General features: G+C 68.8%; 50 protein-coding genes (1 of these 50 cut by a window edge). 36 read left to right on the plus strand and 14 right to left on the minus strand.

The genetic code is table 11. The annotated features are described in order from the left end of the window. The first annotated feature begins 267 nt into the window (after positions 1 to 267). The 7 genes from IC535_RS00005 to IC535_RS00035 all read left to right on the plus strand — a co-directional run bounded on the left by IC535_RS00005 (position 268) and on the right by IC535_RS00035 (position 9,037). A complete protein-coding gene (locus IC535_RS00005; protein ID WP_228887741.1) occupies positions 268 to 663 on the plus strand; it encodes a YybH family protein in 396 nt (131 codons plus the stop codon). A 436-nt stretch (positions 664 to 1,099) separates the two neighbouring features. Continuing rightward, the gene (locus IC535_RS00010) at positions 1,100 to 1,192 is read left to right on the plus strand and encodes a potassium-transporting ATPase subunit F (protein WP_017355708.1); all 93 of its coding nucleotides are present in this window, start codon (positions 1,100 to 1,102) and stop codon (positions 1,190 to 1,192) included. 12 nt (positions 1,193 to 1,204) lie between these two features. Next, positions 1,205 to 2,920, plus strand: coding sequence for a potassium-transporting ATPase subunit KdpA (gene kdpA, locus IC535_RS00015; protein WP_228884518.1), 1,716 nt, complete (start codon positions 1,205 to 1,207; stop codon positions 2,918 to 2,920). A 26-nt stretch (positions 2,921 to 2,946) separates the two neighbouring features. Beyond that, positions 2,947 to 4,998 carry a potassium-transporting ATPase subunit KdpB gene (kdpB, locus tag IC535_RS00020; protein WP_429000313.1) on the plus strand — a complete coding sequence of 684 codons (2,052 nt, stop codon included), beginning with the start codon at positions 2,947 to 2,949 and terminating at the stop codon, positions 4,996 to 4,998. Next, the gene (gene kdpC / locus IC535_RS00025) at positions 4,995 to 5,639 is read left to right on the plus strand and encodes a potassium-transporting ATPase subunit KdpC (protein WP_228884520.1); all 645 of its coding nucleotides are present in this window, start codon (positions 4,995 to 4,997) and stop codon (positions 5,637 to 5,639) included. Before kdpB ends, kdpC begins: the two co-directional genes overlap by 4 nt. Positions 5,640 to 5,676: 37 nt before the next feature. Continuing rightward, the gene (locus IC535_RS00030; RefSeq protein ID WP_228884521.1) at positions 5,677 to 8,337 is read left to right on the plus strand and encodes a sensor histidine kinase; all 2,661 of its coding nucleotides are present in this window, start codon (positions 5,677 to 5,679) and stop codon (positions 8,335 to 8,337) included. Then, on the plus strand, positions 8,318 to 9,037 hold the full coding sequence (locus IC535_RS00035; protein ID WP_228884522.1) for a response regulator transcription factor: 720 nt from the start codon (positions 8,318 to 8,320) through the stop codon (positions 9,035 to 9,037). Before IC535_RS00030 ends, IC535_RS00035 begins: the two co-directional genes overlap by 20 nt. Positions 9,038 to 9,279: 242 nt before the next feature. Here the strand turns inward: IC535_RS00035 and IC535_RS00040 are convergent, their stop codons facing one another. Genes IC535_RS00040 through coaBC form a run of 3 tightly spaced genes read right to left on the minus strand, consistent with a single transcriptional unit; the run spans position 9,280 to position 13,366 of the window. Further along, on the minus strand, positions 9,280 to 11,622 hold the full coding sequence (locus tag IC535_RS00040) for a phosphomannomutase/phosphoglucomutase (RefSeq protein ID WP_228884523.1): 2,343 nt from the start codon (positions 11,620 to 11,622) through the stop codon (positions 9,280 to 9,282). Positions 11,623 to 11,636: 14 nt separating this feature from the next. Next, entirely contained in the window at positions 11,637 to 12,110 is a 474-nt protein-coding gene (dut, locus tag IC535_RS00045) for a dUTP diphosphatase (protein WP_228884524.1), read from the minus strand. After that, the gene (gene coaBC, locus IC535_RS00050) at positions 12,107 to 13,366 is read right to left on the minus strand and encodes a bifunctional phosphopantothenoylcysteine decarboxylase/phosphopantothenate--cysteine ligase CoaBC (protein ID WP_228884525.1); all 1,260 of its coding nucleotides are present in this window, start codon (positions 13,364 to 13,366) and stop codon (positions 12,107 to 12,109) included. The genes dut and coaBC overlap by 4 nt, the downstream gene beginning before the upstream one ends. Before the next feature lie 275 nt (positions 13,367 to 13,641). Between coaBC and radC the strand changes: the two genes are divergently transcribed. The 5 genes from radC (at position 13,642) to IC535_RS00075 (ending at position 18,484) form a co-directional block, all read left to right on the plus strand. Continuing rightward, the gene (radC, locus tag IC535_RS00055) at positions 13,642 to 14,340 is read left to right on the plus strand and encodes a RadC family protein (RefSeq protein ID WP_228884526.1); all 699 of its coding nucleotides are present in this window, start codon (positions 13,642 to 13,644) and stop codon (positions 14,338 to 14,340) included. A 145-nt stretch (positions 14,341 to 14,485) separates the two neighbouring features. Further along, positions 14,486 to 16,174, plus strand: a complete 1,689-nt coding sequence (argS, locus tag IC535_RS00060) for an arginine--tRNA ligase (RefSeq protein ID WP_228884527.1) — start codon at positions 14,486 to 14,488, stop codon at positions 16,172 to 16,174. Positions 16,175 to 16,192: 18 nt separating this feature from the next. Continuing rightward, positions 16,193 to 17,059 (plus strand): SPOR domain-containing protein, encoded by an 867-nt coding sequence (locus IC535_RS00065; RefSeq protein WP_228884528.1) that lies wholly within the window; start codon positions 16,193 to 16,195, stop codon positions 17,057 to 17,059. Positions 17,060 to 17,270: 211 nt separating this feature from the next. Then, positions 17,271 to 18,056, plus strand: a complete 786-nt coding sequence (locus IC535_RS18725) for a helix-turn-helix domain-containing protein (protein ID WP_267472882.1) — start codon at positions 17,271 to 17,273, stop codon at positions 18,054 to 18,056. 71 nt (positions 18,057 to 18,127) lie between these two features. Further along, positions 18,128 to 18,484, plus strand: coding sequence for a VOC family protein (locus tag IC535_RS00075; RefSeq protein WP_228884529.1), 357 nt, complete (start codon positions 18,128 to 18,130; stop codon positions 18,482 to 18,484). Between the two features lie 42 nt (positions 18,485 to 18,526). Here IC535_RS00075 and IC535_RS00080 read toward each other — a convergent pair whose 3' ends face one another. Together IC535_RS00080 and IC535_RS00085 are read right to left on the minus strand one after the other, a co-directional pair. Beyond that, complete coding sequence (locus IC535_RS00080; protein WP_228884530.1) at positions 18,527 to 19,276, minus strand: SDR family NAD(P)-dependent oxidoreductase; 750 nt, start codon at positions 19,274 to 19,276, stop codon at positions 18,527 to 18,529. A gap of 43 nt (positions 19,277 to 19,319) precedes the next feature. Next, complete coding sequence (locus tag IC535_RS00085; RefSeq protein ID WP_228884531.1) at positions 19,320 to 19,805, minus strand: hypothetical protein; 486 nt, start codon at positions 19,803 to 19,805, stop codon at positions 19,320 to 19,322. 156 nt (positions 19,806 to 19,961) lie between these two features. Between IC535_RS00085 and IC535_RS00090 the strand changes: the two genes are divergently transcribed. Then, positions 19,962 to 20,432, plus strand: coding sequence for a DUF1456 family protein (locus IC535_RS00090; protein WP_228884532.1), 471 nt, complete (start codon positions 19,962 to 19,964; stop codon positions 20,430 to 20,432). Positions 20,433 to 20,571: 139 nt separating this feature from the next. Here the strand turns inward: IC535_RS00090 and IC535_RS00095 are convergent, their stop codons facing one another. Then, entirely contained in the window at positions 20,572 to 21,273 is a 702-nt protein-coding gene (locus IC535_RS00095) for a TorF family putative porin (RefSeq protein WP_429000314.1), read from the minus strand. 178 nt (positions 21,274 to 21,451) lie between these two features. Here IC535_RS00095 and IC535_RS00100 point away from each other — a divergent pair, with 178 nt between their 5' ends. Beyond that, on the plus strand, positions 21,452 to 21,841 hold the full coding sequence (locus tag IC535_RS00100) for a DUF6165 family protein (RefSeq protein ID WP_228884533.1): 390 nt from the start codon (positions 21,452 to 21,454) through the stop codon (positions 21,839 to 21,841). Positions 21,842 to 21,862: 21 nt separating this feature from the next. Here IC535_RS00100 and IC535_RS00105 read toward each other — a convergent pair whose 3' ends face one another. Together IC535_RS00105 and IC535_RS00110 are read right to left on the minus strand one after the other, a co-directional pair. Then, entirely contained in the window at positions 21,863 to 22,606 is a 744-nt protein-coding gene (locus IC535_RS00105; protein ID WP_228884534.1) for a FadR/GntR family transcriptional regulator, read from the minus strand. A gap of 90 nt (positions 22,607 to 22,696) precedes the next feature. Next, the gene (locus IC535_RS00110; RefSeq protein WP_228884535.1) at positions 22,697 to 25,582 is read right to left on the minus strand and encodes a TonB-dependent receptor; all 2,886 of its coding nucleotides are present in this window, start codon (positions 25,580 to 25,582) and stop codon (positions 22,697 to 22,699) included. A 314-nt stretch (positions 25,583 to 25,896) separates the two neighbouring features. Between IC535_RS00110 and IC535_RS00115 the strand changes: the two genes are divergently transcribed. The 6 genes from IC535_RS00115 to IC535_RS00140 are packed head-to-tail and all read left to right on the plus strand — an operon-like array spanning position 25,897 to position 34,719. Beyond that, positions 25,897 to 28,089, plus strand: a complete 2,193-nt coding sequence (locus IC535_RS00115) for a polysaccharide lyase 6 family protein (RefSeq protein ID WP_228958641.1) — start codon at positions 25,897 to 25,899, stop codon at positions 28,087 to 28,089. Beyond that, positions 28,086 to 30,317, plus strand: a complete 2,232-nt coding sequence (locus tag IC535_RS00120; protein WP_228884537.1) for an oligoalginate lyase — start codon at positions 28,086 to 28,088, stop codon at positions 30,315 to 30,317. Before IC535_RS00115 ends, IC535_RS00120 begins: the two co-directional genes overlap by 4 nt. Further along, positions 30,314 to 31,606, plus strand: a complete 1,293-nt coding sequence (locus IC535_RS00125) for an MFS transporter (protein WP_228884538.1) — start codon at positions 30,314 to 30,316, stop codon at positions 31,604 to 31,606. Before IC535_RS00120 ends, IC535_RS00125 begins: the two co-directional genes overlap by 4 nt. A gap of 46 nt (positions 31,607 to 31,652) precedes the next feature. Beyond that, positions 31,653 to 32,408 (plus strand): SDR family NAD(P)-dependent oxidoreductase, encoded by a 756-nt coding sequence (locus IC535_RS00130; RefSeq protein WP_228884539.1) that lies wholly within the window; start codon positions 31,653 to 31,655, stop codon positions 32,406 to 32,408. A 29-nt stretch (positions 32,409 to 32,437) separates the two neighbouring features. Beyond that, entirely contained in the window at positions 32,438 to 33,619 is a 1,182-nt protein-coding gene (locus tag IC535_RS00135; protein ID WP_228884540.1) for a GDSL-type esterase/lipase family protein, read from the plus strand. After that, a complete protein-coding gene (locus IC535_RS00140) occupies positions 33,616 to 34,719 on the plus strand; it encodes a sugar kinase (RefSeq protein ID WP_228884541.1) in 1,104 nt (367 codons plus the stop codon). Before IC535_RS00135 ends, IC535_RS00140 begins: the two co-directional genes overlap by 4 nt. Before the next feature lie 9 nt (positions 34,720 to 34,728). Here the strand turns inward: IC535_RS00140 and IC535_RS00145 are convergent, their stop codons facing one another. The 3 genes from IC535_RS00145 to IC535_RS00155 form a co-directional block, all read right to left on the minus strand. Then, on the minus strand, positions 34,729 to 35,157 hold the full coding sequence (locus IC535_RS00145) for an NUDIX domain-containing protein (protein WP_228884542.1): 429 nt from the start codon (positions 35,155 to 35,157) through the stop codon (positions 34,729 to 34,731). A gap of 126 nt (positions 35,158 to 35,283) precedes the next feature. Beyond that, positions 35,284 to 35,856, minus strand: coding sequence for an Ax21 family protein (locus IC535_RS00150; protein ID WP_228884543.1), 573 nt, complete (start codon positions 35,854 to 35,856; stop codon positions 35,284 to 35,286). A 65-nt stretch (positions 35,857 to 35,921) separates the two neighbouring features. After that, positions 35,922 to 36,176 (minus strand): hypothetical protein, encoded by a 255-nt coding sequence (locus IC535_RS00155; RefSeq protein WP_228884544.1) that lies wholly within the window; start codon positions 36,174 to 36,176, stop codon positions 35,922 to 35,924. A 382-nt stretch (positions 36,177 to 36,558) separates the two neighbouring features. On the opposite strand from IC535_RS00155, the gene IC535_RS00160 reads away from it, so the two are divergent. Continuing rightward, positions 36,559 to 36,921 carry a DUF1428 domain-containing protein gene (locus IC535_RS00160; RefSeq protein ID WP_228884545.1) on the plus strand — a complete coding sequence of 121 codons (363 nt, stop codon included), beginning with the start codon at positions 36,559 to 36,561 and terminating at the stop codon, positions 36,919 to 36,921. Between the two features lie 159 nt (positions 36,922 to 37,080). Further along, a complete protein-coding gene (locus IC535_RS00165) occupies positions 37,081 to 39,516 on the plus strand; it encodes a DPP IV N-terminal domain-containing protein (RefSeq protein ID WP_429000315.1) in 2,436 nt (811 codons plus the stop codon). A gap of 313 nt (positions 39,517 to 39,829) precedes the next feature. On the opposite strand, the gene IC535_RS00170 is transcribed toward IC535_RS00165, so the two are convergent. Next, a complete protein-coding gene (locus tag IC535_RS00170) occupies positions 39,830 to 40,786 on the minus strand; it encodes a histone (protein ID WP_228884546.1) in 957 nt (318 codons plus the stop codon). Positions 40,787 to 41,790: 1,004 nt separating this feature from the next. On the opposite strand from IC535_RS00170, the gene IC535_RS00175 reads away from it, so the two are divergent. From IC535_RS00175 to IC535_RS00220, 10 genes are all read left to right on the plus strand, one after another. Further along, positions 41,791 to 43,218 (plus strand): Do family serine endopeptidase, encoded by a 1,428-nt coding sequence (locus IC535_RS00175; RefSeq protein WP_228884547.1) that lies wholly within the window; start codon positions 41,791 to 41,793, stop codon positions 43,216 to 43,218. Positions 43,219 to 43,333: 115 nt separating this feature from the next. Then, positions 43,334 to 43,699 carry a hypothetical protein gene (locus IC535_RS00180; RefSeq protein WP_228884548.1) on the plus strand — a complete coding sequence of 122 codons (366 nt, stop codon included), beginning with the start codon at positions 43,334 to 43,336 and terminating at the stop codon, positions 43,697 to 43,699. 6 nt (positions 43,700 to 43,705) lie between these two features. Further along, positions 43,706 to 44,206 (plus strand): phage holin family protein, encoded by a 501-nt coding sequence (locus IC535_RS00185; protein WP_228884549.1) that lies wholly within the window; start codon positions 43,706 to 43,708, stop codon positions 44,204 to 44,206. Continuing rightward, positions 44,203 to 44,664, plus strand: a complete 462-nt coding sequence (locus tag IC535_RS00190; protein ID WP_228884550.1) for a protein sip-5 — start codon at positions 44,203 to 44,205, stop codon at positions 44,662 to 44,664. Before IC535_RS00185 ends, IC535_RS00190 begins: the two co-directional genes overlap by 4 nt. A gap of 128 nt (positions 44,665 to 44,792) precedes the next feature. Next, on the plus strand, positions 44,793 to 45,881 hold the full coding sequence (locus IC535_RS00195) for an AI-2E family transporter (RefSeq protein ID WP_228884551.1): 1,089 nt from the start codon (positions 44,793 to 44,795) through the stop codon (positions 45,879 to 45,881). 46 nt (positions 45,882 to 45,927) lie between these two features. Further along, on the plus strand, positions 45,928 to 46,638 hold the full coding sequence (locus IC535_RS00200) for an HAD family hydrolase (RefSeq protein WP_228884552.1): 711 nt from the start codon (positions 45,928 to 45,930) through the stop codon (positions 46,636 to 46,638). A 23-nt stretch (positions 46,639 to 46,661) separates the two neighbouring features. Beyond that, complete coding sequence (locus IC535_RS00205) at positions 46,662 to 48,032, plus strand: leucyl aminopeptidase family protein (protein ID WP_228884553.1); 1,371 nt, start codon at positions 46,662 to 46,664, stop codon at positions 48,030 to 48,032. Positions 48,033 to 48,216: 184 nt separating this feature from the next. Next, positions 48,217 to 49,329, plus strand: coding sequence for a catalase family peroxidase (locus tag IC535_RS00210; RefSeq protein ID WP_228884554.1), 1,113 nt, complete (start codon positions 48,217 to 48,219; stop codon positions 49,327 to 49,329). After that, the gene (locus IC535_RS00215; RefSeq protein ID WP_228884555.1) at positions 49,326 to 49,901 is read left to right on the plus strand and encodes a cytochrome b; all 576 of its coding nucleotides are present in this window, start codon (positions 49,326 to 49,328) and stop codon (positions 49,899 to 49,901) included. Before IC535_RS00210 ends, IC535_RS00215 begins: the two co-directional genes overlap by 4 nt. A 96-nt stretch (positions 49,902 to 49,997) precedes the next feature. Next, complete coding sequence (locus IC535_RS00220; protein ID WP_228884556.1) at positions 49,998 to 50,645, plus strand: hypothetical protein; 648 nt, start codon at positions 49,998 to 50,000, stop codon at positions 50,643 to 50,645. 91 nt (positions 50,646 to 50,736) lie between these two features. Here IC535_RS00220 and IC535_RS00225 read toward each other — a convergent pair whose 3' ends face one another. Beyond that, positions 50,737 to 51,339: a response regulator transcription factor gene (locus tag IC535_RS00225; protein ID WP_228884557.1), complete on the minus strand. Its 603-nt coding sequence runs from the start codon at positions 51,337 to 51,339 to the stop codon at positions 50,737 to 50,739. Further along, positions 51,336 to 52,571 carry a sensor histidine kinase gene (locus IC535_RS00230; RefSeq protein WP_228884558.1) on the minus strand — a complete coding sequence of 412 codons (1,236 nt, stop codon included), beginning with the start codon at positions 52,569 to 52,571 and terminating at the stop codon, positions 51,336 to 51,338. The genes IC535_RS00225 and IC535_RS00230 overlap by 4 nt, the downstream gene beginning before the upstream one ends. A 345-nt stretch (positions 52,572 to 52,916) precedes the next feature. On the opposite strand from IC535_RS00230, the gene IC535_RS00235 reads away from it, so the two are divergent. The 4 genes from IC535_RS00235 to IC535_RS00250 form a co-directional block, all read left to right on the plus strand. Next, positions 52,917 to 54,155, plus strand: coding sequence for an efflux RND transporter periplasmic adaptor subunit (locus tag IC535_RS00235; protein ID WP_228884559.1), 1,239 nt, complete (start codon positions 52,917 to 52,919; stop codon positions 54,153 to 54,155). 124 nt (positions 54,156 to 54,279) lie between these two features. Further along, entirely contained in the window at positions 54,280 to 54,969 is a 690-nt protein-coding gene (locus tag IC535_RS00240; protein WP_228884560.1) for an ABC transporter ATP-binding protein, read from the plus strand. Between the two features lie 13 nt (positions 54,970 to 54,982). Next, on the plus strand, positions 54,983 to 56,140 hold the full coding sequence (locus IC535_RS00245) for an ABC transporter permease (protein ID WP_228884561.1): 1,158 nt from the start codon (positions 54,983 to 54,985) through the stop codon (positions 56,138 to 56,140). A 13-nt stretch (positions 56,141 to 56,153) separates the two neighbouring features. Then, positions 56,154 to 57,115, plus strand: the 5' portion of a protein-coding gene (locus IC535_RS00250) for an ABC transporter permease (RefSeq protein WP_228884562.1). The gene runs 349 nt beyond the window's last position; the window shows 962 of its 1,311 coding nt (coding positions 1-962); its start codon is at positions 56,154 to 56,156; its stop codon lies off the right edge, out of view.

The raw sequence follows: 57,115 nt of genomic DNA on the forward strand, positions 1-57,115 counted from the left end.
GCGCAGTTGGCGGCGAAGAAAGATAACATCAGCACCGGACTCTAAACCCGCCCACTACTCAAGCCGGGGGGACGTCGCAAGCGCAGTGGTGATTTGCCAGTTGCCGGCGCCAGTGATAGGGTCATTCCATGGAATTTGTACGCGCCTTCACTTTGATTATTACCGCCCTCCATTGAAGGGTGGGTAGAGCACGTCTTATTTCAGACAACGCAACCCGCCGCGAGGCGGGTTTTGTTTTTCCGCTCGCGGCCATTTTTGGAGTCAAGAATGTCCGACCACCCCCTAAAGACCCTTATCGAAGCCGCAGACCGATCCATATCGGTTAAAGACTTCGACGGCCTGATGCGGTTTTACACAGATGACGCCACCCTAGTGGTGAAGCCTGGCATGTACGCCAGAGGCAAAGACCAAATTAGAAGAGCATTCGAGGCAATCTCTGCTCATTTCGACGGCCAATTGAAGGTTCGCCAAGGGAAGATGGAAGTGATTGAGGGCGGGGAAACGGCGCTGGTTGTCATGGAGACATGGCTGGATACCGCTGATGAAGACGGCTCTGTGACTTCGACGGTTCGCCGGGCTACCTACGTGTTTCGTAGGGAATCGCCTGGCAACTGGCTGTGCGCTGTGGACAACTCATACGGCACTGCTCTGCTCGATAGCTGAACACGGCTCCCCGGTCTGAGATACAGACCAGGGACAGCGTTTAACGTTCCCAATGGCGCCACTGGGTAAGTGCGCCATCAGGACGTGTGGATCCCGAACGGTACGCGCATCGGTAGTGCCGGCCGCTGGCCGGCTCCCCGCACATCCGTCCAGCGTCATGAGGAGCCGGCCAGCGGCCGGCACTACCGGGTACGGGGTGGTCGGCAGCTTTTTTATGCACTTTTTACGCTTGGGCGTGGCCCTTGGCGTGGCCCCTTTATGCCGGTGAAGCAGACCATGGCTGCCTGACGTGGAGTGGTTCCACCTGGACGTCCCATGAGCCTGCACCTGCCTGCCCTTCCTGCCGCGAGCGCCCCCGGGCGCCGATCGCGTGCCCACCCTGCCGTCGCTGCCACGTGCACGACGGCCTCCCTTTCCCGCATCTGAGGCCACGACCATGCCTGCCTGGCTTTCCCTGGTGTGCGGCGTGCTGGTGCTCGTCGCCGCCGCCTATCTGCTGTACGTCGTGCTTCGGCCCGAAGCGTTCTGACCGGAGCCGACCATGACCGAGATCCTGTTGATCCTGCTGGCCAGCATCGTGCTGGCCTTTCCGCTTGGGCTGTACCTGGCCCGGGTGATGCGCGGTGGCCCGATGCGCGGCGATGCGCTGTTCGGGTGGATTGAAAAACCGCTGTACTGGCTGCTCGGGGTGAACCCGGCGCGCGGCATGTCCTGGCGTGGCTACGTGATGGCCTTCCTGCTCAGCAACGTGGTGATCGCGGTGCTGGTGCAGGCGGTGTTCATGACCCAGGCCTGGCTGCCGTTCAATCCCGACCAGATTCCCAACATGCGCTGGGATACCGCGCTGCACACCATGGTGTCGTTCCTGACCAACACCAACCAGCAGCACTATTCCGGCCAGGCGCAGCTGTCCTATTTCGCGCAGATGACCGCGATCACCGGCCTGCAGGTGGTGACCCCGATGATGGGGCTGGCGCTGGCGGTGGCCACCCTGCGTGCGCTGTTTGGCGCGCGCCCGGACGAGGATGCGCAACCGGCCGAGCCGCTCAGTGGCGACCGCCGCGTCGACGTGGGCAACTACTACGCCGACGTGGTGCGTGCCTGCGTGCGCTTCATGCTGCCGCTGTGCCTGCTGTGGGCGGTGCTGCTGACCAGCCAGGGCGTGCCCTCCACGCTCGCCGCCGGCCCGCAGGCCACCCCGATCGATGCGGCATCGGGCATGGACACCCAGAAACTGCCGCTGGGCCCGGTCGCGGCGATGGTCGCGGCCAAGCAGCTGGGCGCCAATGGCGGGGGCTGGTATGGCCCCAACAGCAGCATGCCGTATGAAAACCCGACCCCGCTGTCCAACGCGCTGGAGCTGATCGGCATCCTGCTGATCCCGATCGCGGTGATCTTCATGCTGGGCGCGTTCACCGGGCGCAAGCGCCTGGCCGGGCTGGTATTTGGCTGCATGCTGACCATGTCCAGCCTGTCGGTGGCCGCCACCGTGTGGCTGGAAGGGCATTCGGCCACGGCCGCCAGCCCATTGCTGATGGAAGGCAAGGAAGTGCGCCTGGGCGCCGACGGCACCGCGCTGTGGGCGGCGATCACCACCCAGGTGTCGAACGGCTCGGTCAACGGCATGCACGACTCGCTCAGCCCGCTGGCCGGGGCCGTGCCGATGGTCAACATGCTGGTCAGCGCGATCTGGGGCGGCATCGGCTGCGGCCTGCAGCAGTTCCTGGTGTATCTGCTGCTGGGCGTGTTCCTGGCCGGGCTGATGACCGGGCGTACCCCGGAACTGCTTGGCCGCAAGCTGGAAACCCCGCAGGTGCGGCTGCTGGCGCTGCTGGTGCTGCTGCAGCCGATCACCATCCTGGGCTTCACTGCGCTGACCCTGGCGATTCCGTCCATCACCGGCACCTCCAACCCGGGCTTCCACGGCATCAGCCAGGTGTTCTACGAGTACACCTCGGCGTTCGCCAACAACGGCTCGGGCTTTGAAGGGCTGGGCGATGCCACGGTGTGGTGGAACCTCAGCTGCACCCTGGTGCTGCTGCTGGGCCGCTATCCGGTGCTGATCATTCCGCTGGTCGTGGCCGCGCAATTGGCCGCCAAGCGCCGCGCCCCGGAGTCGGCCGGCACGCTGCAGATCGAAACCCCCACTTTCGCGCTCACCCTGATCGCGCTGATCGCCATCCTGACCGTGCTGCAGTTCATGCCGGCACTGGTGCTGGGCCCGGTGGCCGACCACCTGTCGCTGACCTCGCACTGAGACCTGATGTCATGAGTACCGCTCCCATGAGTAGTTCGTCCCTGAACGCGTCCACCCACCGCCGCCAACGCCTGCTCGACGGCGCCGGCTGGCGGCGCGCGCTGCGCGATGCGGTGATCAAGCTGTCGCCGCGGCACCTGCTGCACAGCCCGGTGATGGCCGTGGTGATGGCCGGCACGGTGATCAGCCTGCTGATCACCGTCACCGGCAACGCGCCGCTGGGCTTCGGCCTGGCGGTGACCGGCATCCTGCTGCTGACCGTGCTGTTCGGCAATTTCGCCGAAGCAGTGGCCGAAGCGCGCGGCCGCGGCCAGGCCGCGTCGCTGCGCCGTGCCCGCCAGGACCTGAGCGCACGCCGGCTGGCCGCCGCCCATCCCGCCGCCAGCCAGACCCAGGTGCCGGCCGCCGAGCTGCGCCCGGGCGACCATGTGATCGTCAGTGCCGGCGAACTGATTCCGGCCGACGGCGAGATCGTGCAGGGCCTGGCCACCATCAACGAAGCGGCGGTGACCGGTGAATCGGCGCCGGTGCTGCGCGAGGCCGGTACCGACCGCAGCGGCGTGATCGGCGGCACCAAGGTGCTCTCGGACCAGATCATCGTGCGGATCACCGCCGAACCGGGGCACAGCTTCCTGGACCGGATGATCGCGCTGGTGGAAGGCGCCAACCGCCAGAAGACCCCCAACGAAGTGGCGCTCACCCTGCTGCTGGCGGCGATGACGCTGACCTTCCTGGTGGTGGTGGCCACCCTGCCGGCGATCGGCGCGTTCGTCGGGGTCAGGGTCGACCCGCTGCTGCTGATCGCCCTGCTGGTATGCCTGATCCCCACCACCATCGGCGGCCTGCTGCCGGCGATCGGCATTGCCGGCATGAACCGGGCGCTGGCGGCGAACGTGCTGGCCAAGTCGGGCAAGGCGGTGGAAGTGGCCGGCGACGTCGACGTGCTGCTGCTCGACAAGACCGGCACCATCACCTATGGCGACCGCCAGGCCACGCATTTCCATGCGCTGGCCGGGATCGATGCCAGCCAGCTGCGCGAAGCGGCGCTGCTGTCCTCGCTGGCCGATCCGACCCCGGAAGGCAAGTCGGTGGTGCGGCTGGCGCGCGAGCTGGGCTGCAGCACCGCCGAACCGGACCGTGCGGACTACCTGGCGTTCACCGCACAGACCCGCATGTCCGGCGTGGACCTGGACGGTGGCCGGCGCATCCGCAAGGGCGCCGGCGATGCGATCACCGCCTATGTGCGTGAGCTCGGTGGCACGGTGCCGGCCGAACTGGCCGGACGGGTGGAACAGGTGGCGCGCAATGGCGCCACCCCGCTGGTGGTCTGCGAAGGCCGCCACGTGCTGGGGGTGATCGAGCTGTCGGACGTGGTCAAGCACGGCATGCGCGAGAAGTTCGCGCAGCTGCGCGCGATGGGCATCCGCACGGTGATGATCACCGGCGACAACCCGCTGACCGCCGCGGCGATCGCCGCCGAGGCCGGGGTGGACGACTACATCGCCGAGGCCCGCCCGGAAGACAAGCTGGCCCGCATCCGTGCCGAACAGGCCGGCGGGCGGCTGGTGGCGATGGTGGGCGACGGCACCAACGACGCCCCCGCACTGGCCCAGGCCGACATCGGCCTGGCGATGAATTCCGGCACCCAGGCCGCCAAGGAGGCCGGCAACATGGTCGACCTGGACTCGGACCCGGCCAAGCTGCTGGCGGTGGTGGAAGTGGGCAAGCAGCAGCTGATCACGCGCGGCGCGCTGACCACCTTCTCGCTGGCCAACGATGTGTCCAAGTACTTCGCCATCCTGCCGGCGCTGTTCGCCTCCACCTTGCCGGCGATGGCCGCGTTGAACGTGATGCAGCTGTCCAGCCCGCGCAACGCGGTGCTGGCGGCGCTGATCTTCAATGCCCTGGTGATTCCGGCGCTGATCCCGCTGGCGCTGCGCGGGGTGCGGTTCCGCCCGGCCACCGCCACCGTGCTGCTGCGGCGGAACATGCTGGTCTACGGGCTGGGCGGCGTGCTGCTGCCGTTTGCGGCCATCAAATTGATCGACCTCTTCCTTGTCACGGTGTTCGGCGCATGAACCGCTCGCTTGCTACCCCTGCTTCTCCTGCGGCGCGCAACCGCGCCACTCCCGCCCCCGCCCTGCAGCAGCACGCCGCCTGGCGCCCGGCGCTGGTGCTGGGCGCAGCCAGCCTGCTGCTGCTCGGCCTGGCCTATGCGCTGGCCACCACCGGCGCCAGCCGGCTGCTGTTCCCGGCCCAGGCCGATGGCAGCCTGCTGGTCCGCGACGGCCAGGTGCGCGGCTCGCGGCTGATCGCCCAGCCGTTCACCGGCGAGGGCTACTTCCAGGCGCGCCCGTCGGCGGCCAACTACGACCCGATGGCCGCCGCCGGCAGCAACCTGGCGCGCAGCAACCCGGCCCTGCAGCAACGCGTGCAGGCCAGCATCGCCACGGTAGCCGCGCGCGAAGGCGTGCTGCCGGCGCAGGTGCCCGGCGACCTGGTCACCCAGTCCGGCGCAGGCATGGACCCGGAGCTGTCGCCGGCCGCCGCGCAGCTGCAGATCGCGCGGGTGGCACGCAGCCGCGGGCTGCCGGCAGCGCGCGTGGCGGCCCTGGTGCAGGCCCATACGCTGGGCCCGCAATGGGGCGTGTTCGGCCAGCGCCGGGTCAACGTGATGACGTTGAACCTGGCGCTGGATGACCTCAAGGCCGCCCCGTGATGCCAGGATCGCGCCGCCGGGCGCACAATCGCCACCCATGAACGACCCCCGCACCCGCCAGGCCGATGCCCTGGTCGAACGCCTGCAGCGCGAAGCCGGTGGCAAGCTCACCGTGTTCCTGGGCGCCGCGCCCGGCGTGGGCAAGACCTACAGCATGCTCAGCCGCGCGCACGAACAGCTGCGCCGCGGCGTGGACGTGGTGATCGGGCTGGTGGAAACCCACGGCCGCGCCGAGACCTCGGCGCTGCTGGAGGGCCTGCCGCAGGTGCCGCTGCTGCAGCGCCAGTACCAGCAGCACGTGCTGGGCGAGATGGACCTGGACGCGGTACTGGCCCGGCACCCGGCGCTGGTGCTGGTGGACGAGCTGGCCCACCGCAACGTGCCCGGCAGCCGCCACGAACGGCGCTGGCAGGACGTGATGGAACTGCTGGAGGCCGGCATCGATGTGTGGACCACGGTCAACATCCAGCACCTGGAAAGCCTCAACGATGTGGTGATGCGCATCACCGGGGTGCGGGTCAGCGAGACCGTGCCCGATGCCGTGCTGGACCGCCTGCACGACATCGTGCTGGTGGACCTGCCGCCGCGCGAACTGATCGAGCGGCTGCAGCAGGGCAAGGTCTACGTGCCCGAGCAGGCCGCGCAGGCGCTGCAGGCATTCTTCTCGCCGTCCAACCTGACCGCATTGCGCGAGCTGGCCATGCAGGAGGCGGCCGACCGCGTCGACACCAGCCTGCGCGAGACCCGCGCCGCCCGTGGCGAGGGCAACCTGCCGCTGCGCCGGCGGGTGCTGGTGGCCATCGACGGCGGTGGCCAGAGCGAGTACCTGGTACGGGTGGGCCGGCGCATCGCCGAGCGCCGCGACGCGCCCTGGACGGTGGTGACGGTGCAGAACCGCCGCCAGGACGAGGCCACCGGGCGCGAGATCGATGCCGCCTTCGCGCTGGCCCGGCGGCTGGGCGGCGAGGCCGAGCTGCTGCACGGCACCAGCATCGCCGATGCGCTGCTCGACCATGCCGCGCACAACAGCGTGTCCACCCTGGTGCTGGGCCGCACCCGCGAGCGGCCGTTCGCGCGCATGCTCAACCGCACCCTGACCCAGCAGCTGATCCAGCGCGGCGCGCACTACGAGATCACCATCATCGGCACCCCGCAGGCGCGCGCCCGGGCGCGCCGGGTGGGGCTGTCGATGCCCACCCGCAGCACCGGCCAGGATGCGCTGCTGGCCCTGGCCGCCACCGCGCTGGCCTGCCTGGTGGCCATGCTGGCCGAGCGCTGGATCGGGCTGTACGACCTGTCGATGGTGTTCATCCTGGCGGTGGTGATGGTGGCCGCGCGCAGCCGCACCAGTGCGGCGGTGATCGCCGCGGCGCTGTGCTTCCTGTCCTACAACTTCTTCTTCATCGCCCCGCGCTTCACCTTCGCCATCAGCGCCCGCCAGGGCGTGATCACCGTCTTCCTGTTCCTGGTGGCCGCGCTGGTCGCCGGCCGCCTGGCCTCGCGCCTGCGCATGCAGGTAGTGGCGCTGCGCGCGGCCAACCGACATGCCAATGCGCGCCAGGCGCTGGGCCGCCAGCTCAGCCGCGCGCCCAGCAACGAGCAGGTGGCCCAGGCCGGCCGCGAGGCGCTGGAGCAGGCGCTGGATGCGCCGGCCTGGCTGCGCATCGGCCAGGACACCAGCACCAGCGGCAGCGCCGCGCCGGGCGAGACCGACCTGGCCGCGGCCGACTGGGCGCGCCGCCATGGCCAGCCCAGCGGCCGCTTCACCGATACGCTGGCCGGCGCCGAGTGGTGGTTCCTGCCGCTGCTGGACGGCGATGACCGCGCCATCGGCGTGGCCGGTATGCGCTTTGCGCGCAGCGCGACACGGCTGACCCCCGAGCAGCGCCAGCTGGCCGAGGCGATGGTGGACGACATCGCCCAGGCCGCGCTGCGCACCCGGCTGGTGGCCGAGCTGGAACAGGCGCATGTGAGCAACGAGACCGAGCGGCTGCGCTCGGCGCTGCTGTCGTCGGTATCGCACGACCTGCGCTCGCCGCTGGCGGCGATGATCGGCTCGGCCGACAGCCTGTCCAGCTATGCCGATGCGATGGACGCGCAGGACCGGCGCGCGCTGCTGGACACCATCCTGGTCGAGGGCGAGCGGCTGGACCGCTATATCCAGAACCTGCTGGACATGACCCGGCTGGGCCACGAAGGCCTGCAGATCAACCGCGACTGGATCGGCGTGGACGAACTGGTCGGTTCGGCCGCGCGCCGGCTGCAACGCTACCAGCCCGAGGTGCGCCTGCAGCTGGACATTCCGGCCACGCTGGCGCCGATCTGGGTGCACCCGGCGCTGGTCGAGCAGGCGGTGTTCAACGTGATGGAAAACGCCGCCAAGTTCTCCCCGCCCGGCGCGGCGGTGGAGGTGCAGGCGCGCCTGGTGGAGGGCGAACTGCGCATCGACGTGCTCGATGCCGGCCCGGGCATTCCCGACCAGGAACGGGCGCGCATCTTCGACATGTTCTACAGCGTGGAGCGCGGCGACCGCGGCCGCCACGGCACCGGGCTGGGCCTGACCATCTGCCAGGGCATGATCGGCGCCCACGGCGGCAGCGTGCAGGCACTGCCGGGGCGCGACGGACGCGGTACCCTGATCCGCATCACGCTGCCCCTGCTGCAACCCCACCCTGCCGATGACAACGACGATTCCTGAACTGCCCCAAGGCGTGCCCCCGGCGCGCGTACTGGTGATCGATGACGAGGCGCAGATCCGCCGCTTCCTCGACATCAGCCTGCGCGCGCAGGGCTACCGCGTGTACCAGGCCGCCACCGGCCAGGCCGGGCTGGAGCTGCTGGTGGGCGAAGGCGCGGACCTGGTGATCCTGGATATCGGCCTGCCGGACATGGAGGGGCACGAGGTGCTGGCCGAGCTGCGCCAATGGAGCCAGGTGCCGGTGATCATGCTGACCGTGCGCGCCAGCGAGACCGAAAAGGTGCGCGCGCTGGACAACGGCGCCAACGACTATGTGACCAAGCCGTTCGGCACCCAGGAACTGATGGCACGGGTGCGCGCGCTGCTGCGTTCGCGCACGGTATCGGCCGATGGCGTGCTGCCGCAGTTCGACGATGGCCACCTGCATATCGACCTGGTGCGCCGCGAAGTGCAGCTGGATGGCGCCGCGGTGGCGCTCACCCGCAAGGAATACGCGTTGCTGTCGCTGCTGCTGCGCAACGCCGGCCGGGTGGTGACCCAGCCGCAGATCCTGCAGGAAATCTGGGGGCCCACCCACCAGCACGACACCCACTACCTGCGCATCCTGGTCGGCAAGCTGCGGCACAAGCTGGGCGATTCGGCGCTGGATTCGCGCTATCTGTTCACCGAACCCGGCGTGGGCCTGCGGTTCAAGGGGTGAGCCGGGCGGTGTTGAACGCCCGTGCGTGACACGCGCTGGTAGGGTCGCATCCCGATCGAGTGCCGGTAGCGGTGCCGCGTGCGATGGCGGCATGAACGTCGGCGGAGAGGCGGGTTTCCGATTCGTGGTCATGCTGACATCGAACGTTGGCTGTTCCACTGCGGTTGATCGGGATGCAACCCTACCGGGGTGCCCGCCGCATCCCGACGCAGGTACCGGCCATGGGCCGGTACCTTTCCCGATCAGAAGCCCAGCGCCACGCCCGGCAACAACGGTTGCAGCTGCTCGCGGAACAACGCCTTGATCCGCTCCAGCGCCGCCTCGTCGTCGGCTTCGAATCGCAACACCAGCACCGGGGTGGTGTTGGAGGCGCGCAGCAGGCCCCAGCCATCGGAGAAATCGGCGCGCAGGCCGTCGATGGTGGCCAGGCGCGCGCCGGCGAACGGCGAGTCCTCGGCCTGCGCGGCCGAGACGAACAACGACACCAGCGCATGCGGCGTGCCCGATTCCACCGGCACCTTCAGCTCCGGGGTGGAGATGCTGTCGGGCAGCGCGTCGAGCACCTCCGACGGCGTCTGTTCGCTCTGGGCAAGGATCTCCAGCAAGCGCGAGGCCGCGTACAGGCCATCGTCGAAACCGAACCAGCGTTCCTTGAAGAAGAAATGCCCGCTCATCTCGCCGGCCAGCTCGGCGTCGGTCTCGCGCATCTTGGCCTTGATCAGCGAATGCCCGGTCTTCCACATCAGCGGGCTGCCACCGTTGCGCAGCACGTAGTCGGACAGCTTGCCGCTGCACTTGACGTCGTAGATCACCAGCGCACCCGGGTTGCGCATCAGCACATCGGCCGCGAACAACATCAACAGGCGGTCGGCATAGATGATGCGGCCCTCGCGGGTGACCACGCCGAGGCGGTCGCCATCGCCATCGAAGGCCAGGCCGATATCGGCGTCGAAGCGCTTCACGGTCTGGATCAGGTCTTCCAGGTTGCGCGGGTCGCTGGGATCGGGATGGTGGTTGGGGAAGGTGCCGTCCACATCGCAATACAGCGGAATGACTTCGGCGCCGATGGCCTCCAGCAGCGGCTGGGCCAGCTCACCGGCCACCCCGTTGCCGGCATCGGCCACCACCTTCAGCGGGCGGTCCAGCTGCACGTCATCGGCGATGCGCTGGATGTAATCGGCGTTGACCTCGCGCTGCTGCAGGCTGCCCGGTTCTACTGCTACGTGCAGCTGGCCCTCGGTGATGCGCTGGTGCAGCTCGGTGATGGCATCGCCGAACAGGGTTTCCCCGCCCACCACGATCTTGAAGCCGTTGTAGTCCGGCGGATTGTGGCTGCCGGTCACGGCCACGCAGCTGCCCGCGCGCAGGTGGTAGCTGGCGAAATACACCACCGGGGTGGGCGCCAGGCCGATGTCGATGACGTTGCAGCCGGCGCGGCGCAGGCCTTCGATCAGCGCCGCGCTCAGTTCCGGGCCGGACAGCCGGCCGTCGCGGCCCACCACGATGTCGCGCAGCCCCTGCACCTGCAGCACCGAGCCGATCGCCTGGCCGATCAGGGTGGCCACCGCTGCGGTCAGCTCGCGGCCGACCACCCCGCGGATGTCGTAGGCGCGGAAGATGCCGGCCGGCACGTCCTGGCCGGCCACGCCAGGCAGCGCCGGTGCGACAACGGCCGCTGCGGCCGGTTCGCCCTCGGCCACCGGGGCCAGCGCGATGCTCTCGCGCAGGGTGGGGCCTTCATCGCCCACGGCCTGGGCGCTAGCGCGCCGGCGTGGCATCGGCATGCGGCCCTTGCCGAACTGCAGCATCGCCGCGATCGCCAGCAGCAGTGCGGCCACCACCGCACTGCCCAGGCCGCCGATGCCCAGCGGGCCGGGCTCGATATCCGGCACTGCCGCGGCCAGGCGCAGGCCGCTCTTGCCGATCGGCCGGGCCAGGCCCTCGGCGCCCTCGGACAGCGCGGCGCTGCCCTGCTCGATCACATTGTGGTTGCCCTGGCGCAGGGCCAGGTAACCGGCGTCGGGCACCCGCACCTGGTCGAAGATGGCGGTCAGGCGCAGCAACGGCTGGCGCACATAGACCAGTGCCGGCCCCTCGCTGCCCAGCACCACCGGCGCGGCCAGGCCCAGGCGCTGGCCACCGGCGTCGCGTACCACCCGCGCCACCACCCCTTCGCCGGCATTGGCCGCTTCAAGCAGGGCCAGGCGTGAATAGCCGAACGCCTTGGGATCGGCATAGGCCGCATCCAGCGCGGCCGGCAGCACCTGCACCTCTTCGGTGCCGGGCCAGCCCTCGCGGATGGCCAGCGCGGTCGCCCCGGTATCGCCGGCGGCCAGCGCGGCACTGACCCGCCCGCTCTTGAGCAGCGTGCGCAGCTGCGCCTGCTGGCCGTTCAGCGCCGCCAGCAGGCCGTCGGCCACCTGGTCGCGCGACTGTTCCAGCGCGGTGCCCACCGAGGCCTGGCGCCACTGCCGCACCGCGCTCCAGCCGAACCACAGCGCCAGCAGCACCAACACCCCGACCAGCAGTGGCCCGGTACGTTTGCTGGCCAGCCGTGGCTGCTTCTCCGCGTTCGTCGTGCTCATGGATGTTCCCCCTGTCAGCGCACCCCGGTATGGCCGAATCCACCCGTTCCCCTGGCGCTGTCGGTGAAAGTATCCACTACCTGCAGGCCAACGCGCGCGATGGGCAGCACCACCAGCTGCGCGATGCGGTCGCCGGGCTGCAGGGTGAAGGGCTCGCGGCCCCGGTTCCAGGCGCTGATCAGCAGCGGGCCCTGGTAATCGGCGTCGATCAGCCCGGTGCCGTTGCCCAGCACGATGCCGTGGCGGTGGCCCAGCCCCGAGCGCGGCAGTACCACCGCGGCCAGGTTCGGGTCGGCGATATGGATGGCGATGCCGCTGGGAATCAGCGCGGTGTCGCCCGGCTGCAGGGTGAGCTCGGTTTCCAGCGCCGCGCGCAGGTCCAGCCCGGCGCTGTGCTCGGTGGCATAGGCCGGCAGCGGCCAGGTATCGCCGAAGCGCGGGTCGAGCAGTTTCACCTGCAGCGGCTGAAGGGTGGAATCAACGCTCATGCGTGCAACCTCTGGGCAATCAGGGACAACAGTTGTTCGGCCAGCACGGCCTTGGAGGTGCCGGGGAACACCTGTTCGCCGCCCTGCCAGTAGGCCGTGGCCGCGTTTTCATCGCTTTCAAAGCCGCCGTTGGCAATGCCCACCTGGTTGGCGATCACCAGGTCCAGGCGCTTGTCGACCAGCTTGCCGCGCGCGTACTTCTCCACCTCGTGGGTTTCGGCGGCAAAGCCGACCACCAGCTTGAGCGCGTTGGTCTGCGCGGCCACCTCGGCCAGGATGTCCGGGGTGCGCACCAGTTCCAGGGTGAGGGTCTGGGTGCCGGCGGTCTTCTTCAGTTTCTGCGGGGCGACCTGGCGCGGGGTGTAATCGGACACCGCCGCCGCACCGATATAGATATCGGCCGGCAGCGCGCCCAGCACCGCCTCGCGCATCTGCGCGGCCGAGCGCACATCCACCCGCTGCACCCCGGCCGGGGTGGCCAGCTGCACCGGCCCGCTGACCAGCACCACCTGCGCGCCCTGGCGCGCGGCCGCGGCGGCCAGCGCATAGCCCATCTTGCCGCTGCTGCGGTTGCCCACGTAGCGCACCGGGTCCAGGTCTTCATAGGTGGGGCCAGCGCTGATCACCACGCGCAGGCCCTGCAGCAGCGGGGCGGGCACGCCCTCTGCCACGGCCGGTGCCTGCAGCGCGGCCAGCGCCGCGACGATCGCATTGGGCTCGGTCAGCCGGCCGGGGCCGGACTCGCCCTCGGCCAGCGGGCCGTCTTCGGGCCCGATGACCTGCGCGCCGCGCTGGCGCAGCAGGGCGATATTGGACTGGGTGGCCGGGTGCTGCCACATGCGGTGGTTCATCGCCGGGCACACGGTGAGCGGCGCGGTGGTGGCCAGGCACAGCGTGGTGACCAGGTCATCGGCATGGCCGTGGGCCAGCCGAGCCAGCAGATCGGCGGTGGCCGGCGCCACCACGACGCGATCGGCCCAGCGGGCCAGCTCGATATGGCCCATGGCCTGCTCGGCGGCGCTGTCCCACAGGGTGGTGCGGGTGGGCTGCCCGGACAGGGCCTGGAAGCTCAGCGGGGTGACGAACTGCTGGGCCCCGGCGGTCATCGCGACCTGCACCCGGGCCCCGGCATCGCGCAGGCGGCGGACCAGTTCCAGCGACTTGTAGGCGGCGATACCGCCACCCACGCACAACAACAGCTTCTGGCCTTCCAGCGGGCGCACCGACGCCGGGGAAGCCTGGGGGGAGTCAGCCACCTTGGGTGTTCCTGTCGAACCGAGGCGATTAGCTTACCTGATGGGGTGTGGGGGGCTGATGCCCCAGGGGCATGAAGGGGGTGTTTTTGGTTATGAGGGGCAGCAGGTTTCCCCCCTGGTTTTGGCTGGCGGTCGGCGGACAAAGTGCTCCAATCACCCTTCAACCAGTGAACGGTGGCCGGGTCTACCAATGGCCAATGTCCCGGGTTTCTCAGACCCAATGACGCGGCGGTCTCTGATGGTCGTGCGGCGCACGTGCCTCCAAGCTGTCCAGCATGGCAATCAAAAACTGGCCCAAGGACGAACAACCGCGCGAGAAGCTGCTGGCGCGTGGCCCGGCGGCGCTGTCGGATGCCGAGCTGCTTGCTTTGTTCCTGGGCACCGGCTGTAAAGGCCTGGATGTGATGGAGAATGCGCGGCTTCTCCTTAAAGACCACGGCCCACTGCGGCGATTGCTCGATCTGAGCGCCCCGAAGCTGAAAAAGCTGCCAGGTCTCGGCCCAGCCCGCGCCTGCGAACTGGTGGCCGCGCTGGAACTGGCCGACCGCCACCTGCGCGCCCAGCTGGATCGCGGCGAGAGCATGCGCGAGCCCCAGTCCGCGATCCGCTACTTCAAGCAACGCCTGCGCGGCCGCCCGCATGAGGTCTTCGCCGCCCTGTTCCTGGACACCCGCAACCGCACCCTGGCCTTCGAGGAACTCTTCACCGGCACCATCGACGCGGCCACCATCTACCCGCGCGAGGTGGTCCGCCGCGCCCTGCTGCACAACGCCGCGGCGGTGATCGTCAGCCACAACCACCCCTCCGGCAGCGCCGAGCCGTCGGCGGCCGACCGGCAGATCACCCGGCACCTGCAGGAGGCGCTGAACCTGGTGGGGGTGCGGCTGCTGGACCATGTGGTGGTGGGGGAAGGCACGCCGGTGTCGATGGCCGAGCGGGGCTGGCTGGAACCGGCGCTGACCTTCCGGGGCTGAACGGGCAGGTCAGGCCCGGGGCCTTGGGGGCCTGGAACGGCTCGGGGGCCGCCGCGCGCGGCCCGGTCCGCTGCGGTTCAATGGATCGGGGCGGCATCTGGGCTAAAATTACCGATTCCGCCGCTCCAGTCCCAAAGCAGGCCTTGTGAAAAATCTCCTCCGCGCCCTGATCAGCCAAGGCATCGAAGCCTTGCGCGCCAACGGCACTCTGCCGGCCGATACCCTGACCCCGGAATTCGTGGTGGAACGCCCGAAGACCCGCGAGCATGGCGATTTCGCCACCAATGCGGCGATGCTGCTGGCCAAGCCGGCGCGCAGCAACCCGCGTGCCCTGGCCCAGGCGCTGCTGGATGCGCTGCCCAAGAGCGCCGATGTGCTGCGCGTGGAAATCGCTGGCCCGGGCTTCATCAATTTCCACCTGGCCCCCAGCGCCTACCAGCGCGAAGCGGCCGGCGTACTGAAGGAAGGGGCCGATTACGGCCACAACCTGAGCGGCAACGGCCGTACCGTGGGCGTGGAATACGTGTCGGCCAACCCGACCGGGCCGCTGCACGTGGGCCACGGCCGCGCCGCGGCCATCGGCGACTGCCTGGCGCGCCTGCTGGAAGTGAACGGCTGGAACGCCAAGCGCGAGTTCTACTACAACGATGCCGGCGTGCAGATCGAGAACCTGGCGTTGTCCACCCAGGCGCGCGCCAAGGGGCTCAAGCCCGATGACGCCGGCTGGCCGGAAGCGGGCTACCGCGGCGACTACATCCAGGACGTGGCCAACGCCTACCTGGCCGGCGCCAGCGTGGAGCTGGAAGGCCACGCGGTGGTGGGCGAGCGCGATGCCGACAACCTCGATGCGATCCGTCGCTTCGCGGTGGCCTACCTGCGCAACGAGCAGAACCAGGACCTGGCCGCGTTCGGGGTGGATTTCGACATCTACTTCCTGGAAAGCTCGCTGTACAAGGACGGCAAGGTCGAAGAGACCGTGGCCAAGCTCAATGCGGCCGGGCATACCTACGAGGAAGGCGGCGCGCTGTGGCTGCGCTCGACCGATTTCGGTGACGACAAGGACCGCGTGATGCGCAAGTCCGACGGCACCTATACCTACTTCCTGCCGGACGTGGCCTACCACCTGAGCAAGTGGCAGCGCGGCTACGAGCGCGCGATCACCGAGCTGGGGGCGGACCACCACGGTTCGCTGGCGCGCGTGCGCGCCGGCCTGCAGGCGCTGAACGTGGGCATCCCGCAGGGCTGGCCGGAATACGTGCTGCACCAGATGGTGACGGTGATGCGCGGCGGCGAGGAAGTGAAGCTGTCCAAGCGTGCCGGCAGCTACCTGACCCTGCGCGACCTGATCGAGGAAGCCGGCCGCGATGCGACCCGCTGGTTCCTGATCGCGCGCAAGCCCGATTCGCAGCTGACCTTCGATATCGACCTGGCCCGCCAGCAGAGCAACGACAACCCGGTGTTCTACGTGCAGTACGCGCATGCCCGGGTGTGCAGTCTGCTGCGCCAGGCGCAGGAGAAGGGCCTGCCCTACACCGCCAGCGAAGGCGTGGCCGGGCTGGCGTCGTTGGACGACGAGGCGTCGCTGTGGCTGATGATTGAAATGTCGCGCTTCCCCGAAGTGGTGGAAGCAGCCGGTATTGCGCTGGAACCGCACCTGGTTGCGCAGTACCTGCGCGAATTGGCGCATGCCTTCCACACGTGGTATCACGGCACGCAGGTGCTGGTGGCCGATGCGCCCGAGCGCAATGCCAAGCTGGCCCTGGCCTGCGCGGCGCGCCAGGTCCTGGCCAATGGCCTGAACATCCTGGGCGTTTCCGCCCCGGAAAAAATGTAAGCAGTGGAGAAGCAGTAAATGGCAGCACGACGCGGCAAGAGCCAGGCACGACGCAACAGCAGCCAAGGCACACCGGGATGGGTGTGGCTGGTGGCCGGTGTGGCGATTGCGGCCGTGGTGTTCCTGGCGGCACCAAACCTGTTCAAGAGCGACGGCGATGGCTTCCTGCGGGTAGGCCCGAAGCCGGACCCGAACGCGCAGCCGGCGCCGGTCAGCGACGCCGACCCCGACGTGGGCGCCGAGCTGCCCAAGCCGGGCACGGCGCCGGCCGAACCGGCCAAGCCGGCGGCCACGCAGTACGACTTCTACACCCTGCTGCCCGGCAAGGAAGTGGAAATGTCCGATGCCGAGCTGGCCGCCAGCGCCCGCGCCGAAGACCAGCGCCGCGCCAAGGCCGAGGCGCAGCGCGCGCAGGCGGCACTGGAAGGCCGCCCGGTACCGGCCGGCACGGCCACCGCCACGCCGGCGGCCACGGTCGCCACCGCCACGCCAGCCACGGTGACCACCTCGCCGTTGCCAGCGCCGGTGACCGAGCGCCCGGCAGCAACCACCACGCCGGCCGCTACGCCAGCGACGGCGGCGGCCACCACTGCACCGAAGCCGGCGGCGACGGCCGCGGCAACGCCGGCCGCCGCCGACCCGGCGGCCAGCAATGTGCGTTACATCCTTCAGGCCGGCGCGTTTGGCGCTTCCGGCGATGCCGAGGCGACCAAGGCCAAGCTGGCCATGATCGGCCTGGCGGCGCGGGTGGAATCGGCGCAGATCAACGGCAAGACCGTGTACCGCGTGCGCATGGGGCCGTACGGCAGCGCCGGCGAACTGGCCGAGGCCAAGCAGAAGCTGGATGGCACCGGGCTTCAGGCGATGGCTATCAAAGCGCAGTAGTCGCGGCGCGCGACTACCCCAAGGTTGCGCTGCGCGAAACCTTGGGCCCTTGCTTTGTGCCTCCGCATCCCCGCGCCTGTCGGCGCGCCCCCTTGAACGCCAAGGGGGCTGTCGCTCCAGACGCAATCCGAACGCCGGCCCCCTGGGTCGGCTTTTTTTTCATGCAGCACCCGTCGCCGGCGGCAACCTGGCGATACGCTATCGTCCTTGCATGTCTGCCCTTCCCGATCCTGCTGACCTTCCCGGTATTGCCGGTGCCACCGGCCGCTACCGCGAATGGGCACCGGCGGCGGCGCTGCGTGGCTGCTTCGGGCAGCTGTGGCGCAGCGATCTGCCGGTGGGCCACAGCGGCGCGGTGGCGGTGCTGCCCGATGGCTGCGTGGATATCCTGTGGCGCGATGGGCGGCTGTATGTGGTGGGGCCGGACGTGGTGGCCGCGCACCCGCAGCTGGCGCCCGGCGCGCAGGTGCTGGGCGCGCGCTTCCAGCCGGGGGCAGCGCGGGCGTGGCTGGGCCTGCCGTTGTCGGAGCTGGTGGGCACGGCGGTGGAACTGGACGCGCTGCTGGGCGTGCGGGCGCGGCAGATGGCCGCGCGCCTGAACGATATCGGCGATGCCGATGCCCGCCAGCAGCGGTTCGCGCTGGAGCTGGCCGCGTTGCCCGGCAGCAGTGGCGGCAGCCCGCACGCCAGCGCGGCGCGGGTATTCGCGCGGGTGCGTGCCGGCGACATGGATCTGGCGCAGTTGTCGGCCACGCTGCAGCTGAGCACGCGCAGCCTGCGCCGCCTGTGCCATGCGCAGTTCGGCTATGGGCCGAAGATGCTGGAGCGGATTCTGCGACTGCAGCGGTGGCTGGCACTGGTGCGGGCGCAGCCGCACGACGGGTTGGCGGCGCTGGCCCTCGACGGCGGCTACGCCGACCAGTCGCACCTGAGCCGCGAGGTGCGGGCGTTGGCCGGGATCGGGGCGGCGCAGCTGTGCGCACAGTGGCGGGCCTGACTGGCCGTTTTGTTCAAGACCGGCGCGCTGCGGGCGGCGATGCTGGGGCCCACTTCAACGCGGGAACCCCCATGAGCACCACAGACAGCAATGACCGCCGCATCGACAACATCGAATTCAACGTGGCCGACATCGCCCGCAGCAAGGCCTTCTACGCGCAGGCGTTCGGCTGGTCGTTCACCGATTACGGCCCGGCCTATACCGAGTTCAACGATGGGCGGCTGTGCGGCGGCTTCACCACCGGCGAGCCGGTGCAACCCGGCGGGCCGCTGGTGATCGTGTATGCCGACGACCTGGCCGCCGCCCGGCAGCGGCTGGAAGCGGCCGGGGCGCAGATCTGCCGGGAGGCGTTCGATTTTCCCGGTGGACGGCGGTTCCATTTCCGCGACCCGGATGGGTATGAGCTGGCGGTGTGGACGGCGGTGTAGGCAGCGCCGCGCACACCGACGCCGCCGCGACCTGTCCGCGCGTCAGTCGCGGGCGACCTGGAAGCCGGCGAAGGACTGGCTGACCGGCATGATTTCCAGGCGGTTGATGTTCAAGTGGGCCGGCAGGGTGGCCACGAAGAAGATCTGCTCGGCGATGTCTTCGGCGGTCATCGGGTTGGCGCCGGTGTAGAGGGTGTCCGAGGCGGCCTGGTTGCCGTGGGTGCGCACGAGGGTGAACTCGGTTTCGGCCATGCCCGGTTCAATGGTGGTCACGCGCACGCCGCTGCCGTGCAGGTCGGCGCGCAGGCCCAGCGAGAACTGGCTGACGAAGGCCTTGGTGCCGCCGTAGGCGTTGCCGCCCGGGTACGGGTAGACGCCGGCCACCGAGCTGATGTTGATGATGGCGCCCTTGCGCGCCACCAGCTGCGGCAGCAGGTGGTGGGTGAGGGTGACCAGGGCGGTGACGTTGGTGTCGATCATGGTGCGCCAGTCCTCCAGCACCGCGCTCTGGGCCGGGGCGGTGCCCTGGGCCAGGCCGGCGTTGTTGACCAGCAGGTCGATGTCGGCGAACCCGGCCGGCAGCGCGGCCAGGGCGGCGGCCATGGCCGCGCTGTCGCGCACGTCGAAGACGGCGGCATGTACCTGCCCGGGGCCGTAGGCATCGACCAGCGGCTGCAGCCGTTCGGCACGGCGCCCGGTGGCGATGACCCGCCAGCCGGCCTGGGCGAAGCGATGGACGGCGGCGGCGCCAAAGCCGGAAGTGGCGCCGGTAATCAGGGCGGTACGGGTCATCGGGGTACTCCGTGCAGAGAGATCCCGGTCATTTTCGCACCGATCAGCGAATGCGGAACACGCGCGCCTTGGGCAGGTCTTCATCCACCTGCAGGAACCAGCGGCCGGCAATGCCGGGCACCACGACGATCTCGGGGTTGCTGCGGCTGGCCTTGAGCTTCATCTCGCCCTTGAGCACCTGCCACTGCTGGCCGTTGTCGAGAGTGAACACCGAGCCCGGGGCCCATCCGTCCACCTGGCCGGTGACCCTGGCCTTGATGGGGCCGTCGTCCAGACCGGGGAACATCGGGGCCGGGGTGGGCGCGCCGGGCGCGGCGACCGGGGCGGCGGCCACCGGCGGCGGTGGCGCGCGCTCATCGGCTTGCCGCAACAGGCGGTTCAGGGTCTGCAGCTGGGCGGGGGTGAGCCCCACCTGGGCCAGTTCCTGCGGGTCCACGCGCTGTTCGATTGCCACGTAGGGCACCTGGGCGGCAGCCGACCCGGCCAGCCACAGCATTCCCACACCCGCCACTGCCTGCCACCTGCGCATTGCCTGCTCCACTGCCTGTCGATGCCTGAAGGCGGCACTGTGCTTCACTTTCATGGCAGCCAGATGACAGCGACAGGCGGCCACCGTGGGGCCGGGCCCGGCAGGGGGTAAAATGGCGGCCAGCCGCGCAGCCGCGCCGGCGGTATTGGACGTGACATGATCAACAACGATGTACTGCGCAGCATCCGCTACATGCTCGACCTCAGCGACGGCATGATCGTCGATACCTGTGCCCTGGCCGACCCGACCTTCGTGGTCGACAAGGCCGACGTGGCCGGTTGGCTGCGCAAGGAAGATGAGGAAGGTTTCGTGCCCTGCGACGACCGTACCCTGGGGCATTTCCTGGACGGGCTGATCGTGCATTTCCGTGGCCGCGACGAGAGCCAGCCAGTGCGCCCGGTGGAAAAGCGCATCACCAACAACCTGGTGCTGAAGAAGCTGCGCGTGGCGTTCCAGCTGAAGGACGTGGACATGCACGAGATCTTCGATGCGGCCGGTTTTTCGGTGTCCAAGCCGGAGCTGTCGGCGCTGTTCCGCCAGCCGGACCACAAGAACTACCGCGCCTGCGGCGACCAGATGCTGCGCAACTTCCTGAAGGGGTTGACGCTGCGGGTGCGCGCGGCCTGAGTTGGGGGGGCGGATCGGCCGATGCCGATCCGGTGGACGTGGCGGTGTACGCGCGCTACAGCCAAAGCAGCCGGCCAGCGGCCGGCACTACCGGGCAAGGGCGACCGCCGCCCGGTAGCGGCAAGCAATGCCGCGAGGTTCAGAATGCGGTCTGCAGCGCGAACTCCACGCGTGAGCCGGCGTTGCCGGGGAACAGGCGCTTGCCTGCGCCGTCGGTGTCGTGCGCGGTCAGGCGCAGTTCCCAGGGGCCGTGGACCTTCCAGATGGCACTGAGTTGCCCGTGCAGGTAGTCGTCGCCCTGCGCGCTGTCCAGCCAGTAATGGCCCACCGCCCCTTCCAGCCGCCACTGCTGGCCCAACGGCAGGCGCGCGCCAAGTTGGGCGTAGGTGCCGCTGTGGCCGCCGGCCAGGGCATCGTCGGAGACCCCCACCTGCAGCCAGTAGCGTTGCTGCCAGGTCAGCGTGCTGTTGAGCTCGGTCCAGTCCAGGTCCACATCGCTGGACGGGTACAGGTAACGGGTCAGGTTCACGTCCAGCGCCCAGTCATTGCCCAGCGCCCCGCCCCAACCGGCCACCACGTCGAACTCGCTGCGCGCGCCGTTGTCCGGGCGAAACGATACCCCTGAACCCCACACCGACGCATACCAGCCGCTCTCGCTGCCCAGCTTCACCCCCGCCTGCGCGGCCGGGTCGCCGTCGCTTTGCGAACTGCCGCGCCACACGTAATCGGTGGTCAGCGTCGCGTTGCCTTCCACCGCGGCCGACGCCGCCCCACTCACGGCCAGGCCGAGCAGCAGCCCGCAGCCACGGCGCGCCAGACGCCCTTTCGATTGTTCGACCACCACACTGCACTCCATCGGACGGCGGCGCCGTCGAGGTGGGCAGTGTTCCCGCAGCGGGCGTAAAGCCGCCATGGCGGCGCCGCCGGTTCGGCGCAAATTCACTGTAAATCCTGCATCGGCGCTGGCCGTTTGGAGCCCGCGTTATGATGGGCGCCCTGACCCTGTTGCGAGTAACGGCGTGGACGCGATCCTGACCCCGGTATCGATTGGCGAGCTGATCGACAAGATCACCATCCTGGAAATCAAGGCCGAGCGCATCGCCGATGCGGACAAGAACGCCAATGTACGCAAGGAGCTGCAGGGGCTGTGGCCGCTGTGGCAGCAGCAGCTGGACGCGCAACCCGGGCTGGATGCGCTGAAGACCCAGCTCAAGGCGATCAACGAGCGCATGTGGGTGATCCAGGACCAGCTGCGCGACAAGGAAGCGGCGCAGGTCTTCGATGACGCCTTCATCCAGCTGGCGCGTGGGGTTTATGGCACCAACGGGGAACGGGTGAAGGTCAAGAACGAGATCAACCGCATCGCAGGCTCCGCGCTGGTTGAAGAAAAGCAGTACCAGGGCGAGTAAGCCACCCCGGCCACGCCGGGCTCAGTGCCCGGTGGCGGCCATGAAGCGTTCGCGGTCCTGCTGGGTGCGCCGGCGGATTTCGGCCAGGGCTTCGTTCTCGGTGGCTTCCAGCATCGATTCGAACAGGCGCTGGAAGTGGTTGCGCATCGCCAGGCGGGCGCCGGCCGGGTCGCGCTGGCGCAGCGCATCGAGGATGGCGGTGTGTTCTTCATCGCGGGTGTCATCGTCGTTGTGGCAGACGTTGGCATACACCTGCTTGACCCGCGGCAGCTCGTTGCGCATCCGCCAGATCAGCTGCACGCAGTGCTCCACCACCGGGTTGCCGGCAATGCGGGCGATGGACAGGTGGAACTGGCGGTCGGCCTCGCTGGCTGCCGCCTCGCCCGAGGCCGGGTCGACCATGGCCGCGATCAGCCCGGCCAGGTCCTCCAGTTCGGCATCGGTGATGCGGCTGGCCGCCATCGCCGCCGCTTCGGCCTCGATCACCGCACGGGCGGCGGTCAGGTCGAACGCCGAGACGTCGGGCAACGCGCCCGGCGCCTGCGACGGCTTGGCCTTCACATACACGCCCGAGCCGGTCTTGATGGTGATCAGGCCCTGCGCTTCCAGCGCGATTTCCGCCTCGCGCACCGTTACCCGGCTCACCCCCAGGCGTTCGGCCAGGTCGCGTTCGCCGGGCAGGCGCGAGCCTGGCGGGAATTCGCCCTTCTCGATCAGCGCGACGATTTCGGCGGCAATGGACTGGTACAGACGCGGTTCGGACATCATCAAAGGCCTGGCTGACAGGTGGCTGGGGACCAACACTCGGGCCGCGCCCTCAGGCAGCGGCGCGGCCGGAAAGCCGCGCCACCGTCCTCAGAAGCGGTAGCGCACCCCCAGATAATAGCGCCGCCCGTAGGTGGTGTACTCGCGGAAGCTACCCAGGATGGGCATATCCGACACCCGCGGCTCATCGGTGAGGTTGCTGGCCGACAGCGACAGCGACAGGTGCTTGTTCACCTTGTAGGTGGCGCGGAAGTCCAGCGAGCCATTGTCGCGCACATAGCGGTTCTGCGAGGGGTCGCCGACGAACTGCTGGTAATAGTCCGAGCGGTACTTGTAGATCGCCTGCAGGTCCAGCTTGCCCAGGCCCCAGTAGACCTGGGCCGAGGCCACGTGCTCGGACAGCCCGAAGATGTTGGCCGGCTCGACGATACCGGGGGTGAACACGCCGGTGGCCGGGTCGGTGGACTCGCCCAGGCGCAGGTCTTCGGTCTTGAAGTTGGAGTGGGCGTAGTTGTAGCTGGCCTTCACGCCCAGCCCGGAGAAGATCCCCGGCAGGTAGCTGAAGGTATGCGAGCCGGTCAGCTCGAAGCCGATCAGGTCGCTTTTCTGGTCGCTGGTGGCCAGCTGTTCGACCGGCACGGTGACGCTCTGGCCATCGATGTCGAAGGTTTCGCCCACCACCACCGGCACCGAGCCGCCGTTGAACTGCTTGTAGTAGATGGCGGTGGACAGCATCGTGTCGGCGTTGGCATACCACTCCAGCGAGACATCGGCATTCCACGACATCAGCGGCTTGGCGCGCGGGTTGCCGGTGGCGGTGATGCTGCCCAGCGCATCGGCGACGCTGCCGAACTCGGTGTCGGCCTCGTCCAGGTTGAAGCTGCGGCCGTAACCTTCGGCGGCCAGGTCCGGGCGCGACATGGCGCGGTAGGCCCCCACCCGCAGCAGCAGGTCCGGGCGCAGTTCGAAGGCGGCGTTGAAGCTGGGCAGCCACTGGTCGTTGCTGGACTTGAGCACCTGGCGGGTGAACTCGCCGGTGGGGCGCAGGGTGACGGTGCCGTCGGGGTTGTTGGTCACGTCCATGCCGCTGCGCAGGCCGACCGAGCTGACGTCGGTGCGCACCCAGCGCAGGCCGATGTTGCCGGTGACCGGCAGGCCGAACCACTCGCTGCTGTAATCGCCCATCAGGTAGATGGCGTTGGTCTTCTCGGTGACATCGTTGTTGGCCGGGTCGCGCAGGTCTGCGCTCAGGCCGGTGTCGTCCACGCCGGTGAAGGCCTTGAACAGGCAGCGGCTGTCGAAGCTGGCCCACTGGTCGATGGTGTTGCCGCTGGCGTTGGCCAGGAAGTCCTTCTGCGGGAACTCCTGGCGGCAGGCGCGGTTGGCCGCGCGGATCGCCGCCACGTTGGTGGTGGTGATGTCGCGGGTGTCGGTGAAGTCGGTATAGGTGGCTTCGGAATGGCGCAGGCCGCCCTTGATCGCGGTGAAGAAGCCGCTTTCCGGGGTGAAGGCCGCATCGAAACGCTGCGCACGGATGGTGTGCTGGCGGTTCTGCTGGCGGCGGCGAACCAGCGCCGAGTCGGTGTAGTTGTCCGGGTTGTTCACATCGAACGCCGGATCGAGATAAATGCTGGGCACATCGCCGCTGTAGTCGTAGGTGTAGTCGACGTAGCGGGTGTTCTTGATGCCGCCCACCGGCCTGCCGTTGACGTCGGTGCGGCCGGCGCGCAGGCGGGTGGAGCGTTCGATCTGGTCGCGCTGGGTGTTGGAGTAGGACAGGTCGGTGGACAGGGTCCAGGCCGGGGTGGGCCGGAAGATCACGTTGAGCCCGCCGCCGGTGTATTCCTCCTTGCGCTCGAGGAAATTGCCGGTGGAATCAATCGTGGTGCTGCCGGTGTGGTGCAGCAGCGCGCCGTCGTCGCTGACCACGCGGTTGTTGAGGTTGCGCATCATCGACGACAGCGACAGGTCCGAACGGTCTTCGGTGTAGTCGCGCTTGGAATGCTGGTAGTCCAGGTTGACCTCCAGCGCATCGTTGGGCCGCCACTGCAGCGCGGCGAACTGCGAGTCGCGCTTGTCGTGCTCGATGAACTGGCGGTAGATGCGGCTGCTGGGCACCAGGTAGTACGGCACGCCGTTGGCGACCTGGTTGCCGTCCACCGTGGTGCAGTTGCGGGTGGCGCCGACCACTTCGCGGCCGTCGCAGGCCGCCCAGGTGGAACTGCTGGAGAACATTTCCTCCGGGTTGCTGCCTTCCAGCGCCTGCACGCCGACCGACACGCCCAGCTTGCCGGCGCCGCCCATGTCGAACTGGTCGATGTAGCTGGCGGTACCGCGCCAGCCCACCCCGTCCTTGTCCTTGAGGCGGTTGTCGTAGTCCTGCCAGGTGCCGCGGCCATCGAGCTGGATGGTGCGCTTGCCGTACTCCAGCGGTTTGACCGTTTCCATGTTGACCGTACCGGCCACGCCGCCTTCGACGAAATCGGCGCGCTGGGTCTTGTAGATGGCCACCGCGTTGATCAGTTCGGACGGGAACTGGTTGAAGTTCACCGAGCGGTCGCCGCTGCCGTTGGTGGCTTCGCGGCCATTGAAGGTGGACGAACCCAGGAACGGGCCCAGGCCGCGGATCGAGATTTCCGACGCGCCGCCCTTTTCGCGGTGGGTGGAGGCGCCGGTGATGGTTTCGATCGCCTCGCCGATCGACAGTGCCGGCAGGTCGCCGATGTCCTCGGCGGCCAGCACGTCGGCGATCACCGTCTCCTCGCGCTTCTTGTCGATCGAGGTCTGGATGGTGCCGCGGATACCGGTGACCTGGACCTGGTCCAGGGTGGTGGCCTGGGCCGGCGGCGGCTCGGCAGCGTCCTGCGCGTGCGCCAGCGGCAGCGCCGCGGTGCTGCACAGGGCATAGAACAGCGCGGTGTGCAGCGCGGTGGGGCGAAGGCCTCGTGGCGAGGCCGTACGGCGGTCATGCAACATCGTGATCTCCCTCCCAGGATGGATCGTCCGATTACACGGATTCGATCCGGAAGATTCACCGTTGGAGGACCAATGTCAACAAATTGGTACTAAAGTCTACCCCGGTGTTCCGCCTAGACCACTTACCGCGTATTTAATGTGCGGATGCAGCAGGAATATGCGCAACAGGCTAACCACATGCACCTAAAGTGGTATGCGATTGTGGTTGACGTTCGCGCCCCGCGACCTGCTACGATCCAGACTCACGTTGAATGCCACGGTTGATCTGGGAGGGTAAGCCTGTGACTTTGCGACACTCACACACGCCGACGACATTGCGTCCGCTGGCCACCGCGCTGCTGCTGGGCCTCAGCCTGGGCAGCTTGCCGGCGTTCGCCGCCGACCACCTGGTTCGCGACGCCGCCGAGTACGCGGCGGCCACCCGCGCGCTGCAGCCCGGCGATACGGTGATCCTGGCCGACGGCATCTGGCGCGATATGGACCTGCTGGTGCAGGGCACCGGTACAACTGGTCAACCAATTCGTCTGACAGCACAGACCCCCGGCAAGGTGATCCTCAGCGGGCAATCCCGGCTGCGTTTGGCCGGGGCCTACCTGGAAGTATCCAACCTGGTGTTCCGCGATGGCTGGGCGCCGGGCAGCGAAGTGGTTTCCTTCCGCGCCTCGTCCAAGGCCTGGGCCACCCACAGCCGGGTGACCGGGGTGGTGATCGACGGCTACAACAAGCCCGACCGCCAGCAATCGGACAACTGGGTGGGGATGTACGGCCAGTACAACCGCTTCGACCACAACCAGCTGCTGGGCAAGACCAATGCCGGCACCACCCTGGTGGTGGTACGCAATACCAGCAGCGGCCTGGACAACCGGCACCGCATCGACCACAACTGGTTTGGCCCGCGCCCCAACCTGGGCAGCAACGGCGGCGAAACGATCCGGGTGGGCACCAGTACCGACTCGCAGTCCGATTCCAATACGGTGGTGGAAAACAACTGGTTCGAGCACTGCGACGGCGAGGTGGAGATCGTCTCCAGCAAGTCCGGCGGCAATCTGTACCGCGGCAATGTGTTCTTCGAATCGCGCGGGTCGCTGGTGCTGCGCCACGGCCACGGCAACGTGGTCGAACGCAATGTGTTCCTCGGCAACAACAAGGCGCATACCGGCGGGGTGCGGGTGATCAACCGCAACCAGATCGTGCGCGACAACTATTTCGAGAACCTGGCCGGCGACAACTTCGCCGCCGCGCTGGCGGTGATGGCCGGTACCCGCGATGCGCCGTTGAACCGCTACGAGCAGGTGGACGATGCGGTGATCGAGCGCAACAGCTTCATCCAGGTGCGCCAGCTGTTCCTCGGCGCCGGGCTGGACGAGGAGCGCAATGCGATGCCGGTCAACAGCCGCATCGCCGGCAACCTGTTCATCGGCACTGGCAGCGACGAGCTGCTGCGCAGCCAGGGCGACCTGTCCGGGATCGCCTTCAGCGCCAACGTGCAGAGCCCGACGCTGTCGCCCGGCTTCCCCGGCGGGGTCAGCGCCATGCCGCTGACCCTGCAGCGCGCGGCCAACGGCCTGCAGTACCCGGTGGAAACCGTGGCCGCCGGCGCGCCGCGCGACCTGGCGCCGATCGCGCGCGAGCAGGTGGGCGTGCCGTGGTATCCGAAAACGTTGGGCAGCGTTGCGCTGGACAGCGGCAAGGTGCGCAACGTCGCCCCCGGCGATGACACGCTGCGCCGTGCCATCGCTGCCAGCGCACCGGGCGACCAGCTGCAATTGCAGCGTGGCCTGTACCGGGTGGACCAGGTGCTGGGCGTGGACCACCCGTTGAGCGTGGTCGGCCCCCGCCGCGGCCGGGCCAGCCTGCAGTTCAGCCGCCCCAGCCTGTTCGAGATCCGTGCCGGCGGCGCGTTGAAGCTGTCGCGGCTGGATATCGACGGCGCGCTGGCACCGGACGCGGCCGGCAACGCGGTGGTGCGCATCGCCCCGGGCAGCCAGGCCTTCAACTACACGCTGCTGATCGAGCACAGCCGCATCCACGGGCTGACCGCCAACAAAGCCTTCGACGTGATCAACGCCGGCAAGGGCAGCCTGGCCGCGCGCATCGCACTGGACAACACCACGGTGGAGGACATCAGCGGCAGCGTGATCGCCGCGGCCGCCGAGACCGACGACCTGGGTACCTACAACGCCGAACAGGTGGACATCGTGGACTCGCAGTTCCGCCGCATCGGCGGGCCGCTGTTGAACCTGTACCGCGGCGGCACCGACGAGAGCACCTTCGGGCCTACCCTGCGCGTGCATGGCAACCAGCTCGACAATGTCGGCGTGGCCGCCGACACCAGCCTGCGCCTGCACGGCGTGCAGACCGCCACCCTCACCGGCAACCGGTTCGCGCACAGCGGCCGCGTGCGCTTCAGCCACCGCGTCGGCGAGCCCCGCCTGCGCGTACGCGACAACGTGCTTACCGCCACGGCGGCAATGCAGTCCGATACTCCAGCCGAGACCCTGCCATGACGCGTTCCACGCCCTTGATGCTGCTGCTGGCCGCCGCCTTCGGCGCCGCCGCCCTGCCCGCCGTGGCCGCTGCCGCGCCCGGCACCGCGCAGGCGGCCGCCACCAGCGCCCCGGTGCTGGTCACCGCCGCGCAGTGGCAACAGATGCGCAGCGACGGCGCCAGCTACCCGGTGTTCGCCAGGGAGCAGCAGCGCGCCGAACGGCTGGTGCGCGGCATGCTCAAGGCCGGCATCGACGTGCCGGTGCCCAAGGACAAGGGCGGCGGTTACACCCATGAGCAGCACAAGCGCAATTACCAGGCCATCCAGGCCGCCGGCGCGCTGTACCGGCTGACCGGCGACAAGGTCTACGCCGACTACGCGCGCGACCTGCTGCTGGGCTACGCCAAGCTCTACCCCGGGCTGGGCGCGCACCCGCACGGCCGCGGCCAGATTCCCGGCCGGCTGTTCTGGCAGACGCTCAACGACTCGGTGTGGCTGGTGAGCGCGGTGCAGGGCTATGACGCGATCCGCGACAGCCTCAGCGCCGCCGACCGCGCCACCATCGATGACAAGGTGTTCCGGCCGATGGCCGATTTCCTCAGCAGCACCCCGGAAAACTTCGACAAGATCCACAACCACGCCACCTGGGCGGTGGCCGCGGTGGGCATGACCGGCTATGTGCTGCGCGATCAAACCTATGTCGACAAGGCCTTGAATGGCAGCAGGCGCGACGGCAGCGCCGGCTTCCTCAAGCAGGTGGACCAGCTGTTCTCGCCGGACGGCTATTACGAGGAAGGCCCGTACTACCAGCGCTACGCGCTGGCGCCGTTCATCCTGTTCGCCAACGCGGTGCAGCGCAACGAACCGCAGCGCGGCATCTTCAAGCGCCGCGACGGGGTGCTGCTGAAGGCGGTCGACGCGCTGGTGCAGAGCAGCTACGGCGGCTATTTCTTCCCGATCAACGACGCCATCCTGGACAAGGGCCTGGACACCGAGGAACTGGTGGCCGGGATCGACATCGCCTACGCGCAGACCGGCGACGCGCGGCTGCTGTCGGTAGCCCAGGCCCAGAAGCGCGTGCTGCTCTCGCCCGAAGGCCTGCAGGTGGCCCAGGCGCTGGCGCAGGACAAGGCCAAGCCGTTCGCGTTCGTGCCCACCCTGCTCCGCGATGGCCCGGACGGCACCGAAGGCGCGTTGGCGATCCTGCGCATGGGCGGCCCCGACGGCCAGGCGCTGGTGATGAAGAACACCAAGCAGGGCATGGGCCACGGCCACTTCGACAAGCTCAACTGGCTGTTCTACGACAACGGCCAGCGCGTGGTCACCGACTACGGCGCCGCCCGCTTCCTCAATATCGAAGCCAAGGCCGGCGGCATCTACCTGCCCGAGAACAACAGCTGGGCGCGGCAAACCATCGCCCACAACACGCTGGTGGTGAACGAACAGAGCCACTTCGGCGGCGACTGGAAGCAGGGCCAGGCGCTGGCGCCGGCGCCGCTGCTGTTCGCGGCCGGCGATGACACCCAGATCGCCTCGGCGCGCATGGACGGCGCCTACGACGGCGTCAGCTTCACCCGCACCCAGGTACTGCTGGCCCACCCGGCACTGACCGAGCCGGTGGTGCTGGACCTGCTGCGGGTGACCGGCGGCAAGGCCGCACGCTATGACCTGCCGCTGCACTTCAACGGCCACATCATGGACGTGGGCTTCAAGACCCAGTCGGCGGTGGCCAACCGGCCGGTGCTGGGCAAGGCCAATGGCTACCAGCACGTCTGGATCGACGCGGCCAGCGAGCCCACCAGCCAGCCGCGCAGCCTGACCTGGCTGCTGGACGGGCGCTTCTATACCTATCGCTTCGCCAGCACGGCGCCATCGCGGGCGCTGATCGGCGAGAGCGGCGCCAACGACCCCTCGTTCAACCTGCGCCGCGAGCCGATGCTGCTGCAGCGCGTGGACGGCCAGGCCGCCACCACCTTCTATGGCGTGCTCGAACCGCACGGCCAGTACGACGGCACCGCCGAGACGGTGCGCGGCGCCAACAGCCGCATCGATGCGATCGCCCATTACCGCGGCCAGGATGCCGACGTGCTGGTGCTGGACCTGGCCGGCGGCAAGCGGGTGGCGGTAGGCATCGCCGACGAACCGAACAAACCCGGCAGCCATGAGGTGAGTGGCGGTGGCCACAGCTGGCACTGGGACGGCGGCTGGAAGCGCTTTGATACCGGCACCGGCAAGGACGGCAAATGAAAGTCACCACCCAGGCCCGCACCTACGTCCGTTGGCTGATCGTGGCGCTGATCGCCATCGCCACGGTCATCAACTACATCGACCGCAACGCACTGGCGGTGATGTGGCCGCAGATCTCCAAGGATGTCGGCGCCACCAAGGAGGACTATGCGCTGCTGGTGACGGTGTTCATGCTGTTCTACGCCGCCGGTCAGTTCGTGTTCGGCCGGCTGTTCGACATCATCGGCACCCGGCTGGGCTTTGCGCTGTCGATCGCGGTGTGGTCGGTCTCGATCGCGCTGCATTCGGTGACCCATTCGATCCTGTCCTTCAGCCTGGTCCGGGCGATGCTGGGCATCAGCGAGGCCGGCGCGTGGCCGGGCGCGGTCAAGGCCAATGCCGAATGGTTCCCTGCGCGTGAGCGGGCGCTGGCGCAGGGCGTGTTCAACGCCGGCGCGTCGATCGGCGCGATCGTGTCGGCGCCGCTGATCGCGGTGCTGTTCCTGTGGCTGGGCTGGCGCGGCACCTTCATCCTGATCGGCGCGATCGGCTTCATCTGGCTGCTGCCGTGGCTGATCATCTACCGCGCCGGGCCGGACAAGCACCCGTGGGTGAGCGCGGCCGAGCGTGCGTTGATCCTGGATGCACCGGCCGAACCGTCGGCCACGCCCAAGGCCGAGTACGTACCCAGCATGCGCCAGCTGCTGGGCCATCGGCAGACCTGGGGCATCCTGATTTCGCGGTTCTTCCTGGACCCGATCTGGTGGCTGTTCGTGTCCTGGCTGCCGCTCTACCTGGCCGACACCTTCGGTTTCGACATCAAGCAGATCGGCATCTTCGCCTGGGTGCCCTACGTGGGCGCGATGATCGGCAGCCTCGGCGGCGGCTGGTTGTCCGGGCGCTTGATCGGCGCCGGCTGGAGCGTGGACCGCGCCCGCAAGGTGGTCATCACCCTGGGCGGGGCGATCATGGCCCCGGCCCTGCTCGGCGCGGTGCTGGCCACCGACCCGATGTGGGCAGTGGTGACCATCGCCTTCGTGCTGTTCGGCTTCCAGATCGCCATCGGCAACATCCAGACCCTGCCCGGCGACATCTTCAGCGGCAAATCCGTCGGCTCGGTGGCCGGGCTGGGCGGCATGGCCGCGGTGGCCGGCACGCTGATCACCACCTGGCTGGTGCCGGTGATGACCCATCAATCCTACGCTCCCATTTTCATCCTGGTGGCCGCGCTGGTGCCGGCCTCGCTGCTGGCGCTGTGGCTGGTCACCGGCCGCGTCGAAAAACTCGACGGCCCGGCCCAACCGCGCTGAACCCTCTCTTCTTTCCTTTCCCCCAACGCACTACTGGAGTTTTTCCATGACCCAATTCAACGACAAGGTGGCCATCGTCACCGGTGGCGGCCGCGACATCGGCCGCGAGATTTCGATCAAGCTGGCCGCCGCCGGCGCCAAGGTGTGCATCAACTACGCCAACGACGAAGCCAGCGCGCAGGACACCCTGAAGCAGATCGAGGCGGCCGGTGGCACCGCGATCGTGCACCGCGCCGACGTCACCGATGCCAAGGCGGTGGCCGGCATGGTGGCCGCCACCCAGGCCGCGTTCGGTGAGCGCATCGACGTGCTGGTCAACGTGGCCGGCGGCATGGTGCAGCGCCGTCCGCTGGCCGAGATCGACGAGGCGTTCTTCCACAAGGTGATGGACCTCAATATGAGCTCGGTCTACCTGACCACCCACGCAGTGGTGCCGCATATGCCCGAGGGCGGCGCGATCGTCAACTTCGCCTCGCAGGCCGGCCGCGATGGCGGTGGCCCGGGCGCGGCGATCTACGCCACCGCCAAGGCTGCGGTGATGACCTTCACCCGTGCCATGGCCAAGGAACTGGGCCCGCGCGGGATCCGGGTCAACGCGCTGTGCTGCGGCATGATCGCCACCCGTTTCCACGACGAATTCACCAAGCCCGAAGTGCGTACCGCGGTGGCTGGCAATACCCCCCTGCGCCGCCAGGGCCGCCCGCAGGAAGCGGCCGATACCGCGGTGTACCTGGCCTCGGATGCAGCCGGCTTCATCACCGGTGCCAACGTCGACGTCAACGGCGGCACCTACTTCTCTTGATCGACTGCTGACCGCCTGGGAGGGCTGACATGCTGCGCTGGATCTCTGCATTTTCGATTGCACTTGCCACCAGCGCCGCTGCGCTGCCCGCCCATGCCCAGGTCTGGGTGCCGGCGTGGACCGCCTCGCCGGCACCGGACCGCCAGGACGGCACCCCCGAAGCACCGGTGCAGTTCGCCCACCAGACCGTGCGCCAGGACATGCGCCTGGCCAGTTCGGCCACGGCGCTGCGCTTCCGCATCAGCAATGAACTCGGCGATGCGCCGCTGACCATCGGCGGCGCATCGGCGCAACGCACCGGCACGGCCACCCCGGCCAAGCTGGTCACCTTCAATGGTCGCAGCGCAGTGGTGGTGCCGGTCGGCGCGGCCCTGCTCAGCGACCCGGTGGCGATGACGGTGCCGGCGCTGGCCGATGTATCGCTGACCGTGTACTTCCCCGATGCCACCCGCCCGGCCGTGCGCCGCACCGCGCTGCGCATCGCCGACGGCCGCCAGGCCGAGGTGGCCGACAAGGTCAAGCTGGCGTACCGGCAGAACGTGGTGTCGGCAGTGTTGGCCGAACGCAGCAGCAAGCCGGTGGTGGTGGTGGCGCTGGGCGATTCGATCACCGAGGGCGCCACGGCCACCCGTGGCAGCAACGGCGATTGGCCGGCACTGCTGGCCGCGCGCCTGCAGCAGGTCTGCCCGGACCAGGTGGTGCTGGTCAATGCCGGCATCAGCGGCAACAAGGTGATGGACCACGGGCGCAGCCACAGTGCGCTGGCCCGGTTGGACCGCGATGTGATCGCCCTGCCCAACGTGGCCAAGGTGATCGTGTTCGAAGGCATCAACGATATCCGCCACGACGGCGGCACCCCGCCCAAGCCCGGCCGCAATGCCGAGGACATGGTGCTGGGCTACCGGCAGATCGCCGAGCGCCTGCACGGCAATGGCATCGGCGCGATCGCCGCCACCCTCACCCCGTTCGGTGGTTCGGACCGTTACGAGCCGATCTCGGCGGCCACCCGCACCAGCCTCAACACCTGGATGCGCGGCGGGCGCAGCGGCTTTGATGCGCTGATCGATTTCGATGCGATGCTGCGCGATCCGGCCAACCCCGAAAGCCTGCCCGGCGACATCACCCGCGACTACCTGCATCCCAATGATGAAGGCTACCGGCGCATGGCCGCCGGCGTCGACCTGGGCCTGCTCGGCTGCCGCGCACGATGAGTGCGCAGCAGTTCCGGCTGGCCCCGCACGCTGCCCCGCGCTGGGACGCGCTGGCGCTGGGCGAGGTGATGCTGCGTTTCGACCCGGGTGAAGGGCGCATCCGCAACGCGCGCCAGTTCCAGGTCTGGGAAGGCGGCGGCGAATACAACGTGGCCCGCGGGCTGTGCAGCACCTTCGGCCACCGCAGCGGCGTACTCACTGCGCTGCCGCGCAATGAGCTGGGCGTGCTGGCCCAGCAGTTGATCCAGGCCGGCGGGGTGGATGCCAGCCAGATCGTATGGCGCGAGTACGACGGCATCGGCCGCAACACGCGGATGGGGCTGAACTTCACCGAGCGCGGCTTCGGGGTGCGTGCTCCGCTGGGGGTATCCGACCGGGCGTATTCGGCTGCCGCGCAGCTGCAACCGCATGAGTACGACTGGGATGCGCTGTTCGGCCGCGACGGCGTGCGCTGGCTGCATACCGGCGGCATCTTCGCTGCCCTTTCCGAGCACAGCGCGCGCACCGCGATCGCGGCGGTGCAGGCCGCACGCCGGCATGGGGTGGCGGTGTCCTACGACCTCAACTACCGCGCCAGCCTGTGGAACAGCCATCCCGATCCGGATGCGGCGCGCCACGCCAACTGCGCCATCGCGGCAGAATGCGACCTGCTGGTGGGCGACGAGTATTCCTTCGCCGCCTGCCTGGGCATGGACCTGGCCGACCTGGGCCGGCGCGCCACGCCGATGGACGTGGGCCCGGCCGATGCGGCCGCACAACGGGCATTGCAGCAGTTCCCCAACCTGCAGGCGGTGGCATTCACCCTGCGCGATGCCGGCAACGCCGCCCGCAACGGCTGGGCCGGCGCGCTGCGCACGCGCCAGCAATTGTTCGTGTCCGCTGCGCGCGAAGTGGACCTGCTGGACCGGGTCGGCGGTGGCGATGCGTTCGTGGCCGGGGTGGTGCATGCACTGCTGGCGGGCAAGGGCGAGCAGGCTGCAGTGGCGCTGGGCGCCGCGCATGGCGCGCTGGCGATGTCCACGCCGGGCGATACCGCCTGCGCCAGCCTGCAGGAAGTGGAAGCGGTGGCGCGTGGCGAGGGAGCGGCGGCGCGGCGCTGAGCGCCTCGCTCAGTGCGCCATCGACAGCTCGGCCAGCGCGCGCCGCGCCGAGGTGGTCAATGGCGCAGGCAGCGCGTCGGCGGTGAACCAACCCAGTTCCGGCAGGGCCTCGGGCTCGCGCACCTGCGCCACCTGGGCCGCATCGAGCATGCGCACCACGTACACCGGCGCCACCCAGTGCTGGGCCAGCGCTGGTTCGAAGTGGTCCACCACGCACAGCAGGCGCTCCACCGCCACGCGCAGCCCGGTTTCCTCCTCGACTTCGCGGACCACGGCGTGCTCGACGGTTTCCATCCAGTCGACCTTGCCGCCGGGCAGGCTCCAGTGGCCCTGCTCGGGCTGGCGCCCGCGCAGCAGCAACAGGATCGCACCGTCGGCGCGCTGGATGACCGCACCGCAGCCCAGCCGCGGGCGTTGCAGGTCGTTCTGTGGGTTCATGCGGGCCTGTCCTCGGTAGGGAAGGCATAGCGTATCGGCAACGGCGGCCCAAACGGAAAAGGCCCGGCAATGCCGGGCCTTTCCTGCCACGCCGATCAGGCGCGTGGCGTTGCGGTCACGCCGCTATTACCAGCTGAAGCGCGGGCCGACCGACCATTCCTTGTCGCCGTGGCGGTTCATCTTGATGTCGCCGTTGATGCCCCAGTTCTGGTTCAACTTCACCTGGCCACCCAGGCGGCCGTAGAACTCGCCATCCGGGTTGATGCCGTGCTTCTTGCTGTAATCCTCGTAGCCGGCCATCGCATAGACTTCGGCGTGCTGGCCGAACGCGGTACGGATACCGGCTTCAGCGCTGTAGCCGTTGAAGTCCAGGCCTTCCTTCGGGTCGAACTTGTTGTAGGCAACGCGGCCGACGAAATCGGTGCTGTTGCCGATTTCCTGGTTGTAGCCCACGCCGACGCGCCACTGGTCAACCTTGAAGTTGCCGATGTCGGTCTTCTGCTGGCTGTACTCACCGAAGGCGTGGAAGTTCGGCAGGAAGCCGTAGGAACCCTTCACACCCCAACCATCGGCCTTGCCACCGTCGGCGTCGGTCTTGACGTAATCGCCTTCAGCGTAGTTGTAGGACAGGCCTTCGGCAGCCGAAGCGGCGAACGGCAGGGCGGCGGCGAGGGCCAGGGCAATCAACGAAGTCTTCATGGGGGTACACCTTTTTGTCTTGAACTTCTTGCAGATGGCGCGGGGCGCCGGCCTGCATCGGAAAGTTAATTCTCCGTTATTCGCCCTAACCCGCCCTGAAGTTCGGCGTTTTCATTCCGCTGAATTTTTGGCAAGGGTTCAGTTGCGCTCTGGCACACGCGCGCGGCGCGCAAACCACTGAAAAACAGCGGCGCGCGGCGCAACGCAGCGATTGCGCCGGCGACGATGCTGAACCTTCGGGGAAGCGGCCGGGGAAACTGGCGACACGCCAGCATCGGCAAAAGGAAACGGGTCACGACGATGCCCTTGCGGGGCGTCACGCGTTGGGGAAGCCGCTCTTGGGGAGTAGTCGGCTAACGCGCCCTTCCTCGGTGATACACCGGCTGACACCGATCCGGCGCCAGACCTCAGGTCGCTGGGGATGCTTCCTTTCCGGCAGCTCGATTCTGGGCTGATTCCGTCACGGGTTCTATCAGACGGTTCTTAGTCTGGATTAGGAATTCTCTGACACGACAAGCGGGCTTATCGCCGGAATATTTCCGTAAGTGACTGAATTACATGCCGATCACTATCACGCGCCCCCTGCGTCTCCCTCACACCGCTACGGCGCGGCCCGGCGCAGTGTCGATTTCCCCCGCCCGTGTTCGTCGTATACAGACCAGGCGCCCATTCCGGCGCGCCGTGACCCACCGGAGGCAACCCATGTCCTATATCGATGGTTTCGTGCTGGCCGTCCCCACCGCCAACAAAGACAAGTTCCTTGCCCACGCCCGCGAGGCCGACGCGATGATCGTGGAGTACGGCGCGCTGCGCGTGGTGGAGTGTTGGGGCGATGACGTCAGCCATGGCAAACAGACCGATTTCTTCCGCGCGGTGGAAGCCAAACCGGATGAAACCGTGGTGTTTTCGTGGATCGAATGGCCCGACAAGGCCACCCGCGATGCCGGTATGGAAAAGATGATGGCCGACCCGCGCATGGACCCGGCCAACAACCCGATGCCGTTCGACGGCAAGCGCATGATCTACGGCGGGTTTGTGCCGGTGGTCGACCTCGGCGGCAGGTAGCGGCGGGCCGGGTGCCGCGGCGGCGCAGCTCGGCGCTGCCGCGCCCTGTGGCTTGCCCGCCCCCTTTGTCGCCCTGCATGCTGGGGCGACAAGGGAGGCCGGCGACAACGTGGCCGGCCCGCCAGCCCCAGGGAGCCAGGAATGACAGAAGGATCGGCAGTGCCTTTCACCATTGGCGGCATCAGCGCCAGCATTCTCGTCGCGCTGGCGCTAGGGCTGGCCCCGGTACCGGCCGAGGCCGCGGTCAGCGTTGACGACTACACCCGTGCCGAACGCGTGCTGGATGCGCAGCTGCGCGGCCGCGTGACCAATCCGTCGGTGCTGCCGCAGTGGCTGGACGATGGGCGTTTCTGGTACCGGCGCCAGGGGCCCGGCGGACGCACCGACTACCTGCTGGTCGATCCCCGGCATCCCTCGCGCCTGCCGCTGTTCGATCCCACGCGGCTGGGCGATGCGCTGCAGACCGCCGGCGATGCGCAGGCCGCAGCCACCCTGGAGAAGCTGGAACGGGTCATTCCTGCCGGGAACCAGACGCTGCAACTGGTGCTGCGCAGCGGCCCCCTGCAGGGCCAGCGCTGCACGCTGCCGGCGTACCGCTGCGTACCGGTTGCGCTGACCGCACCCAACCCGCAGGCCCTGCCGTCACCGGATGGAAGGCGCTCGGTGGTGGTGCGCGACGACAACCTGTGGCTGCTTGCCGCCGATGCGGGCAAGCCCACCGCGCTCACCCACGATGGGGAGCCATCGCACGGCTATGGCGTACTGCCGGACTTCGCGCTGCGCGGTATCCCGCGTCGCCAGGGCAGGATGCACACCCCCCCGTTCGCGGTGTCCTGGGCACCGGACGGCCAACGCCTGTTTGGCGTGCGCTACGACGAACGCCACGTGCAAGCCTATCCGTACCTGGCCACCGCGCCGACCGATGGCGTGCGCCCGATCGTGCACCAGGTCAGGCTGGGCCTGCTGGGCGATGCCGAACAGGTGCGCGATGCCTGGTTCGTCACCGACGTGCACAGCGCCCGCACCCGCCGCATCGCCATACCCGACGGCTGGCACAGCCTCACCGAGGCCGGCGTACTGGGCTGGTCCGCCGATGCGGACAAGGTGTACACCGCCATCGTGCGCTACGACCGCCCCGCCCGTATCCGCCTGGTCGAAGTGGACCTGGGCACGGCCCGGGTGCGTACCGTGCTGGAAGAGTCTTCCGACACCCGGGTGCAGCTCAACAGCTACCCCTACAACCGGCCGGCGGTGCGCGTGCTGCCCGGCCGCAACCAGGTAGTGTGGTTCTCCCAGCGCGATGGCTGGGGCCACCTGTACCTGGTGGACGCGCGCGACGGCACGATCGTGCGCCAGCTGACCAGCGGCAACTGGCTGGTACGCGATGTGGTCGGCGTGGATGCCGAGGAACGGCAGCTGTTCTTCACCGCGGGCGGCCGCGAGCCGGGCGACCCTTACCAGCGACGCCTGTACCGGGTGGCGCTGGACGGCGGCGAGCCGGAGCTGCTCACCCCGGAGGCGGCCGACCATGCCATCGACGCCGGCCCGGGCCCCCTGATGGGCGGGCGCGATCCACAGCTGCTTGCGCCCTCGTCGGAGTGGGTGGTCGATACCTGGTCCACGCTGGCACAGCCGCCGATCAGCGTGTTGCGCAGCACCCGCGACGGACGCGTGGTGTTGCCACTGGAGCAGGCCGACGACAGCGCGGTCCGCGCAGCCGGCTGGCAACCGCCCCGGCGCGAACAGGTCGTGGCCGCCGATGGCCACACCACGCTGTACGCCACGGTCTACCTGCCACCGGGCTATACCGAACGCGGGCGGCACCCGGTAATCGATGCGATGTACGGCGGCCCGCACGTCAGCAACGCACCGGTCGGCTTCGTCGAAGCCACCGCCACCACCAACCCGGTGGCGCGCGCCAGCCTGGCCCAGCTCGGCTTCGTGGTGGTCAGCATCGACGCACGGGGCACCCCCGGCCGTTCCAGGGCATTCCACGACAGCAGCTTCCTGACCGCCGCCGACCTGCAGCTGGATGATCATGTGGCCGCGATCAGGCAACTGGCCGCGCGCTACCCCGGCATGGACCTGGAGCGGGTGGGCATCTATGGGCATTCCTTCGGCGGCTACAGCGCCGCGCGTGCGCTGCTGCGCCATCCGCAGTTCTACAAGGTGGGCGTTGCCTCGGCCGGCAGCCACAGTTTCCAGGGCATGTATGGCGGCGCCATCCACGGCATGGACCGCCTGGTGGGCGGGCAGCCGGTGTATGCCGACGGCAGCGCCGTCCGCCCCGATGCTGCGGCCGTGCCCGCGCTGTTCCAGCCGCTGGACAACGGTGCGCTGGCCCACCAGCTGCGCGGCCGTCTGCTGCTGGTGTATGGCGACCTGGACGAGAACGCGATGCCGGCACTGACCCTGCAGCTTGCCCGCGCGCTCAATGCCGCCAACAAGGACTACGACCTGCTGTACCTGGCCAACCAGGACCACGAACTGTTCCGCAACGACCTGTATTACATGCGCCGGATGTGGGACTACTTCGTCACCCACCTGATGGGCGCCACACCACCGGCGTATCAGTTGGGTGTGCAGCGGGATTGAGCGGCTAGTTCAACCGTTACCTGCAGTCTCCGGTGATGGCCGCGTACCCATTGCATACCCGCGTGCATCGATGAAAAGGTGCCACGCCTGGGCCAGCAGAAGCAGTACCGGGTGATTGCAGTACGCAAACCCTGACCGATAGTCGGGCAGCACGCCGGTCGGCCCAGCCGAGAGGCTGCCGCTGATGTTCGCTACCGGCAATGGGCGCAACAGGGTGGAGACGCACGCCGAAGGCGTGGGGCGGGCACGCAGGGAACACACACCTGCCGCCGCGTCACGGCGCCCGCCCGGAGGCAGGCGCCGTGCGTACTGCTTACTTGCGGGCGCGCTTGGCCGGGGCCTTGCGGGCCACGGTCTTGGCGGCGCTGGCGCGCTTGGCCGGTGCAGCCTTGCGGGCTACGGCCTTCTTGGCGACAGCCTTCTTGGCGACAGCGGTCTTCTTGCCGACCGTCTTCTTGGCCACGGCAGCCTTCTTGCCGATCACCTTCTTGGCAGCGGCAGTCTTCTTGCCGACCACCTTCTTGGCAGCGGCAGTCTTCTTGCCGACGGTCTTCTTGGCAGCGGCGACCTTCTTGCCGACGGCCTTCTTGGCTACGGCGGTCTTCTTGCCGACCGCCTTCTTGGCCACGGCGGTCTTCTTGCCGACAACCTTCTTGGCGGCAACCGTCTTCTTGCCGACGACCTTCTTGCCCACCACCTTCTTGGCGGCGGCCGACTTGCTGGCCACAGCCTTCTTGGCGGTGGCGGTCTTCTTGCCGACCACCTTCTTGGCGGCGGCGGCCTTCTTGGTCACCGCCTTCTTGGCGGTGGCGACCTTCTTGGCGACGGTCTTCTTGGCCACGGCGGCCTTCTTGGTCACGGTCTTCTTGGCGGTGGCGGCCTTCTTGCCGGCAGCCTTGGTGGTCTTGGTCACGGCCTTTTCGGCGGCGGCCTTCTTCTTGGCAACCTGCTTCTTCAGCGCGGCGGCCTCGGCCTTGGCGTTGCTCTTGGCCGCTTCCAGCTTCTTCTTGGCGCCGGCCAGGGTCTTGCCCACCGACTTGGCGGCCTTGTCAGCCTTCTTGGCGACGGTCTTCTCGGCCTTCTGCACGGCCTTCTTGACCTTGGCAACCTGGGTGGTGGCGGCCTTGCGCGCGCGCTTGACGGTCTTCTTCACCGATGCCACGGCGTCTTCGGCGGTGGTGGCGATGCTATCGCCCACTTTGCCCGCGACTTCTTTCACTTCGTCTACGCCGTGCGACAGGGTCGCGGTCACGCCATTTCCATTGCTCATGATTGCCTCCTAAGGGGACTGGTTAGTCAAATCGCTGGCGATGCTATACCGGCGCGGTGCTTCGTGGAACGGTCTTGTCGCACGCCATGCGCCGCATCTGTGCTTGGCGGGCCGGCGCTGCGCCCGCCCGGCGAACCGGGCATCTGCAACAAACCCCTTTAAAACAGCTTCCGTCGCTGGCCTGCCTGCTGCCGCCGTGCGCTTCCCCGCGCGCGGCAGACCGATGCAGGCGATGTGCAATTGACCGTCGCAGGTGGTCCGGCCAGTGCCCTTTACCTCGGCAACTGCGCCATCTTCGCGCGGGAAACAGCCACCGCCTCCGTGCAGGCCGGCGGTTCCGAGCCGCGCGTGGCAGGCCGCGGCGGCAGTCAAACGCATGTCGATGCCGCCGGTTGATCGGCCCCCCTGGGCGATGCGGTAGTGGCGTTTACCGATCACGCCGCAGCGCCATCGGCAACGCGTTGCAGCGACGGCATGGGGCCATCGGTGATCCATGCACATGCATGGATCGGCATACGCAACGCGGGTGCGTCTCCTGGTCAATACCGAAGCCGATTCCCTGCAGGCCGACCGCAGGCTCCCGGCGCCCGCGTCGATCCGGCGCCGGGCGATGCATGCAGGGGACGACAGGCAGGCCGATGCGACCGTAGCGACGACCATGCGCGCCGGATGCCGCGCACGGCAGGCCAGGGAGGGGCGATGGAGAACCGTTCAACACAGTGGCGGTCATGGCGCATCCGTGGCGGAAGGGTAGTGCCCCGGGCCGACAGACCCAACCTCTTGGGGAAATCCAGATCGGTAACGCAACATATTGTGGCCGATGCCCTTGCAGCTTACGCCGGCACGGCACCCTGTCAACGCCCCTGCCGGGCCGGCGCGCCCGGTCGCGGTAGGCCGCCGGCCGCCGTGCGCTGGCGACCTGGTTAAGCCGCATCCACACACATTCATTCAGCTTGAACTACCGTATGCGTGTCTTTGCCATCTCGTTACGGAACCGCCGGACCATGCGACCGCTCCCGACCCTGCTTACGCTCGCACTTGCCGCCGCCTTCGGTGGCTTCATCGCCTCGGCGATCAACGCCCACCTGGACAACCGCGCCGAGGCCGCGCCAGTGTCGCTGGCCATTCCGGCCACCGCCGCGCTGCCGGCCGCCGTCGCCGGGCAGGCGATGCCTTCGCTGGCGCCGATGCTGGAGCGGGCGATGCCGGCGGTGGTCAGCGTCAACACCAAGCAGGTGGTGCGGGTGCGCAACCCGTACTTCAACGACCCGTTCTTCCGCCGCCTGTTCCCGGAAGTGCCGCAGGAGCGCATCAACGAATCGCTGGGCTCGGGGGTGATCATCGATGCCGGCGCCGGGCTGGTCCTGACCAACCACCATGTGATCGACAACGCCGACGACGTGCAGGTCACCCTGTCCGACGGGCGCACGGTCAAGGCCGAGTTCATCGGCTCGGACCGCGACACCGACATCGCGCTGATCCGCATTCCGGCCGACAAGCTCACCGCGCTGCCGCTGGGCAACAGCGAACAGCTGCGCGTGGGCGATTTCGTGGTGGCGATCGGCAACCCGTTCGGTTTCAGCCAGACCGTCACCTCGGGCATCGTCTCGGCGGTGGGCCGCAGCGGCATCCGCGGGCTGGGCTACCAGAACTTCATCCAGACCGATGCCTCGATCAACCCGGGCAATTCCGGCGGCGCGCTGGTCAACCTGCAGGGCCAGCTGGTGGGCATCAATACCGCCAGCTTCAATCCGCAGGGCAGCATGGCCGGCAACATCGGGCTGGGCCTGGCCATTCCGTCCAACCTGGCCCGCGATGTGGTCGACCAGCTGGTCAAGCACGGGGTGGTGGTGCGCGGCACGCTGGGGGTGGAAGCGCAGAACCTGACCCAGCAGATCGCGCAGGGGCTGGGCCTGGGCGAAGCGCGCGGTGCGCTGGTGACGCGGGTGCTGGCCGGGTCCGGCGGCGCCGCGGCCGGGCTGCGGCCGGGCGATGTGGTGGTGGCGGCAAACGGCCAGCGCGTGGACAGCGCCCAGGCCCTGCACAACGTGGAAGGCCTGCAGCCAGTGGGCAGCACGCTGAACCTTGAGATCCGCCGCGACAGCAAGCCATTGCAGCTCAAGGCCACGCTGAAGGAACAGGCGCGCGCGGTCAGCGGCGACACGCTGGACCCGCGGCTGGGCGGTGCCACCTTCGTGGACCTGCCCGAAGCCCTGCGCCAGGCCGGAATCAGTGGCGTGCAGGTCAGCGAGGTCAAACGCGGCAGCCGCGCGGCGACGTCGGGATTGGCCGCCGGCGATGTGATCACCGAAGCCACCGCCGGCGAGTTCGCCGACCTGGCCAGCTGGCGCGCCAACTTCCAGCAGCGCCCGGCGCAGCTGGTGCTGCGCATCATCCGCGGCAATACGCCGGGCGTGCTGGTGATGCGCTGAACGGCGGCAGGCGCCGTAACGTCGCTTACACCCGCCCGATGCTATTACCTTGTGTTCGTTGCCGACCGGTCCGCCGGCGGCCACCTTCCCCATCGCCACCATACGGAGAGTCACGATGAGCCCCACCAATACCGAGAACCTGAAGGAACACCTGGGTGAAGCCGGTTCGCACCTGAAGTCGGCCGCCAGCGCCGCCGGCGGCGCGATCAAGGGCGCCACCGGCGCTGCCACCGACGAACTGCGCATCGGCAAGGCCAACGTCAAGGCCGAGCTGTCCGATACCGCGCTGTCGGGCCTGGCCGCCGCCGAGTTCGGCGGTGCCGCCGCCAAGGAACAGGTGGATGCGCTGATGGACAAGGGCAAGGACCTGGTCGACAGCGCCGCCGAACTGATCCGCGAGCGTCCGCTGGCCTCGTTCGGCGTGGCCTTCGCCGCCGGCTGGATCATCGCCAAGCTGGCCCGCAGCGGCGGCGACAAGTAACCCGGCGTGAGCGATCCAACCCCGTCGACCGCTGCCGGTGGTGCGCAAACGCCACCACCGGACAGCGGTGAAAAAGCCCCCCACCTGGACGAAAGCATCCGCCAGGTCGGACAAGCCGGCCGCGACACCGTGGACGCGGCCAAGCACACGCTGCGTTCGCTGCGACGATTGGCGTCGGCCGATTTCGCGTTGGCGCGCAGCGCGTTCGGGCGTGCGTTGGCCTGGAGCGGGGTGGCGATCGTGTTCGGCGCCTCGGCCTGGTTGTTGCTGGCCGGCACGCTGATCGCGCTGATGGTGCGCTGGGGCATGTCCTGGTTCCACTCGCTGTTGATCACCTCGATCCTCAGCCTGGTGGTAACCGGCTATGCGATGTGGCGGGTGTCGTTCTTCTTCCGGCATACCGGCATGCATGCCACCCGCCGCCAGTTGTCGCGGCTGGGGCTGTATGACGAGCCCGGCGAGGAAGATCCCGATGCCGATGTCGATACCACCGGGGCCAAACGATGAACTTTGAAGCCTTGCGGCAACGCGTGCAGCGTGCCGAACTGGTGGTGGCGGTGCGGGTGGAGAAGACCCGCAGCAGCTGGACCACCCTCAGCACCGTCTGGCGGACCGGCTGGACGCCGTTGCGGATCATCACCGTCGGCCTGGCCGGCGGCTTCCTGGCCGGCCGGCTGGAGCCGACCGGGCTGGGCGCGAAGGTGCAGGGTGCGCGCTGGTTGCAGATGATCGGGTCGGTCTCCAGCCTGGTGGCCAGCACCCAGGCCGCGTTCGCCTCGATCCAGGCCGGCGAAGCGGCCGATACCGCCGAGCAGGCGGCCGACAAGGTCGACCAGGCCGCCGATGAACTGCCGCGCCAGGCCCCGGCGGCGACGCCCACAGCCAGTCCGCCGGTACGTGCAGACACGGACGCGGCACGGCAACCGCAGCCGGCCGAAGCGGCCACCGATCTTTCCGAACGCTGACGTAGAAAGAAGCGAGGTCCGGCCACGGCCGGACCTGGAAACGTCCGACCATCGGTCGGGCCTGCCTACACACAGCGTACGCACCCGGCGTGCCCAATAATGGCGCTCCTTCCCTGCCCGGCGCCCGCATGAGCGTTCCTGCCGTTTCCCCCGACGAAGCCGTCGTCGCCCCGCCGCCGCGCCCGCGTGCACCGACGTCGCTGGTGGTGCTGGCCACCCTGGCGGTGGGCTTCACCCTGTGGGCGGCGCAGGAAGTGATCCTGCCGGTGCTGCTGGCGATGTTCTTCGCGCTGGTCGGCAACCCGATCCTGCGCCTGCTGGGCAAGCTGTGGATCCCGCGCTTTCTCGGTGCGGTGCTGGTGCTCGGGGTGGGCCTGAGCGGGGCGGCCGCGCTGGGCGTGCAACTGGTCGGACCGGCCATGCAATGGGCACAGGAAGCGCCGCAGCAACTGCGCAAGGTAGCGCGCCAGGTACAGAACCTGACCAAACCGGTGCAGCAGGCCAACCAGGCCGCGGAGAACTTCGCGCGCGTGGCTGGCGGCGAAGGCAGCCGGCGCGTACAGATCGTGCGCACCCAGCTGGACGACCCCTACAAGGTACTTACCCGCGCCCCGCGGCTGGCCGCCTCGGTGCTGGCGGTGGTGCTGCTGACCCTGTTCTTCATGATCTACGGGCAGAACCTGCAGAAGCATGCCATCGCGCTGTTTCCCAACCGGCAGCAGCAGCGCTTCACCACCGACATCCTGCGTTCGATCGAACGCGAGGTGTCGCGCTATGTGCTGACCATCACCGTGATCAACACCGCAGTCGGTCTGGTGTTTTCCGGGGTGTTGCTGCTGCTCGGGGTCAGCCTGCAGGAGGCGCTGCTGTGGGGCACGGTGGCCGCGCTGCTGAACTTCGCGCCGTACGTGGGGCCGCTGATCGGGGTGGCGCTGATGCTGCTGATGGGCTTTGTGGAATTCAGCGACCCGCTGGCCGCCCTGCTGCCGGCAGCCTGCTACCTGGCCCTGCACACGGTGGAAGGCCAGGTGGTGACCCCGATCGTGCTGGGCCGGCGCATGGCGATTTCGCCGCTGATCCTGATCCTGGCGCTGATGGTGTTCGGCTGGCTGTGGGGCATGGTGGGGCTGCTGCTGGCGGTGCCGCTGCTGGTCTGCATCAAGCTGGTGCTGGCCCGGCTGGAGGGCACGCAGGGCTGGGCGCGGCTGCTGGAATGAACCGATCCGGCATGCCCGACGCGGACGGCAGGAGTAGAATGGCGCGGTGAATTTCCCTATCCAAGCCATTACCCTGGACCTCGACGACACCCTGTGGCCGTTCGCCCCGATCGGCGCGCGGATCGACCAGGTACTGTTCGACTGGATGCTGCAGCACAGCCCCGCCACCGCCGCGATGTACCCGGTGGCGGCGATGCGCGAACTGCGTGAGCGTTCCTTCCACGACAACCCGCAGCTGCACCATGACCTGAGCGCGTTGCGCCGGCTGACCCTGCGCGAAGCGCTGGAGCGCAGCGGCGCCGACCTGGCCCTGCTGGAACCGGCCTACGAAGCGTTCTACGCCGCGCGCAACCAGGTGGAGTTCTACCCCGACGCGCTGGACGCACTGGCACGGATCGCCGCCAGGGTGCCGGTGGCCGCGCTCAGCAATGGCAATGCCGACCTGCAGCGGATCGGCGTGGCGCACCATTTCAGTTTCCAGCTGGGCTCGCGCGAACACGGCGCGGCCAAGCCGGCGGCCAGCATCTTCCATGCCGCCTGCGACCGCCTCGGGGTTGCCCCGGCCCAGGTGCTGCACGTAGGCGACCACGCCGAGATGGACGTGGCCGGCGCGATCCAGGCCGGCCTGCGTGGCTGCTGGATCAACCGCGAGGCGCACGCCTGGAACCATCCTTCGCTGCAGCCCGACCTGCAGTTCGACAGCTTGACCGGGCTGGCCGACTGGCTAGATGCCAACGCATCGGCCGCGCACGCCTGACCACCAACGGAGCCTCACCCCGCATGACCCAGATCAACGGTTTCACCACCGATGCCTCCCAGGCGCTGCCACTGCACGTGATGAACCGCGAACAGTTCAGCAGCTGGCGCGCGCAGCAGAGCCCGGCACTGGGTGCGTGGGTGGATGCGCAGCACTTCAACGGCAGCGGCGCCAGCGTGGTGCTGTTGCCCGGCGAGCACGGCCTGGCCGGTGCGATCCTCGGCGTGGGCGATGCCGGCGATGCCTACGCCTATGCGCACGCCCCGTTCGCGTTGCCCGAGGGCAGCGTATGGCAGCTGGCCGGCACGCTGCCGGTGGAAATGGAGACCCTGCTGCACCTGGGCTGGGGCCTGGGCAGCTACCGCTTCAGCCGCTACCGCAAGCCCAACCGCGCCCCGGCGCAGCTGGCCGCCACCCCGTCGGCGGAAGTGCGCGACGTGGTGATTGCCAGCCTGCGCGTGCGCGACTGGGTCAACACGCCCACCGAAGACATGGGCCCGCAGCAGCTGGAAGACGCCGCGCGCGAACTGGCGGCCGCGCACGGTGCGCAGATCGAAGTGATCACCGGCGATGCGCTGCTGGAGCAGAACTTCCCGTCCATCCATGCGGTGGGCCGCGCCTCGCATCGCGCGCCGCGGCTGATCGCGCTGCGCTGGGGCAACGAAGGCCAGCCGCACGTGGCGCTGGTCGGCAAGGGCGTGTGCTTCGATACCGGCGGGCTGGACATCAAGCCCGGCGATGGCATGCGCAACATGAAGAAGGACATGGGCGGCGCGGCGCATGCGCTGGCCCTGGCCGGGCTGGTCATGGCACGGCAGCTGCCGGTGCGGCTGACCCTGCTGATTGCCGCGGTGGAAAACGCGATCGGCCCCGATGCGTTCCGCCCCGGCGAGGTGATCGCCACCCGCAAGGGCCTGAGCATCGAGATCGACAACACCGACGCCGAAGGGCGGGTGATCCTGGCCGATGCGCTGACCTACGCCAGCGAGCAGCAGCCGGAAATCGTGCTGGACTTCGCCACCCTCACCGGCGCGGCGCGCATCGCGCTGGGGCCGGACCTGCCGGCGCTGTTCAGCAACGACGACACCCTGGCCCAGCAGTGGCTGCAGGCCGGCGAACAGACCCGCGACCCGGTCTGGCGCATGCCGCTGTGGCGCCCGTACCTGCGCTACCTGCACAGCAACATCGCCGACCTGGCCAATGCCGGCTCGCGCATGGCCGGCTCGGTCACCGCCGCGCTGTACCTGGAGCGCTTCATCGCCGAGGGCCAGAAGTGGGCGCACCTGGATGTGTACGCCTGGAACGACGGCGAACGCCCGGGCCGCCCGGCCGGCGGCGAAGCGCTGGCGCTGCGCTCGGCCTGGGCGATGCTGCAGGCGCGTTACGCCGGCTGACCGCCGCGTGCCGACGGCTGCCTCCACAGATCCCCGCTTCGGCGGGGATCTGCGTTTGACAGCGCCGGAAGCTGTCCGGCGTCGGTTGGAATACTTGTCGAAAATGTGAATATCGGCCGGACCGCTGTTCTGAGACCATGCCTGCATCGCCCACCCACACGCATCGTGAAGGCAGGAAACCCGCATGTCACTCTTCGGCTATACCCGCGCCGGCCGCCCGCCCGGCGCCCCGCGGCCGCCCTCGCCGCTGCTGTGGCTGGCCCTGATCGCGCTGATTGCCGGGCTGCTGGTGCTGGCCTTCGCCTGGCTGGCCGGCTGGATCGGCCGCGACCGCGCCACCGCGCAGGCCTTCACCGACAGCATCGAAGCCACCGGCCCGCCGCACCCGGGTTTCCGCCGCGCGCACAGCAAGGGCGTGTGCGTCAGCGGCAGCTTCCAGGGCACGGCGGAGGGCGCGGCGCTGAGTGCGGCACGGGTGTTCCGGCAGCCGCAGGTGCCGGTACTGGGCCGGCTGTCGATCGGCGGCGGCGACCCGCATGGCGCCGACGCCAATGCACGGGTGCGCAGCATGGCGCTGCAGCTGGTCAGCGATGACGGCCAGGAATGGCGCACGGCCATGAACAGCTTCCCGTTCTTCGCCGTGCCCACGGCCGAGGCCTTCCTCGAACAGACCCGCGCCGGCATCCCCGACCCGGCCACCGGCAAGCCGGACCCGGCGAAGATGGCCGCGGTGCTGGACAAGTACCCCAGCGCGCGCGCCTTCCAGCAGTGGGCCAAGACCGCACCGTGGTCCAACAGCTGGGCCAATACCGCCTATAACGGGGTCAACAGTTTCCGCTTCACCGCCGCCGACGGCAGCCATCGCCACGTGCGCTGGAGCATGCGGCCGCAGGCGGCGTTCGTGGAGATGACGGCCGCCCAGCGCGCGCAGGCCGGGCTGGACTATCTGGCCGATGAGTTCCAGCAGCGGCTGGCCCAGGGCCCGGTGCGCTGGGAGATGTGGGTGACCATCGCCGAAGCCGGCGACCCGATCGACGACCCGTCGCAGGTGTGGCCGATGCAGCGCCGCCAGGTCAAGGTGGGCACGCTCAGCCTGGTGTCGATGCAGCCGCAGGCGCAGGGCGCCTGCCGCGACCTCAACTACGATCCGTTGATCCTGCCCAGCGGCATCGGCGGCAGCAATGATCCGATCCTGGCAGCGCGTTCGGCGGTGTATTCGCAGTCATTCAACCGCCGCGAGCGCGAGATCGCCAGTGGCAAGGGCGCCGCCGCCACCGGCAAGGAAGGTACACGATGAACCGCGATGCCGGCCACTTCAACCTCACCGCGCGGGTGCTGCACTGGCTGATGGCGGCGATGATCCTGACCATGCTGTTCGTCGGCGTGGGCATGGTCGCCGCGCTGCAGTGGCGGCCGCTGCTGATCGACCTGCACCGCCCGCTGGGCATCGCGATTCTGCTGCTGGTGATCGTGCGCCTGTACAACCGCCTGCGCCACCGGCCACCACCGTTGCCGGCCGACCTGCCGGCGTGGCAGGCCGCTGCCGCGCATGCCTCGCACTGGGTGTTGTACGGGCTGATGCTGGCGATGCCGCTGGTTGGCTGGTCGATGCTGTCGGCCGGCGGCTACCCGATCGTGATGTGGTCCGGCTTCAACCTGCCGGCGATCGTGCCGCACGACCCGGCGCTGTACGCCGCATTGCGCAACGCGCACAGCCTGCTGGCCTACGCACTGTTCGCCACGGTGGTGGCGCACCTGTCGGCCGCGCTGTTCCACCTGTGGGTGCGCCGCGACGGCGTGTTCCAGGCGATGGCGAAAGGGTCGGGCACAAGGATTGAGCGCAAAGATCGATCCGCGGAAGCCGACTGATCATGTGATTGGCCAGCCGTTGCATCTGTGAGTTCGATCAAAGCGGCCGCTGCGCATCAGGTCTAGATTTTTCTGGACCAAGGCAGAGCAGAGGTGATGGCGATGAAGCATGGGATCGGGTGGACATGGCTGCTGGGGATACTGCTGGGGATGGTGCCCGGCTCATCCGCATTGGCCGGGCCGGATACCGGGGGCGTCAGGCATGTGCTGTCGCTGCGCGTGCTGGTGGACGGTGAGGTGGTGATGAGCCCCAACCTGCGGTTGAGGCCGGGCGTGCCGGCCTCCATCGCGTTGGCCGGGGAATCGGGCGAGCCGGGATATGCACTGCAGGTGCGGCTGTCCCCGGATCCTGATCGGCCCGGGTCGTACAGCACGCTTGAAGCCACCCTGTGGAAGGGCGACTACCAGCGCGAGCGTCCGCTGCTGGATACGCGGGCTGTGCTGGATTGGCAACGTATCGACAAGGCAATGCCAATCGCCAGCGTCCGCAGCCGGGACGGCCGCAGCGTGGAACTGCAAGTGATCTCGCATGCGCGGGTGCTCCCCAGTACGACCACGCCGCTGGCGCAGCCATGCACCGACGCCCGCGCCGCCGTAGACGCCGCACCGCGCGACGACGCTGCCCCTGCCGACGCGCCGCCGGTGTGCTGCAGCGCCTCATGTGGCGACGGCAGTGGCCACACCCTGCACTGTTGTGGCGCCGAGCAATGCTGCGCCTGCGGTGCCTGCTGCTCGAATGCATGACCGTAGTGCCGGCCGCTGGCCGGCTCTGCACTGTTGATCAACATCATGAGAAGCCGGCCAGCGGCCGGCACCACCGATTCGCCACGGCGGGTTACAGCCAGCCTTTCTGCCGGGCCAGCCGATAGGCCTCGATGCGGTTGGCCACGCCCAGCTTGCCGATGCATTCGGACAGGTAGTTGCGCACGGTGCCGTGCGACAGTCCCAGCTGGGTGGCGATTTCGCTGGCCGAACGGCCATCGCCGGACAGGCGCAGCACCTGGCGTTCGCGGTCGTTGAGCGGGTCGGCCTGCGACCACGCATCCAGCGCCAGCTGCGGGTCGATCGCGCGGCCGCCGTGCTGCACCTGGCGCAGTGCGTCGGCCAGGCGTTCGGCCGGCGCGTCCTTGAGCAGGTAACCGCACACCCCGGCATCCAGCGCGCGGCGCAGGAAGCCCGAGCGCGCGAAGGTGGTGACGATCACCACCTTGATCGGCAGGCCCTGGCGGTTGATCCGCTGGGCCAGTTCCAGCCCGGACAGGCCGGGCATTTCGATATCGGTGACCAGGATGTCCGGCTGCAGCTGCTGCAGCATCCGCCAGGCGCTTTCGCCGTCGGCGGCGCTGCCCAGCACCTCGATATCCGGCTCCAGCCCGAGCAGCGCAGACAACGCGCCGCGCACCATCGCCTGGTCTTCGGCCAATACGATCCGGATCATGGCGCGTGTACCGCCGGCAGGGTGGGGGCGCCCGCCGCCTGGGCAGGCAGCGCAGCCACGGCGGTGGTGGCCGCCGGCAGCGCCACCCGCACCGTCACGCAGGTGCCCTCGCCTTTCAACGACTGCACGGTCAGCGTGCCGCGCAGCGCGGCCACGCGCTCGCGCATGCCGGTCAGCCCATTGCCATCGACATGCGCGCCGCCGCGGCCGTCATCGCGGATTTCCATCACCACATTGCGCCCTTCCTGCTCGAAGCGTACCCAGGCCTGATGCGCCTGCGCATGCCGGGCGATATTGGTGGCCGCCTCGCGCAACACCAGCGACAGCGCGCGTTCGGCCTCCGCCGGCATCGGCGGCGGCGGCATGTAATCCAGGTGCACGTGCTGGTACTCCAGCAACAGCCGCGCCGAAGCCAGCTCGGCGGCCAGGTCGCTGGCGCGGATGCCGGTAACCGCACTGCGCACTTCGGCCAGGGCCTGGCGTGCGATCGCTTCGGCCTCGGCCACTTCGCGCCGCGAGCCGTCCGGGTCGCGCCCGGCCAGCTTGCGCGACAGTTCCAGCTTCAAGGTGATCAGCGACAGCGTATGCCCCAACAGGTCATGCAGGTCGCGGCCGATGCGCTCGCGCTCGGCGGTGGCGGCCAGCCGCCGCACTTCGTCCTGCGACAACTGCAATGCCGCGTCCTTCTCCTGGTTGGCGGTACCCACGTTGACCGCCAGGCTGACGATCACCGCCATGCTGGGAATCCAGATCAGCGCCTGCCACGGGTAGTGGGCCAGCAGCCCGACGACCACGAACAGCGCGTTCAAGCCCGCCAGCTGCAGCAGATAACGCCCGAAGCCACCGCGCCGCGAGACCCGCAGCATCACGCAACCGAAGATGAAGTAGCTTACCGCCGACGGATACCACGCCAGCGGCAGCAGGCCCAAGGCCACCATCGACAGCGCATAGCGCGGGGCGTGATGGCGCGGGGCCAGCAGCACCGCGGTGAACAGGGCCAGGAACAGCGGGTAGGTCACTACGGTCAGCAGCGCCCAACGCAGGCTGTAGCCGCTGCCGAACAGCGGGGTCAGGAACACCCACAGCGACCACAGCAGGTGGATCGCATCGGCCCAGGGCGATTTGCCGCGGCGCAGGTTCTCGGCCATCGCAGAGTCCGGCGCGGGGCGCAGCAGGGAGGCGAGCGGACGCGGCACGGGCAGTTCCAGGGCGGGACGAACAGGCGCGATCATGCCACTTCCAGCCGATGCGCCACAGGCGCCGGGCGGCCAGGCACCGCGCCAGCACGGTGACGCACAGCGGCACCGGCAGCTGCCCCCACCCGACGCTGGGCCGGGTGCAGCCGGGCCGGTGGTGCAATCGGGTCGAACATGGGCAGGCTCCCGTGGCGGACAGGGGCAGCATCGCCGGTCGCGATCGGCCCGCCCAGTGGCCGGCGTCAGCGCAAGCGCATGACAGCTGTCACTGCCGCGATACGGGGCCGGCAGGCATGCTGTGCCCGGCCCGGTGCGCCTGCCGGTTTGCCCCGCCACCGCCGTTGCGGTCACACTCGGCCCGATTCCCCGTCCAGACTCACGATGAACGCATCCGCTGAACTGCTCAAGGAACTCCGCATCGACCGCAAGGCGGGCGCACCGCCGCCGTCCACGCCCCGCCGTGGGCTGTGGATCGCGCTGGCCGTGGTCGCCCTGGTCCTGCTGGCGGGCATCGGCTGGTTCATGTTCGGCCGGCAGCGCCCGATCGAAGTCAGTACCGCGACGGTGGTCGCCATCCAGCAGGGCACCGCCAGCAGTTCGGTACTCGATGCCAGCGGCTACGTGGTAGCCCGGCGCATGGCCACGGTGTCGGCCAAGATCACCGGCAAGGTGCGCGAGGTGATGATCGAGGAAGGCATGCGGGTGGAGGAAGGCCAGGTGATGGCCACGCTGGACCCGATCGATGCCAATGCCCAGCGCAGCCTGTCGGCCTCGCAGCTGGAAGCGGCGCGCAGCCAGCTGTCCGGCCTGCAGGCGCAGGTGGCCCAGGCCGATGCCGAGGCCGGCCGGCTGCAGGCGCTGGTTGGCCAGCAGCTGGTGTCGCGCTCGCAGTTCGACCAGGCCATCGCCCAGCGCGACAGCCTGCGCGCGCAGCTGCGCACCGCCCAGCGCAATACCCGCGTGGCCGACGATGCGCTGGCCATCGCCGACCTGGGGGTGGACAACAACATCGTGCGCGCACCGTTCTCCGGGGTGGTCACCGCCAAGGCTGCCCAGCCGGGCGAGATCGTGTCGCCGCTGTCGGCCGGTGGCGGCTTCACCCGCACCGGCATCGGCACCATCGTGGACATGGAATCGCTGGAGATCGAGGTCGAGGTCGGCGAAGCCTTCATCGGCCGCGTGCAGCCGAAGATGCCGGTGGAAGCCACGCTCAACGCCTATCCGGAGTGGAAGATTCCGGCCGAGGTGATCGCCATCGTCCCCACCGCCGACCGCGGCAAGGCCACGGTCAAGGTGCGCGTGGCGCTGAAGGTGAAGGATCCGCGGATCGTGCCGGAGATGGGCGTGCGGGTCAGCTTCCTGGAAGCGGCCGCACCGGCCCGGGCCGCCGCGCCCACCGGCGTGCGCGTCCCGTCCACGGCACTGGTGCAGCGCGACCAGGCTACCGTGGCCTTCGTGGTCGACCAGGACCAGCGGGTGCAACAGCGCCCGGTCAGCACCGGGATCGCCCTCAACAACGATCGCCAGATCACCGGCGGCCTGCGTGCCGGCGAGGTGGTGGTGGTCAACCCGCCGCCGGAACTGCGCGACGGCGGCAAGGTCGTGGAAAAACAGCCGTAACCGGCAGTGCCGACGCGGCACAGGCCGCAGGGCAAGGTGTGCGCGCCAGCGGTGCCGTACAGGCGCGTGCCGCGCCATGCCGTGCTTCCGTTTTCATTCCCGTTCGATCCTCGGAGAACCACCCATGTCGACCCTGGTTTCGCTCCGCAACATCACCAAGACCTACCAGCGTGGCCCGGAAAAGGTGCAGGTGCTGCACGGCATCGACCTGGACATCCAGAAGGGCGATTTCGTCGCCCTGATGGGCCCGTCCGGCTCGGGCAAGACCACCCTGCTCAACCTGATCGGCGGGCTGGACACGCCCAGCGGCGGCGAGATCGAGATCGAAGGCGAGCGCATCGACCGCATGAGCGGCGGCCAGCTGTCCACCTGGCGCAGCCACCATGTCGGCTTCGTGTTCCAGTTCTACAACCTGATGCCGATGCTGACCGCGCAGAAGAACGTGGAACTGCCGCTGCTGCTGACCCACCTGGGCGCGGCCCAGCGCAGGCGCAATGCCGAGATCGCGCTGACCCTGGTCGGCCTGGCCGACCGCCGCAGCCACCGTCCCAACGAACTGTCCGGCGGCCAGCAGCAGCGCGTGGCGATCGCCCGGGCGATCGTCTCCGACCCCACCTTCCTGATCTGCGACGAACCCACCGGCGACCTGGACCGCCAGTCCGCCGAGGAGATCCTGGGCCTGCTGCAGCAGCTCAACCGCGAACACGGCAAGACCATCATCATGGTCACCCACGACCCCAAGGCCGCCGAGTACGCCACCCATACCGTGCACCTGGACAAGGGCGAACTGGCCAGCGCGCCAGCGGCCCACTGAGGAGGATGCCGCGATGAAGTATTTCTCGCTGGTCTGGGCGCAGCTGTTCCGCAGCAAGACGCGGACGCTGCTGACCCTGTTGTCGGTGGTGGCCGCCTTCCTGTTGTTTGGCATGCTCGATTCGGTGCGCGTGGCGTTCAGTTCCGGTGGCAGCGTGGAAGGGGCCAACCGTCTGATCGTGGCCTCGCGGCTGTCGATCACCCAGTCGCTGCCGATCCGGCTGGAGCCGCAGGTGCGCCAGGTGGCCGGGGTGCGCGATGTCACCTACGGCATGTGGTTCGGTGGCATCTACCAGGACCCGAAGAATTTCTTCGCCAATTTCTCGGTGGCGCCCAATTACTTCGACATCTACCGCGAACTGCAGCTGCCGGCGGCACAGGCCGAAGCCTTCCAGGCCACCCGCACCGGCGCGGTGGTCGGCGAGGCGCTGGCAAAGGAGTTCGGCTGGAAGATCGGCGACACCATTCCCCTGCAGGCCACCATCTTCCCGCGTGGCGGCAGCAACGACTGGCCGCTGCAGCTGGTGGGCATCTACCGCTCCAAGGACCGCACCCTGGCGGCCAACGAAGAACGCCAGCTGATGATGAACTGGAAGTACTTCGACGAATCCAACGACTACATCAAGAACCAGGTCAGCTGGTACACGGTGACCCTGGACAACCCCGCGCACGCCTCGCGCGTGGCCCAGGCGATCGATGCGATCTCGGCCAACTCCGACCATGAAACCAAGACCCAGACCGAATCGGCGTTCCAGCAGGCCTTCGTCAAGCAGTTCGCCGATATCGGCCTGATCGTCACCTCGATCATGGGCGCGGTGTTCTTCACCCTGCTGCTGCTCACCGGCAACACCATGGCCCAGGCGGTACGCGAACGCGTACCCGAGCTGGCCACGCTGAAGACGCTGGGCTTCCAGGACCGCACCGTGCTGGTGCTGGTGATGGTCGAAGCGGTGCTGCTGATCGGGCTGGGCGGGGCGATCGGCATGGGCCTGGCCGCGGCCATCCTGCCGGTGCTGGCGCCGCGCACCATGGGGCTGCTGCCACCGCACGTCCCGGTGCAGACCTGGGTGATGGGGGTGGGCCTGATCGTGCTGATCGGCATCGTGGTGGGGCTGCTGCCGGCGCTGCGCGCCAAGCGGTTGAAGATCGTCGACGCATTGGCTGGCCGCTGAGAAGGAGACCGACATGAACAACAAATGGGTGGCAAACGGGTTGTCGATCCTGGTGCTGCTGGTCGGCCTGGGCGTGTGGATCGCCCTGCCCTGGCCCGGCGTGGTCGCCGTGGCGGTGGCGGTGCTGCTGTGGCTACTGCTGACCCGCAGCGGGCGGCTGGCGCTGGCCGCCACGCGCATCGGTATCGCCAGCCTGCCGCAGCGCTGGGGGGCTTCGTCGGTGGTGGTGGTCGGCATTGCCGGGGTGGTCGGGGTGCTGGTGGCGATGCTGGCGATGAGCGAAGGTTTCCAGGCCACGCTCAATAGCACCGGTGATGAAAGCACCGCGATCGTGCTGCGCGGCGGCTCGCAGGCCGAGACCAATTCGGTGATCACCCGCGACCAAGTGCCGCTGCTGTCCACCCTGCCCGGCGTGGCCAAGGACGAACGCGGCCGTGCGCTGATTTCCCCGGAGCTGTCGCAGGTGGTCAACCTGACCTCCAAGGGCGACGGTACCGACGTCAACGCGCAGTTCCGCGGCGTCGGTGAAATGGCCTGGGCGGTGCACGACAAGATGAAGATCACCCAGGGCCGCCGGTTCACCCCGGGCCTGCGCGAGGTCGTGGTCGGCCAGGGCGCGCAGTCGCAGTTCCGCGGGCTGGAGGTGGGCAGCACGCTCACCCTGGGCAACCAGGCCTGGACCGTGGTGGGCGCCTTTGCGTCCGGCGACGCGCACGATTCGGAGCTGTGGACCGATGCGCAGACCCTGGCCACCACCTACCAGCGCAGCGCCTGGCAGTCGATCAGCGTGCGCACCCTGGGCAAGCCCGGGTTCGAGCAGTTCAAGGCGGCGGTCGGCAGCGATCCGCGGCTGAAGCTGGACGTGGAAACCACCCAGGCGTACTACGCCAAGCAGGGCGGCGGCTTGACCAAGCTGATCAGCGTGCTGGGCACGGTGATCGGCGCGATCATGGCGATCGGTGCGGTGTTCGGCGC

It is taken from the genome of Stenotrophomonas rhizophila (genome assembly GCF_020857975.1).
Taxonomy (GTDB): domain Bacteria; phylum Pseudomonadota; class Gammaproteobacteria; order Xanthomonadales; family Xanthomonadaceae; genus Stenotrophomonas; species Stenotrophomonas rhizophila_C.

Coding starts and splice junctions, on each gene's coding strand:
- IC535_RS00005 (WP_228887741.1), top strand. CDS start 268: ATGTCCGACCACCCCCTAAAGACCCTTATCGAAGCCGCAGACCGATCC.
- IC535_RS00010 (WP_017355708.1), top strand. CDS start 1,100: ATGCCTGCCTGGCTTTCCCTGGTGTGCGGCGTGCTGGTGCTCGTCGCC.
- kdpA (WP_228884518.1), top strand. CDS start 1,205: ATGACCGAGATCCTGTTGATCCTGCTGGCCAGCATCGTGCTGGCCTTT.
- kdpB (WP_429000313.1), top strand. CDS start 2,947: ATGAGTAGTTCGTCCCTGAACGCGTCCACCCACCGCCGCCAACGCCTG.
- kdpC (WP_228884520.1), top strand. CDS start 4,995: ATGAACCGCTCGCTTGCTACCCCTGCTTCTCCTGCGGCGCGCAACCGC.
- IC535_RS00030 (WP_228884521.1), top strand. CDS start 5,677: ATGAACGACCCCCGCACCCGCCAGGCCGATGCCCTGGTCGAACGCCTG.
- IC535_RS00035 (WP_228884522.1), top strand. CDS start 8,318: ATGACAACGACGATTCCTGAACTGCCCCAAGGCGTGCCCCCGGCGCGC.
- IC535_RS00040 (WP_228884523.1), bottom strand. CDS start 11,622: ATGAGCACGACGAACGCGGAGAAGCAGCCACGGCTGGCCAGCAAACGT.
- dut (WP_228884524.1), bottom strand. CDS start 12,110: ATGAGCGTTGATTCCACCCTTCAGCCGCTGCAGGTGAAACTGCTCGAC.
- radC (WP_228884526.1), top strand. CDS start 13,642: ATGGCAATCAAAAACTGGCCCAAGGACGAACAACCGCGCGAGAAGCTG.
- IC535_RS00065 (WP_228884528.1), top strand. CDS start 16,193: ATGGCAGCACGACGCGGCAAGAGCCAGGCACGACGCAACAGCAGCCAA.
- IC535_RS18725 (WP_267472882.1), top strand. CDS start 17,271: ATGTCTGCCCTTCCCGATCCTGCTGACCTTCCCGGTATTGCCGGTGCC.
- IC535_RS00075 (WP_228884529.1), top strand. CDS start 18,128: ATGAGCACCACAGACAGCAATGACCGCCGCATCGACAACATCGAATTC.
- IC535_RS00080 (WP_228884530.1), bottom strand. CDS start 19,276: ATGACCCGTACCGCCCTGATTACCGGCGCCACTTCCGGCTTTGGCGCC.
- IC535_RS00085 (WP_228884531.1), bottom strand. CDS start 19,805: ATGCGCAGGTGGCAGGCAGTGGCGGGTGTGGGAATGCTGTGGCTGGCC.
- IC535_RS00090 (WP_228884532.1), top strand. CDS start 19,962: ATGATCAACAACGATGTACTGCGCAGCATCCGCTACATGCTCGACCTC.
- IC535_RS00105 (WP_228884534.1), bottom strand. CDS start 22,606: ATGTCCGAACCGCGTCTGTACCAGTCCATTGCCGCCGAAATCGTCGCG.
- IC535_RS00110 (WP_228884535.1), bottom strand. CDS start 25,582: ATGTTGCATGACCGCCGTACGGCCTCGCCACGAGGCCTTCGCCCCACC.
- IC535_RS00120 (WP_228884537.1), top strand. CDS start 28,086: ATGACGCGTTCCACGCCCTTGATGCTGCTGCTGGCCGCCGCCTTCGGC.
- IC535_RS00125 (WP_228884538.1), top strand. CDS start 30,314: ATGAAAGTCACCACCCAGGCCCGCACCTACGTCCGTTGGCTGATCGTG.
- IC535_RS00130 (WP_228884539.1), top strand. CDS start 31,653: ATGACCCAATTCAACGACAAGGTGGCCATCGTCACCGGTGGCGGCCGC.
- IC535_RS00135 (WP_228884540.1), top strand. CDS start 32,438: ATGCTGCGCTGGATCTCTGCATTTTCGATTGCACTTGCCACCAGCGCC.
- IC535_RS00140 (WP_228884541.1), top strand. CDS start 33,616: ATGAGTGCGCAGCAGTTCCGGCTGGCCCCGCACGCTGCCCCGCGCTGG.
- IC535_RS00145 (WP_228884542.1), bottom strand. CDS start 35,157: ATGAACCCACAGAACGACCTGCAACGCCCGCGGCTGGGCTGCGGTGCG.
- IC535_RS00150 (WP_228884543.1), bottom strand. CDS start 35,856: ATGAAGACTTCGTTGATTGCCCTGGCCCTCGCCGCCGCCCTGCCGTTC.
- IC535_RS00160 (WP_228884545.1), top strand. CDS start 36,559: ATGTCCTATATCGATGGTTTCGTGCTGGCCGTCCCCACCGCCAACAAA.
- IC535_RS00170 (WP_228884546.1), bottom strand. CDS start 40,786: ATGAGCAATGGAAATGGCGTGACCGCGACCCTGTCGCACGGCGTAGAC.
- IC535_RS00175 (WP_228884547.1), top strand. CDS start 41,791: ATGCGACCGCTCCCGACCCTGCTTACGCTCGCACTTGCCGCCGCCTTC.
- IC535_RS00180 (WP_228884548.1), top strand. CDS start 43,334: ATGAGCCCCACCAATACCGAGAACCTGAAGGAACACCTGGGTGAAGCC.
- IC535_RS00190 (WP_228884550.1), top strand. CDS start 44,203: ATGAACTTTGAAGCCTTGCGGCAACGCGTGCAGCGTGCCGAACTGGTG.
- IC535_RS00195 (WP_228884551.1), top strand. CDS start 44,793: ATGAGCGTTCCTGCCGTTTCCCCCGACGAAGCCGTCGTCGCCCCGCCG.
- IC535_RS00205 (WP_228884553.1), top strand. CDS start 46,662: ATGACCCAGATCAACGGTTTCACCACCGATGCCTCCCAGGCGCTGCCA.
- IC535_RS00210 (WP_228884554.1), top strand. CDS start 48,217: ATGTCACTCTTCGGCTATACCCGCGCCGGCCGCCCGCCCGGCGCCCCG.
- IC535_RS00215 (WP_228884555.1), top strand. CDS start 49,326: ATGAACCGCGATGCCGGCCACTTCAACCTCACCGCGCGGGTGCTGCAC.
- IC535_RS00220 (WP_228884556.1), top strand. CDS start 49,998: ATGGCGATGAAGCATGGGATCGGGTGGACATGGCTGCTGGGGATACTG.
- IC535_RS00225 (WP_228884557.1), bottom strand. CDS start 51,339: ATGATCCGGATCGTATTGGCCGAAGACCAGGCGATGGTGCGCGGCGCG.
- IC535_RS00230 (WP_228884558.1), bottom strand. CDS start 52,571: ATGATCGCGCCTGTTCGTCCCGCCCTGGAACTGCCCGTGCCGCGTCCG.
- IC535_RS00235 (WP_228884559.1), top strand. CDS start 52,917: ATGAACGCATCCGCTGAACTGCTCAAGGAACTCCGCATCGACCGCAAG.
- IC535_RS00240 (WP_228884560.1), top strand. CDS start 54,280: ATGTCGACCCTGGTTTCGCTCCGCAACATCACCAAGACCTACCAGCGT.
- IC535_RS00245 (WP_228884561.1), top strand. CDS start 54,983: ATGAAGTATTTCTCGCTGGTCTGGGCGCAGCTGTTCCGCAGCAAGACG.